This is a genomic window from Rhodococcus sp. NPDC056506, assembly GCF_042794945.1.
GTDB lineage: Bacteria > Actinomycetota > Actinomycetes > Mycobacteriales > Mycobacteriaceae > Rhodococcus_F.
Genome location: NZ_JBHTSW010000034.1, coordinates 1 through 57,045, shown reverse-complemented (window position 1 = coordinate 57,045; position 57,045 = coordinate 1). Strand labels below are relative to the sequence as shown.

Here is a 57,045-nt window from a genome sequence, read left to right as displayed (position 1 = left end):
TTCTCGGTGGAACCGTCGGCGTCGGAACCGTGTTGTACGCCTTCGGAATCGGACCGACCATTCAATTCCTGATCAAGGTGCTGCCGGATTCCATGACAGCAGCGGTGACCGGCGGACGTGCCACCGAACGTAAGGCCAAGACCGTGGGTCCGGTCAACGAAATTTCGGTGCCGACGGAAACTTCCGCGGTCGAGGCAGGCTCTCCGGTGGGTGACGCCGAATCGAACGATGCAGTCAAGGTGCCGTCGAACCATTCCGGAGTTCCGACGGTGACCTGAGCCGGTCCGCCGGAATGCAGGATCAGGAGCCAACTGTCGTCACCGAGAGGGCGCCCGGTCCGCGTGTGGGACCGAACGTCGGCGCCGTCGATCCAGGCCTGCAGGGTTCGGTGAGTCTCGTCGTACCACGCGGTGTCGTCGAACTCGATGCCGGCAGCGTCGAACCAGACGAGGTCCGGGTGTTCCAGTCTTCTTCTGCCTTCGAAGAATTCGGGCTGACGCAACGCCGGTGCCGCTCGGCGTAGTCCGAGAGCTCGGGAGACGAATCGCACCAACGACTGATCGGCGCTCGTCCAGTCCAGTGCCCACGACTGGGCGGGGGAGGCAAGAGCGGGAACACAGTACGCGTTGTTGTTCCCGCCCAGGCTGTGGCCGAACTCGTCACCGGCGGTGAGCATCGGTGTACCTGTCGACAGCATGAGCGTGGCGAGCAGCGCCCGTACGTGGCGCGCCCTGGCGTCCTGAATTTCGGGATCGGTGCTCGGACCTTCGATTCCGTGGTTGAACGAATCGTTGTGATCGGCGCCGTCACGATTGTCTTCACCGTTGGCCTCGTTGTGCTTGTGGTCGTATGTCACTAGATCGGCGGCCGTGAACCCGTCGTGCGCGGTGACGAAGTTGATCGATGCCCAGGGGCGACGGCCGCTGCCGGCAAAGATGTCCTCGGAACCGGCGAGACGCGACGCGACCTTCCGGACGCTGGAGCCGCCGTTCCAGAACTGGCGAATGGTGCTGCGGTACTTGTCGTTCCATTCGGACCACTGGAGTCCGAAGTTTCCGACCTGGTATCCGTCGGCAGTCGCATCCCAGGGTTCGGCGATGAGCTTGCACCGAGTCAGTACCGGATCGGACGAGATGGCGGAGAGGATGGACGCGCGCTGGTCGAAGCCGCCGCCGCGCGGCCGACCCAACGCGCTCGCGAGATCGAATCGGAAGCCGTCGACACCCATTTCGGTGGCCCAGTAACGGAGGCTGTCGGTGATCATGCGGACCGCGATGGGGGAGCAGGCGTCGACCGTGTTGCCGCACCCGGTCAGGTCGATGTCGCGGCCGTCGCTGTCGAGAAGGTAGTAGCCGGGACCGTCCAAACCTCGCCAGCTGACACTGATTCCGTCGACGCTCTGCTCGCAGGTGTGGTTGTAGACGACGTCGAGGATGACCTCGATGCCTGCCGCGTGAAGTGCGTCGACCATGATCCGGAACTCGGTGACTTCGCTGCCCGGCGTTGCCGCGTATCCGGGATGCGGGGCGAAGTACGACGCCGTCGAGTAACCCCAGTGGTTGCGCATCCCTCGCTCGCGGACGCTGTGTTCGGTCAGAAACGCCTGCACGGGAAGCAGTTCCACGGCGGTGACGCCGAGTGCGACGAGGTGATCGATCACAGCCGGCGCGGTCAGACCGAGGTACGTTCCGCGGTGGGCTGCGGGAACTCCTGGATGCGTGGCGGTGTACGAGCCCACATGCAGCTCGTAGATCACGCTTTCCTCCCACGGCGTCTCGAGGCGGGCGGCGGCGGGCACGAGGCCTGGAGTCACCACGGACAGTGGCACGTGGCCGAGCGAGTCGAGCGTCGACGGGTCGCCGAAGGAATCGTCGGCGTACGACAGCAGGGCACGGTGATCACCGAGTTCCCCCTCGATGCGGCGCGCCCACGGATCGACGAGCAGCTTGTGTGGATTCAGTCTCAGCCCGGCTCGCGGATTCCACGGACCGCTCGCCCGAATTCCGTATCGCTGCCCCGCACCGACCCCGGCGATGATTCCGTGCCAGATTCCGTACGTGTGTTGCCGAAGTTCGACGCGATCTTCGTTTCCGGCCTGGTCGATCAGGCAGATGTGGACGCTCGACGCGGCCGGGGCGTGGACCGCGAACTGGGTTCCGGAGTCCACGATGTGGGCGCCGAGGGGGAACGGAGACCCGGGCGTCGGGGTGTGAGTTTCGATGAGAGGCGACACGCAAGATGATCCTGCCGTGAACGGCCGGAGAATGTGCGGGAAGATGTTCGGGTGCCGCTACCTGATCCAGATCTGCTCATCGATTTCGACAACGTACTCATCCGCCGGGGAGGGTCCACTCTCGTGGGTCCCGTCACCTGGAAAGTGGAGCTCGACGAGCGATGGGTGGTGCTCGGACCCAACGGCGCCGGCAAGACGTCGCTGCTGCGCATCGCGGCCGGCGAGACCTTTCCGACCAGTGGTTCCGCCCACCTCCTCGGTGAAGTTCTCGGCAAGGTCGACGTCAACGAGTTGCGCCCGCGAATCGGTTTGTCTTCGTCGTCGTTGGCGAACCGCGTTCCCGGCGACGAGAAGGTCAGCGACCTCGTCGTGTCGGCGGGCTACGCCGTTCTCGGTCGGTGGCGCGAGGAGTACGAATCCATGGACACCTCGCGTGCTGTCGAGATGCTCGAAAGCCTCGGCGCCGAGCACCTGGCGGATCGTACGTACGGGACGCTTTCCGAAGGCGAGCGCAAGCGCGTCCTCATCGCGCGAGCCCTGATGACCGATCCCGAACTTCTTCTTCTGGACGAGCCCGCCGCCGGGCTCGACCTCGGTGGCCGTGAGGAACTTGTGGCCAGACTCGCCGAACTGGCTGCCGATCCGGACGCCCCGGCAACCGTTCTGATCACCCATCACGTCGAGGAAATCCCGCCGGGATTCACTCACGCACTCCTTCTCAAGGAAGGTGAGGTCGTCTCCCAGGGGCTTCTGGACGACGTCATCACCGCCGAAAATCTGAGCGCGGCATTCAGCCAGTCCATCAGCCTCGACAAGGCGGACGGCCGATACTTCGCGCGCCGCGCGAGGCCGTCCGGAGCTCATCGCGCGTGAGCTTCAGTGGGACCTGAAATGCGGCCCAGATCACAGATCGCGTAGGTTCGCGAAGCATGGCTAACGAGAATGCAAACGCTGTCCCCGAGCCCAAGGACGCGTCGACCGTCATCTTGGTGCGCGATGCCGAATCCGGTATCGAGATCTTCCTGCTTCAACGAGTACAGGGGATGGCGTTTGCCGGGGGCATGACGGTCTTCCCCGGCGGCGGCGTCGACAAGTCCGACGCGACGGCCGAGGTCGAGTGGGCCGGCCCGTCGGTCGAGTGGTGGGCCGAGCGGTTCAGCACGGATGTGGCTCGGGCGAAGGCCCTCGTCTTGGCTGCGGTTCGGGAAACGTTCGAGGAGTGCGGCGTCCTGCTCGCCGGACCGACCGCAGGCACCGTCGTGGCCGACACGGCCGGCTACGCGCAGGACCGGGTTGCCCTCGAAAAGCACGAGCTGTCGTTCAGTGATTTCCTGAAAAAGGAGAACCTGGTCCTGCGAACGGATCTGCTGCGGCCGTGGGCGAACTGGATCACGCCGGTGGGCGAGACCCGCCGCTACGACACACGCTTCTTCGTCGCGGCGTCACCGACCGGACAGATTGCGGACGGAGTCACCTCCGAGGCCGCCGAGGTTCGTTGGCAGAGCCCGCAGGACGCTCTTGCGCATTGGCGTGAGGGTGGCAGCATCCTGTTGCCGCCGACATGGAGTCAGCTGACCGAATTGGCCAAGTTCAGCTCGGTGGCGGAGATACTCGCAGCCGAGCCGGAGATCCCCGTCATCCTGCCTACGCTGATCACCGACGAGGAAACCCTGCGCGTGGAATTCCCGAACCAGGACGGCTACTACACCGCCGGACCGCATCCGTGGTCGATCAAGGCGGCAAAGTAGATTCTCGATCATGGCTGAATTTGTGACTCTCGAAGTTTCCGAAGGCATCGGCACCATCCGTCTGGCGCGCCCGCCCATGAACGCACTGAACCGTCAGGTGCAGGACGAGTTGGCAGCTGCCGCACACGCTGCGACCGTCGACAAGACGGTCAAGGCCGTCATCGTCTACGGCGGGGAGAAGGTCTTCGCTGCCGGCGCCGACGTCAAGGAAATGGCCGAGATGGACTACGGCCAGATCCGTGACGCGATCGGTGGCATGCAGGCCGGGCTCGGCGCCGTGGCGTCCATCCCGAAGCCGACCGTTGCCGCGATCACCGGATACGCACTCGGTGGCGGACTCGAAGTTGCCCTTTCGGCCGATCGCCGGATTGTCGGAGACAACGCCAAGCTCGGAGTTCCGGAGATTCTGCTCGGAATCATTCCCGGTGGCGGCGGAACGCAGCGCCTCGCTCGCCTGATCGGGCCGGCCAAGGCCAAGGATCTGGTCTTCACCGGCCGTTTCGTCGGGGCTGACGAGGCGTTGGCCATCGGGTTGGTCGACGAGGTCGTCGCTCCTGACGACGTCTACACCGCAGCCCGTACGTGGGCCTCGCAGTTCGTCGGAGGTGCGTCGCGCGCGTTGGCTGCTGCCAAGGCGGCCATCGACGAGGGTCTGAACACCGACCTGGAATCCGGCCTCAAGATCGAGCAGCATCTGTTCGCCGGATTGTTCGCGACCAAGGATCAGACGATCGGCATGGAGTCGTTCATCGCCAACGGTCCGGGCAAGGCCGAGTTCACGGGCGAGTAGGCTCCCCTAAACTAGAACTTGTTCATCTCTTACCAGCGAGTAGGATAGCCGCCATGACAGCCAGCCCGAATGACGACGCAACCGTCACGCCGCCCGCCGCTACCGACACCTCGGTAGTCGACCCCGCGCCGCGGCCGCACGCCACGGCCGAAGAGGTCGAGGCCGCTCGTAAGGACACCAAGCTCGCCCAGGTGCTCTACCACGACTGGGAAGCCGAAACCTACGACGACAAGTGGTCCATCTCGTACGACGAGCGCTGCATCGACTACGCACGTGGTCGTTTCGACGCCGTCGCGGGCGACCAGCCGCTCCCGTACGAGCGCGCCCTCGAACTGGGTTGCGGCACCGGATTCTTCCTCCTCAACCTGATGCAGGGTGGAGTCGCCAAAACCGGCTCGGTCACCGACCTCTCTCCCGGCATGGTCAAGGTCGCGTTGCGCAATGCCGAGAGCCTCGGCCTGCCGGTCGACGGCCGTGTCGCCGACGCCGAGACCATTCCGTACGAGGACAACACCTTCGACCTGGTTGTCGGCCACGCCGTGCTGCACCACATTCCGGACGTCGAGAAGTCGCTGCGTGAGGTCCTTCGTGTCCTCAAGCCCGGCGGACGTTTCGTCTTCGCCGGTGAGCCCACCACTGTCGGCAACTTCTACGCTCGCTGGCTCGGCCGCGCGACGTGGGAAGCAACCACACGCGTGACCAAGCTGCCGTTCCTCGCAGACTGGCGTCGCCCGCAGGAAGAGCTCGACGAGTCCTCCCGCGCAGCAGCTCTCGAAGCTGTCGTCGACATCCACACGTTCGATCCCACGGACCTCGAGAACATGGCGAAGTCCGCCGGCGCCGATCAGGTCCACGCTGCCACCGAGGAGTTCGCCGCGGCTCTTCTCGGCTGGCCTGTCCGTACCTTCGAGGCGGCTGTTCCGCCGGAGAAGCTCGGTTGGGGCTGGGGGCGTTTCGCTTTCGGTGGTTGGAAGACGCTCAGCTGGGTCGACGAGAAGGTACTCCGCCACGTCGTTCCTCGCGGATTCTTCTACAACGTCATGATCACCGGCGTGAAGCCCGGCAACTGAATTGGGCTATGACTTCACCCTCGGCGACGTCGACTATCTCGGAAGTGATTCCGGCGTAGCGGCCTTGGCCGAAGTGGATCAGCTCGAACTGTCCACGCGTACGCGTCTGGCCGACATCGGCCGGGCGCGTACGCGTTTCGGTGATCACATGCCCGCGCTCGTGGACACCGTCCTACTTCGGCGCAAGGCGGCCGCCAAACTGCCGGGCAGTGAGCAGTGGTTGTTCACGGACGACGCGATGCAACAAGCCACTCCTGGCGTTGTCGCGGCCCAGCGTGCGCAGCGTCTGATCGGGCGCGACGTCCATGACGTGACGTGCTCCATCGGCGCAGAACTGCACGCATTGACCGGCGTTGCGCATCGCGTGATCGGCAGCGACATCGATTCCGTTCGGCTGGCGATGGCGCAGCGCAATGTGCCGAGTGCAGCGTTGTTGCGCGCCGACGCTCTCCGCCCGACGAGTCGCGGAACCGTCGTACTGGCAGATCCCGCAAGGCGATCGGGCGGTCGCCGCACTCATGATCCCGCAGCGCTGATGCCGCCCTTACCAGACCTCATCGAGGCGTACTCCGGGCGAGATCTCGCCGTGAAGTGCGCTCCCGGACTCGATTTCGACAATCTCGGTTGGGCGGGCGAAGTCGAGGTCGTCTCGCTCGACGGCGGTGTCAAGGAAGCCTGCCTGTGGTCTTCGGGGCTGGCCGAGTCCGGCGTTACGCGTCGAGCGTCGGTGCTTCGCTCCGACGGGACCGGTTGGGCGATCACCGACGCCGAGGATGACGTCATCCCGGAGCAGGCACCGGGGGAGTGGATCGTCGACCCGGACGGGGCGGTAGTGCGCGCGGGCCTCGTGCGCCACTACGCTGCCAGACACGGCCTGTGGCAACTGGATCCGCGGATCGCTTATCTGACCGGTGACAGTGTCCCTGAGGGCGTTCGCGGATTCCGGATCCTCGAGCAGATCAAGTACTCGGAGAAACTGCTCAAGCAGACGCTGGCCAAGCGGGACTGCGGTGTCGCCGAAATTTTGGTGCGGGGAGTCGACGTCGATCCGGCAGTGCTGCGTCCGCGGCTCAAGCTGAAAGGCTCGCTCGCGCTGAGCGTCGTGATCGTTCGGATCGGACGATCTGCGTCGGCCTTCATCTGTGAGGCATCCCGCTAGATCACTTGAAGACGAACAGCTCACCGATTGCGCTGGGCGTCAACACTTCACCCTTGGGTCCGATGGAAGTGCCGACGGTGAAGCCGACCGCGCCCGGCAACGTGTCCTGATCCACCGTCTCGCCGGTTTCGGTGTCGAAGGTGATCAGGCTCAGTCCGTTCTCACCCTCACGTACGACGGTGTATCCGGTGTTTCCGGCGGTCTGTGCCGGAACACCCAGCTGCAGAAGGTCCTTACGCTCCCAGACCAGTTCGGCATGATCTCCCTCGTCGCGCACGGCAAGGAGATGCCCCTTGTCGCCGCCGGCGGGGATGATCAGGCCGTCGTCGGACGTCGAGGCGCTGCCGGCCGAGTTGAAGCCGATGTCGTAACTCCACCGGGGGTCACCGGTTTCGGCGTCCACCGCCCAGAGTGATCCGTTGTTGTCGGTGGCGTACACGGTCTTGCCGTCCTTCGACAGGTCCGGGCTCGACGCAGTCCCACCGGGAAGCGCATCGGTGGACCACTCACGGGTGATGGACGGATTGTCGCCGCCCGTGTACTTCATGGCGACCAGATCGGCAGCCTGAGAACTGGGCCCGTAGAAGGTGAAGTAGAACTTGCCGGTGCCGAGGTCGACTGCCGGAGTATTGGCCACCGGGCAGCCGGACGTGCCGAGGAAGCACTCGTTCAAACCCTTGTTGTCGGGAATGAGTTCTGCGTTCGCGCCCTGGTCGATCGACGGCGGTGGGATCAGGTCGAACGACGGAAGAACCTTTGCACCGGTCTGCGGGTCGAGCACGTTGATCTGGCCCAGTTGGGTGATGAACAACAGGTTTCCGTCGCCGGTGAACTGCGACGAGAGAGGGGTGCCGACAACGAGCGTGCGCCAACGCAATTGACCGGTCTCGGTGAACGACATCATCGCGCCGCTCTCGCCGACGTAGACATTGGTGGCCGTGTCGACGATGGGCGTCGAGGCGACTACGCCGTCGTTGAGTCGAGCGCACCACTTCTTGCGACCCGAATCCATCTGGAACGAAAAGAGATTGCAGCCGTTCTCGGTGCGGGCGGTGACGAAGCTCTGGCCGTTCGCGGCCACCGAGGCGTACGCGGCAACCGGACCGCCGAGGGGCCGTGACCACGCGAACTCGATATCGCGTGATCCGGTGACCGGACTCGTGTCGCTGTTGCGTGCGTCGGCATGCATGGCCGGCCAACCCGCCGACGCGTACCGGTCCACCCGGCCGTCGTCGCTGCCGCAACCGGCGATCAGGACCGCAGCGATCGCCGTCGACACCATCACGGACGACCGTAGGACCCGCCGCATCACAATCTCCCTGCCTTCACTTCGTCAAGAGCCTTCGACAACTGCACAAGCCCGGACCAGAGACTATCCCGACCGGGGCAACGTGACGGGGCACACCCCGAGGGTCGGTGAGTCGGCCCCACGTAGGCTGAACACTCATGACGAGCATGTGGGGCGCACCGTTGCGCACTCGATGGCGGGGATCACGCCGAGGCGACAGCGATCAGGCCAAGTTCTTGACGGTCGATTCCCTCAAATGGGTTCTGGCGAACAAGGCGTACACACCCTGGTACCTGGTGCGGTACTACCGTCTCGCCAAGTTCAAGATGGCCAACCCGCACGTGATCCTGCGCGGCATGGTGTTCCTCGGCAAGAACGTCGAAATCCATTCCACCCCCGACCTGTCCCGCCTCGAGATCGGGCGCTGGGTGCACATCGGTGACGGCAATGCGATCCGGTGTCACGAAGGCTCGCTGCGCATCGGCGACAAGGTCGTCTTCGGCAAGGACAACGTCGTAAACACCTACCTCGACATCGAAATCGGTGCTTCGACGCTCGTAGCCGACTGGTGCTACATCTGCGACTTCGACCACCGCATGGACGACATCAACACACCGATCAAGGACCAGGGCATCGTCAAGGGCCCCGTCCGTATCGGCCCGGACACCTGGGTTGCCGCCAAGGTCACCGTGCTGCGGAACACCCGCGTCGGACGTGGTTGTGTCCTCGGGGCCCACGCCGTCGTCAAGGGAGACATCCCGGACTACAGCATCGCCGTCGGCTCGCCCGCGAAGGCGGTCAAGAACCGCAAGTCCGATTGGGAAGCCGGCGCTGCCGATCGCGCGAAGTACGTCGCCGCGCTCGAGGACATCGCGCGCAAGAAGGCTGCCGCAGACGCTGCCGACGCGTCGTCGACGTCGTAAGTCGCTTTTCGACAGAGCCCGCGATTACTTTCGGCGCCGCCACCGGTCTGTATCGGTATCGGCGCCGAAAGTCTGCGTCGGTGAAAGGAGTGCCGACATGAGCGAACAGACACCCGAATGGGTCGTGGCGCAGCGCCGCGAACTGGTGGAATTTCTCGAAAGCCTGAGCGCAGAGCAGTGGAACGCGCCGACCCTGTGCGACGGGTGGCGCGTCCGCGAAGTGATCGCGCACATCACCATGCCGTACCGATACTCGGCGCCGCGATTCGTCGTGGAAATGGTCAAGTCACGCGGAAATTTCAACAAGATGTCGAATCGGCGAGCGCTCGCCGACGCGTCGGAAGTTGGTGAGCAACAACTACTCGCCTCGCTTCGTGACAACGTCGCACACCCGTGGAAGCCGCCGGGCGGCGGCTTCGAGGGCGCGCTCTCGCACGACGTGATCCACGGTCAGGACATTCGCGTGGCACTCGGTGACGATTACGTGGTGCCGGAAGACCGGCTCAGCCGCGTCCTCGGCGGCCTCTCGCCCAAAACGGTCAAGTATTTCGGGACGGACCTCGACGGCGCGCGGTTGCGCGCCGACGACCGGGACTGGGAATACGGTGCGGGCGCCGAGGTCCACGGAGCGGCGCAGGATCTGCTGCTGGTGCTGTGCGGTCGGATGCTGCCGCCAGGCCATCTGCTCGGGGATGCGAGTTCTCGCTTCACCGCGCCGCTCCCGACCCCTTGAGGTCAGCGCCCAGGTAGCGGACGCTCGGGTATCTGCGGACGTGCCAGGGGCTGCCGCACCCGACGCTTTGCGCCCGCATAGACGTGCGCAGTCTCCTCGGCGACCTGATGCCAGTCGAAGTCCGACGTCAGGCGTGCCCGGGCGGCCACGGCCCGCTCCTGTGCCCCGGCGGGATCGTCGAGAACCTCGCGAACTGCCGAGGTGAGGCCGGCGATGTCGCCCGGTTGGAAGGACATGCCTGTCACGCCGTCGACGACGGCCTCGCCCAGTCCGCCTGCGGTGGACGTGATCAACGGAGTGCCGGCTGCCGCCGCTTCGAGGGCGATGATCCCGAACGGCTCGTAGCGTGACGGCAGGACGATGGCATCCGCGCCGTGCAGCCAGCTGAGCAGTTCGGTGTGATCGAGGTTGCCGAGAAAGTCGACGGCCCGCGCGACGCGATGCGTGCGTGCCTGTTGGTAGAGCCAGGTGAACTGGGTACCTTCGCCTGCGATCGCGAGGGTCGTGCCGGGGTGGCTACGACGGATACGGGGGAGTGCCGCGATGGCGTCCTGCACACCCTTCTCGTATTCCAGGCGGCCGACGAAGAGGAGTTTCGGCGGTCCGGAACGCGGTCCTCGTTCGCGAAAGTTCCACGTGGTCACGTCGATTCCGTTGCGGATGACGGTGATCGGTGGAAGCGTCGGGCCGTAGAGCTCGGTCACTTCTTCCTGCATTGACGCCGAACAGGTTATGAGAGAGTCGGATTCGTTTGCGAGCCACCATTCGACGGAGTGGACCTGGCGGTTGATTCGGCCGGAGATCCAACCGCTGTGCCGACCGGCTTCGGTGGCGTGAAGCGTGGAAACCAGTGGTACGTCGTAGAATTCGGCCAGGGCGATCGCCGGATGTGCAACCAACCAGTCGTGCGCGTGCACCACATCAGGTTGCCAACCTTCGCCGACGCCCGGCTTGTGCAGCGCCATTCCGGCACGGACCATCGCATGGCCCATGGCCAGGGTCCACGCGAGCATGTCCTCACCGAAGACGAAGTGCGCCGGGTCCTCGGCCACCGCGACGACGAGAACGCCCTCGGAAATGTGCGTGACTGTCGGGTGGGTCGATGAATCGGTGCCGGACGGGCGGCGTGAGAGCACCACGACCTCATGGCCCGCGGCTGCCAATTCGGTGGCGAGATGGTGGACGTGTCGACCGAGCCCGCCGACGACGACCGGTGGGTACTCCCACGAGACGATGAGAATTTTCACGACGGACTCAGTTCTGTGTCAGGTAGACGGCGAGCATCCAGTCCCGGGAACAACCCGTCGGCGCGATTCCAGCCTTCGGCGAGTCGCACGGCGACGGCATCGCGGCCGGATACCAGCGCTTCGGAGATTTCCCTGGTCGCATGGGCGTGCTTGTGCGCACGTTCGCGGGCGTACCCCGCGGCCGAATCCTTGCTCACCATGAATGCCCAATCGCTCGAAACTGTCATCAGTGTCTCGCGAAGTACCTGATCGTTGACGCGGTTTCGCAGTTCCGGTCGTCCGGGTGCGTTGTCGCGTCCGCGAGACTTGTCCACGGTGCCGAGCGCGGTCTCCACCACTTCGGAGTTCAGTTGCACCAGGTCGGATACCTGATCGCCGGCCCACACGCGCCAGTCCTTACCCGATCCCCAGGACGAGTCCTCGAGCTGAACGGGTTCGCCGACGTATCCCGATGCCTTGGCGTCGGCGAGGGTGCCGACGCGGATTCCGGCTTCGGGGAGCGCGCGCAGGAGCTTCTCGAGCCACTGCGGACCTTCGTGCCACCAGTGCCCGAACAGTTCGGTGTCGAAAGCGGCGACCACGAGGGCGTCGCGGCCGATGCGGGCGGATTCACTGCGCAGACGCGCCCGAACGGTGTCGACGAAGTCGGCGACATGCTTGTCGACGGCGGCCGCGGCGAGTTCGGGGTCGTACGGCAACTTGTCGGCGGAGTCGACGGTCCGTCCGGTGACCCGCGACGGCTTGAGGCCTGTCGCGTGGTCGTAGGTGTGGAAGTCGCGGTAGGCAGCGTGGCCCGGGTATCCGGACTTGGGGGACCAGACACGGTAGCTGACCTGCAGGTCGCGGCCGAAAGCGACGACGTCGGATTCTCGAACCGGTCGACCGAGGGACGTGTCGCCGCGCAGGGCGGGGCCGTCGACCATGAAGTGAGTGACGCCGGCTTCGGCGTAACCGCGCTCCATGCCCGGGGTGTACCCGCACTCGGGTCCCCAGATCCCGGTAGGGGTGTGGTTCCACCGGGCATGCGCGTCGGCGAGACCTTCGCGGAGGGAGAAGGCTCGCAAGCGGGGATCGAGCAGTGGTTGGAACGGATGGGCCAGCGGCCCGCCGAGAAGCTCGAATGCCTCCCGATCGATGAGGTCGCGAAATACCGGCGAGGCACCGTGCTGCCAGTGAGTCTCGAAATCTTCGAGAGCGGCTGCTGACGCCCGGTGTTCGCGCGCTCCGAGTTCGCGGTGCGCTGCGTCCGGCATGCCGGCGGCCTCGTGGGCGCGGATCTGCCAGTTGCCGAGCCAGTGATGCATTCCGGCGAGGCAGTGGGGATCGTCCAACTGGGCTGCGAGTACCGGCGTGATTCCCAGCGTCAGCAAGTGCGATCGGCCCTCGTCGGCCAGGCGTCGTAGCGCCGCGGCGAGCGGAATGTACGACGCAGCCCAGGACTGGTAGATCCATTCCTCGCCGACTGGCCATCTGCCGTGGTTGGCGAGCCACGGCAGATGGGAGTGCAGAACCAGGGCGAACATCCCCGGTTCGCTCACGGGTGTTGCGTTACTCACTCGCCGGTTTCCTTCACGGCAATAGCGACGAGGTCGAGGCTTGCGTCGATGTCAGGTTCGCTGATGCTGAAATCGTCGACGGTGATGCCCTCGACGTCGCGGGTGAGATCTTCCGGCCAGGGCTCACCGGCCAGCGCGCGGTCGATCTGCGCATTGATGAACGATCCGCCGTGCTTGGCGTCGAGTTCCTTCAGGCGCGAACCGTGGTGCACACCGGTCATCAACTGAACGCGGAATCCGGCGTCTTCGAGCAATTCGGTCATTTCAGCGGCGTTGAGCTCACGAGTATGGAAAGGGTTGAGCGGCGTGTCGCGGCCGGGGGAGAAGGTGATCCGGTTGGGGGTGCTGATCAGAAGTTCACCGCCGGGAGCGAGAACTCGGAAGCACTCGCGCAGGAACTGACCCTGATCCCACAGGTGCTCGATCACCTGGAAATTGACGACGACGTCAACGGAGTTGTCGGCCAGAGGAAGCTCGGCGAGGTTGCCGTGAAGCATCTCGACGCGTGGGTAGCGGGCACGGACGTGTTCGACCGCGGAGATGTCGTAATCGAGGCCGGTAACCTTCGCTGCGACGTCGGCAATCATGTTGGCGCCGTAGCCTTCTCCGGATCCGGCTTCGAGGACTCGGCGATCCGTGCAGCGCTCCAGAAGTGCGCGGTACACCACTTCGTGGCGTCGGAACCAGTAGTTCTCCTCGGGGATTCCTGGCACCGTTCGCTCGCCCGTCAGGGGCAGGGGTGCGTCCTCGTGGTTGCTGACACTCGTTTCACTCACCCGTGCGAGATTAGTGCCATCCGAGTAGAACGTGTTCGCCGTGGTCCAGATCACTGCTGTCAATTCCTGTTCGTGCCGTTATGGTGGACGAGGTTCCACGTTAAGTTACCCACCGGTAACTTAACGTGGGGTAATCTAACGCACAGCCGACGTGAACCGAGAAATCCGCCCGTAGGGAGACCTGTCGGACTCTCTTTTCGGACGCTCGGACTGCGCGAGCACCACAGACGATTTATCAGGTGAATTACACACAGGAGGTCGACGAAGACCCATGACGAATATCGTTGTTTTGATCAAGCAGGTCCCCGACACATGGTCCGAGCGCAAGCTGACCGACGGCGACTACACGCTTGACCGTGAAGCCGCCGACGCGGTCCTCGACGAGATCAACGAGCGCTCCGTCGAAGAAGCACTCCTCATCAAGGAAGCTCAGGGCGGTGAGGTAACGGTGCTGTCCGCAGGTCCCGACCGCGCCACCGACGCTATCCGCAAGGCTCTGTCGATGGGCGCCGACAAGGCTGTCCACATCAACGACCCGGCACTGCACGGCTCCGACGCGATCCAGACCGCATGGACCCTCGCTGCTGCTCTCGGACAGATCACCTTCGAGAACGACGAGCCTGCCGACCTGATCATCGCCGGCAACGAGGCCACCGACGGCCGCGTCGGCGCTGTCCCGGCCATCATCGCCGAGTACCTGGGCATCCCGCAGCTCACGCAGCTGCGCAAGGTCGTCGTCGCCGACGGCAAGATCACCGGTGAGCGCGAGACCGACGAGGGCGTCTTCGGCCTCGAAGCTTCGCTGCCCGCGATCGTCTCGGTCACCGAGAAGATCAACGAGCCGCGCTTCCCGTCCTTCAAGGGCATCATGGCCGCGAAGAAGAAGGAAGTTCTCGTCTACACGCTGGCCGACCTCGGAGTCGATCCGGAGACCGTCGGTGTTGCCAACGCCGGCACCACCGTGACGTCCTCCACCCCGAAGCCCCCCCGTACCGCTGGTGAGCGCATCGCCGACGAGGGAGACGGTGGCACCAAGATTGCCGCTTACCTCGTCAGCAACAAGGTCATCTGATCGCGCCCTTCTAGACATCCAGCAGAAGAACTCAGGGAGAGTTAAGTCATGGCAGAAGTACTTGTGCTCGTAGAGCACGCAGAGGGTGCGCTGAAGAAGGTCAGCACCGAACTCATCACCGCTGCACGCGCACTCGGTGAGCCGTCGGCAGTTGTCGCCGGCCCCGCAGGCACCGCAGCAAAGCTCGCCGACGCGCTGGCAGCAGCCGGCGCCGAGAAGATCTACGTCGCCGAGTCCGACGACATCGACGGCTACCTCGTCACCCCCAAAGTCGACGTTCTCGCCGCTCTGGTCGAGTCCACCAGCCCGGCAGCAGTCATCACCGCAGCCGGCACCGAGGGCAAAGAGGTTGCCGGTCGTCTGGCCGCACGTCTGGGCTCCGGACTGCTGACCGACGTCATCGAGATCAAGGCTGACGGCACCGGCGTCCACTCCATCTTCGGTGGCGCGTTCACCGTCGAGGCCAAGGCCAACGGCGACGTTCCCGTCTACTCGGTTCGTCCGGGTGCCGTCGAGGCTGCTCCGCAGGCCGGCGCAGGCGAGCAGATCACCGTCGAGGTTCCGGCTCAGGACGAGAGCGCCGTCAAGGTCACCTCGCGTGAGCCCATCGTCGGCGGCGACCGCCCCGAGCTCACCGAGGCGTCGGTTGTCGTCTCCGGTGGACGTGGCGTCGGCAGCGCGGACAAGTTCTCCGTCGTCGAAGAGCTGGCCGATTCCCTCGGCGCTGCAGTCGGTGCTTCGCGTGCCGCTGTGGACTCGGGCTACTACCCCGGACAGTTCCAGGTCGGTCAGACCGGTAAGACGGTCTCCCCGCAGCTGTACATCGCGCTCGGCATTTCCGGTGCCATCCAGCACCGCGCCGGCATGCAGACGTCCAAGACCATCGTCGCGGTCAACAAGGACGAAGAGGCACCCATCTTCGAGATCGCCGACTTCGGCATCGTGGGCGACCTGTTCAACGTCGCACCGCAGCTCACCGAAGCTGTGAAGTCCCACAAGGGCTAAAGAGCACAATCTGCTGTGCGCCTTTATCAACCCCCCGCGGTTGATAAAGGCGCACAGTGCTTTATTCACCCGGCCTGCATCGGTATGTCACTTCGTCGATACCGGGATGCCGTTCGCGCTCGATAAACCTTGCGCATGACAATTACGTCAGTCCTTCGCTCCGCGAGTGACAATCTCGGCCGTGAGGTCGCCCAGCCGAGATATTCCCTGATCGTCTCCTCCGACCGCGAGCATCGTGTCGCTGCGCAGCGTCTTCGATACCGAGTGTTCGCCTCCGAGCCCGGCTTCTCCCTCCCGGCAACGGCTGGGGTGTTCGAACTCGACGCCGACGCCTTCGACGAATTCTGTGATCATCTTCTCGTTCGTGACAACATCACCGAGGAGTACGTCGGCTGCTACCGAATGCTGCCGCCGGATTCCGCTGCGGCGGCCGGTGGGTATTACACCGCAACGGAATTCGACATCTCCGCGCTCGACCCGGTGGCGAATAGAATCGTCGAGATGGGTCGCGCGTGCGTCGATCCCGCTCACCGCACCGGATCCGTCCTGAGCCTGATGTGGTCGGGCATCCTGCACTACCTCGAACTGACTGGATACGAGTGGGTGATGGGGTGCGTCTCCGTGCCCATCCTGCCGCGCCCCGACGCCATCGCCGGCGCAGATGTCCGCGGCGTGCGTGACTTCGTGATGAACAAGCACGCCAGCCCGGTTTCGCGACGGGTGACACCTCGAAACCCGGTGGTCCTCGGCGGCCGGACGCTCGACGAGATTGCCGCACCGGAACGCCTCACGATGCCGCCGTTGCTCCGCGGCTACCTACGGATGGGCGCGACAATGTGCGGGGAGCCTGCTCACGATCCCGAGTTTGGCGTGGCTGATTTTGTTGCGCTGCAAGGCCTTCACTCCGCAAACAAGCGTTATCTCGAACGGCTGCGATCGGCGGCCGCCGCACACGAGTCGGGGATCGGCTGATGACCGCGGCGGTGCCGTACTGGGTACCGACGAGCCCCTGCGGCGACGGGTGTCTACCCGCGGACGCACCCGGTGTGTCGAGTATCACCGTGATTGCCCGCGGGGTCATGGTCGGTGCCGCCCTGGTGACTGCGCCGGTGCTGTCGGCCGGCTGGCTGCTCCCACGCACCTGGCGAACGGAGATGCAACGCGGATACTCGCGGGCGTTGCTGCGCTGTCTGGGGATCAAGCTCACGGTCGACGATCAACGGTTGGGGCGCGCCGAACCGGCGGGCGTGATGGTTGTCGCCGGTCACGTGTCCTGGACCGATGTACTGGTCGCGAGCGCCGTTGCTCCGGCCAACTTCGTCGCCCGCGCCGACCTGCTCGACTGGGCAGTGCTCGGCGGTCTCGCGCGGCGGATGCGCGTCGTGCCCATCGATCGAGCACGACTGCGGGACCTCCCCGGAACCGTCGACGTCGTGCGCGAACGCCTGCAGCGCGGTGTCCGCGTGATGGTTTTTCCCGAGGGAACGACCTGGTGTGGCCGAGCGTACGGCGGTTTCCGCCCGGCGATGTTCCAAGCTGCCGTCGACGCCGAATGCCCGGTTCAGCCGATGGCGATCCGATACGAGAACGCCGACGGTTCCCTGTGCACCGGACCGTGCTTTGTCGGCACCGAAACGATCGGTCAGTCCATCCGCCGGATCCTGCGTCAGAAGAACGTCGAGGTGAAGGTCAGGCTGGCTCCGCTCGAGGAGGCAGGGGAGTGCCGAGCCGATCTCGCGCAGCGATGCGAGAGAGCCGTACGCGGCGTCGACGTCATCGATCTGGCAGCTCACGACATCTTCGACCCCGCACCGGAACTCGTGACACAAGCCGTGGGACAAATCGATCCCTCCCCGGCGATGAGCGCTTAGCCTGCTGAGCGAGGCTGGGCGAGCTCTCGTGCTGGGCTATCCTGGTCAAGCCATGACTCTGCCTGCACACAGTGCCCACGCCGGATTTCCGGTGTACCTCGATCATGCCGCCACGACTCCGATGTCGGCAGCCGCTATCGAGGCGATGACCGATACCTTCAAAACCGTGGGCAACGCGTCCTCGCTGCACGGCTCCGGCCGTGCGGCCCGGCGCCGTGTCGAGGAATCGCGCGAATCGATCGCCGCCAGCCTGGGCGCGCGGCCGTCGGAGGTCATCTTCACCTCCGGGGGAACCGAGAGCGACAACCTCGCGGTCAAGGGCATCTACTGGGCTCGCCGTGACGCCGATCCACGACGCACTCGCATTCTGGCCAGCTCCGTCGAGCATCATGCTGTGCTCGACGCCGTCGAGTGGCTCGAGCAACACGAGGGCGCGCGCGTGACGTGGTTGCCGGTCGACGAGAACGGTGTGGTCGATCCGCAGACGTTGCGCGACGAGCTGTCCGTGCACGCCGACGAAGTAGCACTGGTGACGGTGATGTGGGCCAACAACGAGGTCGGCTCGATCATGCCGATCGTGGAGTTGGCGGAGGTCTCGGCAGAGTTCGAGATTCCGATGCACAGCGACGCGGTCCAGGCCGTTGCTCAATTGCCCGTCGACTTCGCAGCGAGCAAGTTGTCCGCGCTGAGCATCGCGGCACATAAATTCGGTGGTCCCCACGGCGTCGGTGCACTCTTGCTCGGTCGCCAGGTTCCCTGTGTGCCGCTCCTTCACGGCGGTGGGCACGAACGTGATCTGCGTTCGGGCACTCCGGATACCGCGGGAGTTGTCGGAATGGCTGCGGCGCTGCGCGCAAACGTCGAGAACTTCGATTCCAGCACAAGGGAATTGGCGCAGCTGCGTGACCGTTTGATCGAGGGAGTCCTGGAGATCCTTCCCGAGTCGGTGCTCAACGGCCCGACCGGTTCCGATCGGCTTCCCGGTAACGCACACTTCACCTTTCCCGGCTGCGAGGGCGATTCGTTGCTGATGCTCCTCGACGCAGCCGGTATCGAATGTTCCACCGGTTCGGCCTGCACTGCCGGTGTGGCCCGGGCCAGTCACGTGTTGATCGCGATGGGCGTCGAATCGCCCGTAGCGCGTGGCTCACTGAGATTTTCGCTCGGACATACGTCGAGTGTCACCGATGTGGTTGCGCTGCTCGCAGCGCTTCCACAAGTAGTAGAGCGCGCTCGGGCCGCCGGTCTTGCCGGTGCCGGTTCGCGTGGAGGGGATCGCTGATGCGAGTACTCGCAGCCATGAGCGGAGGTGTCGACTCCGCTGTCGCCGCCGCCCGCGCTGTTGCCGCCGGACATGACGTCGTCGGCGTTCATCTTGCGCTGTCCACGGCGCCGGGCGCATTGCGTACGGGTTCGCGGGGTTGCTGCTCGAAGGAAGATGCCGGCGACGCCAGGCGCGCCGCCGACGTCCTCGGAATACCCTTCTACGTCTGGGATTTCGCCGATCGCTTCAAGGAAGACGTGATCGACGACTTCGTGGCGTCCTACGCGGCAGGTGAGACCCCCAACCCCTGCCTGCGCTGCAACGAGAAGATCAAGTTCACCGCACTCGCCGATCGCGCGGTCGCTCTCGGCTTCGACGCCGTGGCGACCGGTCACTACGCACGCCTCGAAGACGGCGTCCTGCGCCGGGCGGTCGACGCGGACAAGGACCAGTCGTACGTCCTCGGTGTGCTGACGGCAGAGCAGCTTTCACGCGCGATGTTCCCGATCGGTGACACCCCGAAGGAACAGATCCGCGAGGAAGCGGCCGAGCGCGGGATCGCTGTGGCGAACAAGCCTGACAGCCACGACATCTGCTTCATCCCGACCGGCGACACACGAGCATTCCTGGGTGCGCGCATCGGCGTTCGTCCCGGAAGCGTTGTCGACGCCGATTCCGGTGAAGTCCTCGCTGCGCACGACGGCGTCCACGGCTTCACGATCGGACAGCGCAAGGGTCTCGGCGTCGAAGGTCCGGCGGGTGACGGCCGTCCGCGGTACGTGACCGCGATCGAGCCCGAAACCGGAACGGTCCGAGTGGGATCGGCCAAGAACCTCGACGTCTGGGCCATCTCGGCGCAGCGTGCGATCTGGACTTCGGGCCAGGCGCCGGAAGGCCCCGTCGAATGCATGGTGCAGGTTCGTGCGCACGGCGGACTGGCGCAGGCCGTCGCGGAGGCCGTCGATGACGGTACTTCGAGTGGCGGTATCTCGATCTCGTTGCGCGAACCACTGACCGGCGTCGCGAAGGGACAGGCTGTCGTGTTGTATCGCCCCGACAGCGAACTGGGCGACCAGGTTCTCGGCAGTGGCACCATCTCGGGCACCGAATCCGAGCCGAACACACTGTGACGCAGCAGGTTTCCATCGGTGGCCTCGTCACCGGAATCGGATCCTGGCCGGGCACGGATGCCCGCGAAAGTGCAGCAACCATCCTCGGCGAGCTTGGCGGTTTCCCACATCTGGTGGAGTTGCCGGGCCGGGGTCTCGGCGCAGACATGGTCGGCCGGGCAGGGGCCATTTTGGTCGACATCAACCTTGACGCCTCGACGCGTGCCTATCGCGTCGTGCCTCGGCGGGGCAACGTCGCGAAGCGGGCCGAGGACTTCCTGAATCAGGATCTCGACGCACTCGAGGAAGCCTGGGAGTCGGCTCGCTTGGTCGGTGGAGATCACGTGATCAAGCTCCAAGCTGCCGGCCCGTTGACGCTCGGCGCCGAGATCGAGGTCGCGAACGGCTCGCGAGTTCTCGTCGACCGCGGGGCGCTCCGCGACATCGCCGAATCACTCGGTGAGGGTCTCGCGCGTCATGCGGCCGAGGTCACTCGTCGGACCGGCGCCGCAGTGGTGATCCAGTTGGACGAGCCCCAGATCGCGGCAGTACTGGCCGGTTCGCTGCCCGGGCGCACCAAGATGGAGAGCGTTCCGGCTTTGCCCGAACCCGAGGCGCTCGCCGTTCTCGACTCGACGATCAGCGGTTGCGGGTTGCCCACGATCGTCCACAGTTGCGGCGCCGACATGCCGTGGGATCTATTGAGGCGAAGTCAGGCGTTCGGCGTGAGCTTCGACATGTCGCTCATCGGCTCACGCGATCTCGACGGTATCGGCCAGTTGTTCGACGCCGGCAAGGAATTGGCGCTCGGTCTGGTTCCGTCCGTGGAGCCGGAAAAGCCGGTGACGTGGAAAGAGTGCGCGATGCCCGCAGTCACGCTGATCGATCGTCTCGGATTCTCGCGTGAACTCCTGCAGACCCGGGTCGCGGTGACCCCACGCTGTGGTCTTGCGGGAGCGAGCCTGGAGTGGGCTCGTGCTGCTCTTCGACTGAGCACAGACGTCGGCAAGGCATTGGTGGACGATCCGTCGGCGTTCTGATGCGTGGAGTCATGTGGTGTGTCGGTGTGACCCGATAATCTTCTAGCTGTGACTGAAACCGCGGATGCAATGCAGCCAGCGCCCAACGAGGCGCGCGAGCAGTGGACGGAGCTGGCCGAAGAGGTACGCCAGCATCAGTTCCGCTACTACGTTCGTGATGCGCCCGTCATTTCGGACGGTGCATTCGACACATTGCTCGGGCAGCTCAATGCTCTCGAAGAGCAGTATCCGGATCTGCGGACTCCCGACTCTCCGACGCAACTGGTCGGCGGCGGATTCGCGACGGACTTCACCTCCGTCGATCACCTCGAGCGGATGCTCAGCCTCGACAACGTCTTCGACGAGTCCGAGCTCCGTGGATGGATCGCCAAGGTGGAGCAGGAAACCGGGCCCGAACTGCACTATCTGTGCGAAGTGAAGATCGACGGCGTCGCGCTCAACCTCGTCTACGAGAACGGCAAACTCGTGCGCGCCGCTACCCGCGGCGACGGTCGCACCGGCGAGCTGGTCACACTCAACGCCCTGACGATCAACGACATCCCGGAGCGGCTCACCGCCACGGACGAGTACCCGATTCCGAGCCTGCTCGAGGTGCGCGGTGAGGTGTTCTTCCGCCTCGAGGACTTCGCGGCACTCAATGCCTCGCTGGTGGAGGAGGGCAAAGCGCCGTTCGCCAATCCGCGCAACTCCGCGGCGGGCTCCCTACGTCAGAAGAATCCGGCCGTCACCGCGCGTCGTCGTCTCGGCATGATCTGCCACGGGTTCGGGCGCATGGAAGGTTTCGATCCGGCTTCGCAGTACGACGCCTACGTGGCCCTCGCCGCCTGGGGTCTGCCGGTGTCCACGCACACCTCGCGGGTGGTCGGCGCCGACGCCGTGGTCGAAAAGATGAAGTACTGGGGAGAACATCGCCACGACGTCGAGCACGAGATCGACGGCCTGGTGGTCAAGGTTGACGAGATGTCGTTGCATCGACGTCTGGGCACCACGTCTCGCGCACCGCGGTGGGCGATCGCGTACAAGTACCCGCCGGAAGAGGTGACGACCAAGCTCCTCGACATCCGGGTCAGCGTCGGGCGCACCGGACGCGTGACGCCGTTCGCGCACATGGAACCCGTCACGGTGGCGGGTTCCACTGTGTCCTTGGCCACGCTGCACAACGGATCCGAGGTCAAGCGCAAGGGTGTGCTGATCGGCGACACCGTGGTGTTGCGTAAGGCCGGAGACGTTATCCCCGAGGTCCTCGGGCCCGTGGCAGACGTGCGCGACGGTACCGAGCGCGAGTTCGTCATGCCGACGCGCTGCCCCGAGTGCGGCACGTTGTTGGCACCGGCAAAAGAGGGCGACGTCGACGTGCGATGCCCCAATCAGCAGTACTGCCCGGCGCAGTTGCGCGAGCGCGTGTTCCACGTTGCCGGTCGCGGGGCATTCGACATTGAGGTGCTCGGATACGAGGCCGCGACCGGTCTGCTGGAAGCGAAGGTCATCGGCGACGAGGGTGATCTCTTCTCCCTCGACGCCGAGAAACTGATCGACGTTCCGATCTTCCGTACCAATGCGGGAGCACTGTCCGCCAACGGAAAACGCTTGCTGGCCAATCTCGATTCGGCCAAGGACAAGCCGCTCTGGAGAGTGCTTGTGGCACTGTCGATTCGGCACGTCGGCCCTACTGCCGCCAGGGCGTTGGCCGGCGAATTCGGTTCGTTGCAACGCATTCGGGAAGCGTCGGTCGACGAGTTGGCTGCAGTGGACGGCGTCGGATCCACGATCGCGGCGGCGGTCGTGGAGTGGTTCGCCGTCGACTGGCACCAGCAGATCGTCGACAAGTGGGCGTCGGCCGGAGTACGCATGGAGGACGAACGAGACGATTCGATTCCGCGCAATCTCGAGGGTCTCTCGATCGTCGTCACCGGTTCGCTCGAGACGTACTCGCGAGATCAGGCGAAGGAAGCGATTCTGGTGCGCGGGGGCAAGGCGGCAGGTTCGGTCTCGAAGAAGACCGCCTTCGTCGTCGTTGGTGAAGCGCCCGGTTCCAAGCACGACAAGGCCGTCGAATTGGGTGTGCCGGTGCTCGACGAGGACGGCTTCCGGCGGTTGCTCGAAGATGGCCCGGATGCAGTCGCTCCCACCGAATTGGACGCAGCAGAGTGACTTTGTCCGATTTCTGAGATTGACGTGTGGGGTGCCATAGTGACGCCATGATCGAGATTCGTGAAGTTCTGCCGGCTGAGTTCGAGACCGTCGGTGAGCTGACTGTGCAGTCGTACGTGGGCGGCGGATTTGTCGCCGACGGATCCCCGTACGCGGAGCGCCTGCGCGACACCGCAACTCGGGTGGAGCAGGGGCGGGTGCTGGTTGCCGTCCTCGGCGATCAGGTCGTGGGTTCGTTGACGATCGCAGAGCCCGGTACGCCCTTCGCCGACGTTGCGCAGAAGGGTGAACTCGAATTCCGCATGCTCGCGGTCTCTCCGCAAGCTCGAGGATCGGGCGCCGGAACCGCATTGGTTCGCGCAGTGATCGCCGACGCTTACGATCGCGGCGATCACTCGGTGGTCATTTCGACGCAGCCCGAGATGGTCGATGCGCGTCGTATCTACGACCGAAACGGTTTCGTCCCCGATCCCGAGCGCGCGTGGGAGCCCATTCGCGGCATGGAACTGACCGTCATGGTTCGCGGTCTGGCCTGACTATCCAGCCTGGTTAACCCAGCACCGTCGCTACGATTCCTGCAAGGTAGCCGAGGCGGGCTATCTCCGAGGGGCGGAATTCGGGTCCACCGGGGCGGCCGAGCATGAGGACTCGATTGCCGGAACCGAGAGGTGCGGCAGCGAGGCTGGTGTTCATGTCGCGCCATACGTCCGGAACCCAATCCGCCTCGCCGTCGAGGGCGGTGGGCTTGTCCAGCGGCATCCACGGAATATCGGTCGCATGAGTTTCCGGAGCGCCTGCGCTACCGACGACACGGTAAGCCCCGTGCTTGCCGATGTCCGCGATGACGCACCAGCCGACACGGAGGACACGCGGCGCGCCGTCGACGAGAACCTGTAGTCGATCGTTTCTAGCGGTGGCGACGGAGTCGATCAGCTCGAGTTCGCGGTGAGTGTCGAGAATCCCGGCGTAGGGGCGGATCGAATCGACCAGCACGTCGGGCAGATGCTCCGCAGCGGTGATCAAAGTGTCGGGCAGTGCGCCGGGTTCGACGTCGACCACGAGGTCGTCGATGGCAAATCCGTCGCCCCGTTCCACGACGTCGAGAGAGAGGATGTCTGCGCCGACGGAACCGAGTGCCACGGCGAGAGCGCCGAGGCTACCGGGTCGGTCGGGCAGTTGGACGCGAAGCAGGTACGACACGTGCGTGCCTTTCGCTGATCGGTTCTCGCCCGGATCACGTCGACCCGGGCCACACCCATCTTTGCACTTGCTCAGCACCCGTTGGTGGGCGCCGCGGCGGGGTCACACCGGGTGCACATGCTTGTCACACGAGCGAAACACGAGGTGGATTCGACGTGGCGGTGGACACAGTGGGCGTGCATACCGGTCGACACAGCAGGCGTGCTTACAGGTCTGTGTCGGTGAGGAACTAGGCTGGACCGGCAATGTTCACGTCCTCTTCCGAAAGGGGCCCCGCGGTGCCTGCCATCTCCCGTGACGAGGTCGCGCACCTCGCGCGGCTGTCCAGACTCGCCCTGTCCGATGCCGAACTCGACGAGTTCGCCGGTCAGTTGGATTCGATTCTCAACCACGTCAAGGTGGTCACCGAGGTTGCGGCCGACGACGTCCCGCCCATGGCGAACCCCAATGCCGTCACCAACGTGACGCGCCCCGACGTGATCGTGCCCGGGTTGACCCCCGAGCAGGCATTGTCCGGAGCACCCGCAGTCGAACAGGATCGCTTTGCGGTTCCGCAGATCCTTGGAGAGGGCGAATGACCGATCTGACCACGCTGGACGCCGCTGAGCTGGCCGGCAAGATCCACTCGCGTGAGGTGTCCTCGGTAGAGGTCACGCAGGCGCATCTCGACCGCATCGCTGCCGTCGACACCGAGTACCACGCATTCCTGCACGTCGCCGGCGAGCAGGCTCTCGAAGCTGCCGCAGCAGTGGACAACTCGCTCGCAGGCGGAAACGAACCCGCTTCGGCACTCGCCGGTGTTCCGATCGCGTTGAAGGACATCTTCACCACGACGGACATGCCGACCACCTGTGCGTCGAAGATTCTCGAAGGCTGGGTTGCGCCGTACGACGCGACCCTGACGTCCAAGCTGCGCGCTGCCGGCATCCCGATTCTCGGCAAGACGAACCTCGACGAATTTGCGATGGGCTCCTCGACGGAGAACTCCGCCTACGGTCCGACGCGCAACCCGTGGGACGTCACCCGCATCCCCGGCGGATCCGGTGGTGGCAGCGCGGCAGCACTCGCATCCCGTCAGGCTCCACTGGCGATCGGTACCGACACCGGCGGTTCGATCCGTCAGCCGGCTGCGGTCACCGCGACGGTCGGAACCAAGCCGACCTACGGAACCGTCTCACGCTTCGGACTCGTCGCGTGCGCGTCCTCGCTCGATCAGGGTGGCCCCTGCGGTCGCACCGTGCTCGACACGGCTCTGCTGCACGAGGTCATCGCCGGACACGATCCGCGTGACTCCACGTCCATCGACGCCCCCGTGCGTCCGGTGGTTGCCGCAGCACGTGAAGGTGCAAACGGCGACCTGCGCGGCGTGAAGGTCGGTGTTGTCAAGGAACTGCACTCCGACAGCTACCAGCCCGGCGTCATCGCTTCCTTCGACGCCGCAGTCGAGCAGCTCAAGGCGCTCGGCGCCGAGGTTGTCGAGGTCTCGTGCCCGAGCTTCGAGCACGCGCTCGCGTCGTACTACCTGGTGCTGCCGAGTGAGGTGTCGTCCAACCTGGCTCGCTTCGACGCCATGCGCTACGGACTGCGTGTCGACGAAGGCAACATGAGTGCCGACCAGGTCATGGCCGCAACTCGTGCCGCCGGTTTCGGCCCGGAGGTCAAGCGTCGCATCATGATCGGTACCTACGCACTGTCCTCGGGCTACTACGACGCCTACTACGGCTCGGCGCTCAAGGTCCGTACGCTCATCGCGCGCGATTTCGACAAGGCCTACGAGAAGGTAGACGTACTGGTCTCGCCGACCAGCCCGTTCACCCCCTGGAAGTTGGGCGAGAAGGTCGGCGATCCGCTGGCCATGTACCTCTCCGACCTGTGCACGCTGCCGACCAACCTGGCCGGACACTGCGCGATGTCGGTGCCCTCGGGTCTGTCCGCGGACGACAACCTGCCGGTGGGCCTGCAGATCATGGCGCCCGCCATGGCTGACGAGCGCCTTTACCGTGTCGGTGCCGCCTACGAAGCTGCACGCGGCCCGATCGCGACTGCAGTCTGACCTGTTTGCTGTGCGCCTTTATTAACCCCCCGCGGTTAATAAAGGCGCACAGCAGTTTCAGGAGCAAGTTCTCAGGGCCGTCCCCTGATCGGTTCCGTAGCGATGACCGTGGCCGGCGGGGACACCGAGCGAACCGAGCATGTCTGCGGTCGTCTGCAAGAACGTGACGCCTGGAATCCACTGCGGGATCGGGGCATCCTGGACGGCGCGGCTCAGGTCCGGCTTCTGCGTCGCGAGGGCGGGGGACCACCACACCACCGGGTCGGACGTGTTCGCGAGAACGGTTGCGCCCTCCGTCCGCGTCGCGCCCGCCGGGGGACCGGCCCACAACACGTCGCACGCGGTGGTGGGGCTTTTCTCCATCAACGCAGCACTGCCCCCGACGGCGCCCAGGCTCTGTCCGTAGAGGAACAGGTCCGGTCGCTCTTCGGTCGGCATCGAGGCGATGTGTGTACCGACCGCAGTGAACAGAGCGGTGGCTGAATCTTCGGCCTCGTCCCGGCTGAACAGGAACGTCGCCCAGCTGGGTGCGTCGGAGTATTGCTGGCCGACTATAGCGACGTCGCCGCCGAACCGTTGCTCGATACCGTCGACTGCGTGCGTGTCGATCCACCCCGAGCCGGTCGGAACGGCCACCACGACGCTGTCGCGGGCAAAGCCACCGACGCGATCGAGTTCACTCACGGCGAGAGCGGCACGCGATGCGGCGTCGGGTGCGGAATCCAAACCGGCGTAGACGCGCACCGAGTCTTCGCCTGCTGCGACGAATTTGCGTCCCTCCGCCCCCATCGACGTCCACGAGATGAGAGATTCGGGGCTGCCTGAGCCGGACGCCGAAAGTGGCTGTGTCAGAGCGGTGTCGATGTACGCGTTGGACTTGTCGAACGAATCGGCGAGGCCGTTCCACACGACGGGGCCGACGACCAACTGCACTCCGAGAACACCCATGACCAGTGCACCCACACTCCGCGCGAAACCCATCCACCGCAGCGCCTTCGAAATTCCGACCCCGATGCCCCAGAGACCAAGCGCGGTCAGTGCTGCAATGCAACCCGCCTCCGCCCAGTGGAGAAGTCCGGCAGACGGTGCGCCCATCGCCGCTCGCAACGAGTTCTGCCAACCGGCGGCGGCGAAGACAGCAATCGCGGCGGCGGCCGTCGACAACCCCAACGCGCTGATGCGCCAATGATGTTCGTCGAATCGGGCCTTCACGCGATCGGAGACGAGCCGACGCGCAACCGCGGAGAACGCCCACATCGCCAGTAGTCCGGCCGCGACGAGCAGACCGCTGAACACACCCTGGAGCACGGCTGATCTCGGCAGCAGTCCGGGAGCAAGTGAGATGGCGGACATCGCTGCCACGGCGACGCTCGTCGACACTCGGGGGAGTGCGAGCGCCCCGACTCGGGCGAGGGCAGGGGTCCGTGACGCATTCAGAACACTCATGCTGCAACCGCTTTCGGAGAGGAGGAGAACCCGTTCGACGGATCGAGACGCCGCGACCGCACGAGGGTGAAGCCGAGTGCGGAGACGGCGAAGACTCCGGCCGCGCCGTAACCGAAGCCTGATTCAGCGACCGGTGTCAGATAGCTTTGGCGCCAAGAATTTCCGTTCACCGCTGTGACGGCTACATCGGCCATCGCGAAGCAATACCCTCGTGAGAGAAAGGACGTGCGGTCTTCACACGCGGCATGCATTCGCTCGTCGAGCTGACCGTCGAGGACCTGACGTGCCCACGGCCCCAGTTCAGTTCCGTGCGAATGCGCGTAGCGGAGCAGGTCGTAGCCGAGATCGTGCGCTTTGCAGGCCGAGTCGAATTCGTCGGGAAGTGGGACCGGCGACGAGCAGTCGCCGTGGGGATTGGCGAGGTATCCATCGACGACGGTGGGGGTGTAGCCCGCGAATGCCGCAAAGTCCGCCGGGATGGTGGTCACAGCGTCAGAGGCATCCGCGGTAGTCACGGTGGCGATCGCACTGGATGCGTTCGAGTTCTCGGTGCGCGGCGGCTCGGCGCCGCTCGATCCGGCAGTGACGATGACTGCCGCCGTTGCCGCCAAGGCCAGGGCAGCCCAGGTGCCGCCGCTTCGAGAGAGGTCTTTCACTCGTGTGATCCGCATGCCGTTCACGCTATGAACGGACAATCCTGGCGGTCATCGCTCTGTGGAGGGGTTCTCCGAGGCCGATTCGGGTGAGAATTCCCTCCCCTGTGATACCTCGGAGGTAGGGGGATCTCACTCTGCAGTATGAGGACTTTCGGGGTTCGCCTTCATAGGCTTGACGGGTGATCAAGGTCCGAAGGAAGAACAGGGGCGCACCGGATGCGCCCGCACCGACATTCGCCACTGCCGGGTCGATGCTGTCCGGCCTCGACGGGGCGGTAGTGCATTCGGAGAAAGTGCGCCGCGCAACCCGTTTCGTGGCCCACGGTCAGTTCTGGAACTTCGTCATAGTCGCGGTCACCTTGATCCTCTACGCGATCGCGTGGCCGACACTGCAACTGACGCATCATGTTTCGCCGCCGATCATGCCGTTCGTCGCCGCGTTGGCCGCCTTTCCGTTTGTCCTGATCCGGATCAACGCACCGTTGGGGTGGGCGGTGTCGGCGGTGTCGGCGCTGATCATCCCGTTGGTGTTCGACAACACGCCCGGTTACGACTATCCGTGGCAGGTCGTCCACATCATCGTGCTGATGTGTTTGCTCGCCGCGGTGAGTCTGCGAGCGCCCATTCAGGTTGTCGGTGTCGCCTGGATCGCCACGGTGCTGCTCTTCCTCGGCAACGCCCCGGGAAGCGACGGAGCGGGTTGGGCTGTCGGGCTGAGTGCCCTGGTGGTCTTCTGCCTGTTGATCCGCTGGTTGGTTCTCTCGCGCCGCCAGTTGGCCAAGCAGGAGGAAGTCAGTGAACTCGAACGCACTCGGCGAACGATCCTCGAGGAGAAGGCGCGGATCGCCCGCGACTTGCACGACATCGTGGCCCACCACATGTCGATGGTGGTCGTGCAAGCGCAGAGTGCGCCGTACCGACTCGATGCCGTCACTCCGGAGATCCGGACCGAATTCGAATCGATAAGTGAGACAGGGCGAGCAGCGCTCAACGAGATCCGCGGCCTCCTCGGAGTCCTGCGCAGCGACGGGGACACCGTGGTGACGGCTCCACAACCGGGCGTCGACCAGTTGGACGAACTGTTGCTCGGCAGTACCCGTGCCGGTTTGCCGGTGTCGTGGCGAGTCGACGGCGATCGAGCGTCGGTCTCGGAATCCACGGGTCTTGCGCTCTACCGGATCATTCAGGAGTCGATCACCAACGCGGCCAGGCATTCGCCAGGCGGACCTATCGAGGTCGCCGTGGCCTTCGGTCCGCAATCGGTGAGCGCGCTCGTGAACAACGGACCTTCGCCACTGGGTGGCAATCAGTACTCGGCATCGGAAACCACTGGTGGCAATGGAATACGCGGAATGCGTGAGCGGGCTTCGGCCGTGGGCGGCATGCTGTTGGCAAACCGGCGCGAGGACGGAGGGTTCGAGGTCCGGGCCGAGTTGCCGTCGATGCCCGCCTAGGCTGTCCGAGTGCCCATCACAGTATTCATCGCAGACGACCAGGCGATGGTTCGACAAGGGTTCGGAGCCCTACTCTCCGCCCAGCCCGACATCAGCGTGATCGGCGATGCGCCGGACGGCAAGATCGCCGTCGCCGAGGTCGCGCGATTGCGTCCGGATGTGGTGTTGATGGATGTTCGCATGCCCGAGATGAACGGACTCGACGCTGCCCGCCAGATTCTGTCTGCCGGATGGGAACCGCCGGTGCGAGTCCTCATGCTCACCACATTCGACATCGACGACTACGTCTACGAGGCACTGAGCGTCGGGGCGAGTGGGTTCATGCTCAAGGATGCACCGGCCGAGGAACTGATTCGGGCGGTACGCGTAGTCGCCGAAGGGCAGGCCTTGCTGGCGCCGACGGTGACGCGTCGGCTGATTGCCGATGTGACCAGCCGGCGGGCGGCCCCGCGCGCACGGCCCGCAGCGCTCGACGCCCTGACCCCGCGTGAGCGCGAGGTCCTCGAACTGATCGCCCGCGGATTGTCCAACGTCGAGATCGCCGAGCGGCTGTTCGTCGCCGAGCAGACCGTCAAGACCCATGTCGGGAAGGTGCTGTCGAAGCTCGATCTGCGTGATCGCGCCCAGGCAGTCGTGTTGGCGTACGAAAGCGGGCTCGTCACGCCGGGTTAGTGATCCCGTACGGCGCGGCGTTGCGGCTCGGCAACGCCGCTATCCTGCGGCAATACGGTGACTGGGGGAAGATGGACACCAAGATCCACAATCCGGTCACGAGAGGTGCTGCACTATGCGAATCGGAATCCTCACGGGCGGCGGCGACTGCCCGGGCTTGAACGCGGTCATCCGCGCCGTCGTACGTACGTCGGCCGGTCGTTACGGCAGTACCGTGGTCGGATTCCGGGACGGCTGGCGGGGACTTCTCGAGGACCGCAAGGTCCCTCTCGACGCGGACGATCGCATCAACCGCATCCTCACTCGCGGCGGCACGATCCTCGGCACCGCTCGTGTGAACCCCGACAAACTGCGCGCGGGTCTCGATCAGATCAAGCAGACCCTCGACGACAACGGGATCGACGTCCTGATCCCGATCGGCGGCGAAGGCACGCTCACTGCGGCCAGTTGGCTTTCCGAGAGTGGCGTGCCCGTGATCGGCGTGCCCAAGACGATCGACAACGACATCGACTGCACCGACGTGACTTTCGGTTTCGACACCGCCTTGGCCGTCGCCACCGACGCCATCGACAGACTCCACACCACGGCCGAATCACACCAGCGGGTCATGCTCGTCGAGGTCATGGGCCGGCACGCGGGCTGGATCGCGCTGCAAGCCGGACTGGCGTCGGGGGCACACCTGACGCTGGTTCCAGAACAACCGTTCGACGTCGACGAGGTGTGCGCGATGGTCAAGAAGCGCTTCCAGCGCGGCGACTCCCACTTCATCTGCGTCGTCGCCGAAGGCGCGATGCCAGATCCCGCGTCGATGACTCTGCGCGAGGGTGGCATCGACGAGTTCGGCCACAAGATCTTCACCGGAGTCGCGCAGCAGCTCGGTAACGAGATCGAGCGTCGGATCGGCAAGGAAGTTCGCACCACCGTCCTCGGACACATTCAACGCGGCGGCACCCCGACGCCGCACGACCGCATCCTCGCCACCCGCTTCGGCGTGCATGCCACCGACGCAGCTCACCGCGGAGATTTCGGTCAGATGGTCGCTTTGCACGGAACGTCCATCGACCTCGTTCCGCTCGCCGAGGCGACCCGCAAACTCAAGACGGTGCCCAAGGAGCGCTACGAGGAGGCAGCCGCATTCTTCGGCTGAGCCGCAGACGCATAAACTGATCACCATGACTGCTGTCGATGCGCCCGACATCCTCGATTACGACGAAGTACTGACCAAGTACGAGCCTGTGATGGGTATGGAGGTGCACGTAGAACTCGGCACCGCGACCAAGATGTTCTGCCCGTGCCCCACCGAGTTCGGTGCCGAACCCAATACCCAGGTGTGCCCGGTCTGTCTGGGCATGCCCGGTTCGTTGCCGGTGGTGAACGCAGCTGCTGTCGAATCCGCGATCCGGATCGGCCTTGCGCTCAACTGCTCCATCACACCGTGGGGTCGATTCGCGCGTAAGAACTACTTCTACCCGGATCAGCCGAAGAACTACCAGATCTCCCAGTACGACGAGCCGATCGCGACCGAGGGCTACCTCGACGTGATCCTCGACGACGGCACGACGTGGCGTGTCGACATCGAGCGCGCGCACATGGAAGAGGACACCGGAAAGTCCCTCCATGTCGGCGGTGCTACCGGCCGTATCCACGGCGCAAGCCACTCACTACTCGACTACAACCGTGCCGGTGTGCCGCTGGTCGAGATCGTCACCAAGACCATCCACGGTGCCGGCGAGCGCGCTCCCGAGGTTGCCCGTGCCTACGTGACGGCGCTTCGTGATCTGCTGAAGTCCCTCGACGTCTCCGACGTGCGGATGGATCAGGGATCGATGCGTTGCGACGCCAACATTTCGCTGATGCCGATCGGCGCCGAGGAACTCGGAACGCGTACCGAGACCAAGAACGTCAACTCCCTCAAAAGTGTCGAGGTCGCGGTTCGCTACGAAATGCGCCGTCAGGCAGCAGTTCTCGACGCCGGTGGTGAGGTCATCCAGGAGACCCGTCACTTCCAGGAAGCCGACGGCACCACCGCCGCTGGACGCCGTAAGGAAACGGCCGAGGACTACCGCTACTTCCCGGAGCCGGATCTCGAGCCTGTTGCCCCGAGCGCCGAGTGGGTGGAAGAACTGCGCGGCACCTTGCCGGAGCTTCCCTGGATTCGCCGCGCGCGGATCCAGAACGACTGGGGAATCTCCGACGAGGTCATGCGCGACCTCGTCAATGCCGGTGCCATCGATCTGGTGATCGCGACCACCGAGGCCGGTGCGTCGCCCGAGGCAGCGCGGTCGTGGTGGCTGTCCTACCTGTCACAGCAGGCCAACACCCGTGGCGTCGAACTCGGTGCTCTGCCGATCACCCCGGCGCAGGTTGCGCAGGTCGTCGCTCTCATCGACAGCGGCAAGCTCAACAACAAGGTCGCTCGCCAGGTCGTCGATCACGTCCTCGACGGTGAGGGTGATCCGGAGCAGGTTGTCGCGGCGCACCCGGAGTTGGTCGTCGAACGTGACGAAACCAAGCTCAAGGCAGCCGTCGACGAAGCGCTCGCAGCCAATCCCGACATCGCGGACAAGATCCGCAGTGGCAAGGTGCAGGCCGCCGGAAAGATCGTCGGCGACGTCATGAAGGCCACTCGTGGGCAGGCAGACGCGGCTCGTGTGAAGGAACTTGTCATCGAGGCGTGCAGCTAGTCCTCGGTAGTGAACACTGATGCCCGGCCGAATCGAATTCGGCCGGGCATCAGTGTTTTACCGCTGTCGATCTGGATACTGTCGATCTGGATACTGTCGATCTACAGACCGGGGACCACAACCGCGCGGCCGCTGAGCGTTCCGGCGGCCAGTCGTCGATACGCTTCGGCTCCGTTGTCGAGGCTGAAGGTCTCCACCGCTATGTCGAAGATGCCGGCGTGGGCGAGGTCGATCAATTCGATCAATTCGTTGCGGGCACCCCAGTAAGGAACGGTCACCGAAGCCTCGTAAGGACTTTGGAAGAACCCGACCTTGGCATGCGCCTGACCGTCGCCGATCCCGACGATGGTGACGTCGGATCCGACGCCGGCGACAGCCATCGCGGTGTCGATGGTGGGCTGGTAGCCGACGAAGTCGAGAACCAGTGCGGCGCCCTGACTTCCGGTGATCTTGCGGACGTTCTCGGCCGCATCCTTGTCGGAGAGCACCACTTCGTGAGCGCCGACCTTGGTTGCCAGTTCAAGCTTGTCCGCGCTCACGTCGAGTGCGATGACCGTGGCTGCCGAGAGGTGGCGGAGGAGCTGAATGGCGACGTGGCCGAGACCACCGGTGCCGATGACAACCGCGTACGAGCCTCCGCGAAGTTTCGGCAGAGAACGCTTTATCGCGTGATAGGGCGTCAGGCCGGCGTCGGTCAGTGGCACTGTCTTGATCGGGTCGAGGTCGCCGATCGGGACGAGATGGCGAGGTGAGTCGACGATCATGAACTCGGCCAACGCGCCGGGGGCGCCGAGTCCGGGAGGATTGATGCCGAGTTCTTTTGCGCGAGAACAGTAGTTCTCCAGTCCCTGCGAGCAGTGCCAACAGTTGCCGCAGCCCCAAGGCCCGTAGACGACGACGTTGGTTCCGATGTCGAGTCCCTCGACACCCTCGCCGACGGCCGCGACTCGGCCGGCGCCTTCGTGACCGAGAGTAAGCGGAAGGCCGTAGGTGTACTGCTCTTCGGGCAGGCTCATGATGAAGTCGTCCGAGTGGCAGACGCCGGCAGCGGTGACTTCCAGGAGCACTTCACCTGGACCGGGCTCGGGTGTGGGAATCTCCGTGAGTTCGGGTTCTGCGCCGATTCTCGTGTACTGGATTGCCTTCATTCCGACTCCTTTGTCGTGTTTGGCCAATCGGTCCTGGCAACTACGGGGTGTTTAGCCCCGCTAACAAAAGAGTACGCATCTGTGCATGTTCGGTCACGGGATCCGTGACCGAACAGACATGGCGGCTCAGTCGATCCCACCACTGCCGCTGGGCATGGGGATCTTGACCACCTTGTCGTCGTTCGGCCCCGGCTCGCCCGCAGTCTTGTTGATCGTGCTCGCCCACATCAAACCGTCGGATCCGAGTGCCAAACCGCCCAGTTGGCCGTACGTGTCCTTCGCCACTGCCGACGGCGCGGTCGTAACTGCTCCTGTTCCCGGATCGGCAGCCAACGCCGAGATCGCTTTGCCGACCCCCAACGCGACAGCTACCACTCCCTGCGCCGCAATGCACCCTCCGACGCCGGGTCGGTCAGGCCACGTCCAAGCGGGGGACGTCACCGTTCCGTCGGAGCCGACACGTTGGAGGCGATCCTCGAGAGTGGTTCGGTCGGTCACCCACGTCGCGATACCCGGATCCACACACACGCCGCCGCCGTTCCCGATTCCGGACAGAACAACTTCCGGGCGAGGCGGCGCTGCGTTGGGCGTCAACGATCGGACTCGCAACAGTTTCCCCGCCAACGAGCCGGGATCCTGAGCAACCGCAGGGTTTCCGGTATCGCCCGTCAGGACCATGAGCTGGTCCGGGGCCGCGAACTCCAGTGACCCGCCGTTGCCACTCGCGCCGCGTGGAATTCCACCGAGGACTTCCTTTGCGGTGTCGCCCGGCGCGATGCGGACCACCCGGTTGTCGGTACCGGTGGTGACGTAGGCATAAATCAGATTGTCTTCGACAAATGTGGGGGAGAGGGCGATGTCGAGCAGTCCGCCGTCGCCGCTGCCGTCAACGTCGATCTTGGCGACCTCGACGGGCGTCGTGTTGGGCGCCACCTGCATGATTCGGCCGGTCCGACGTTCGGCGACCAACCCCGAGTTCCCGTCCGGGAGTGTGACGAGCCCACCCGTGGTGTCGAGACAGGTTGCGATCACGGCAGTGTCGGCGTCCTGACAGGGGCCGAGAGGGCCGGTACGCGGCGCCGGCGGCGTGGTCGAGGGCGGCGGATTCTCCGGCTGCACTTCGGCGCTGGCCTGGTTGGTCGGCTCGGGTGTGAACGGCGAGGCAGTCGATTCGTCGAAGTCGGCGCAACCTGCGAGCAACGATGTCCCGAGCACCAGAGCCAGTGCGCCCAGCGCTGCATGCCTACCCGTAGTCATGCCCAAGACGTTACGTAACCCACGGCCGATGCCGCCACGCCGGACCAAGGTTCCCCGTCGAGTTCGTGAATCGGTCATAGGCTCACCTACGTGACTGACGAGCGAAAAGATCCCAGCGAGTTGTCGGATGCGGACAAGCCGACGGGCAATGTGTCCAGTCCGTATGATTCGCCCACCGAACAATTTCCGACGGTGAGCGCCAAAAACCCGTTGCCGCGTACCGACGACGATCTTGACTTCGGTTCCACGAACGCCAACTCCCTCACCGAACAGATACCGACGTATCGCGCACCGGGCGCGGATCAACCGACGGTGGCTCTCGAGCGTGAGACGGCGTACGACGCTCCGATCGCCGCTGTCCCCACCGCCGAAGCGGTGGCAGGTACAACGGAGGCTCCGCGGAGTCGAGGCACTCTCGACCTCGGCTTGCTTGCCTTGCGGTTGGCCGTCGGTGGAACTGCGTCGGTGCACGGTCTGCAGAAGTTGACCGGTATCTGGAACGGGCCGGGTCTGGGCGGGTTCGAGGCGATGCTGGCGGATGCCGGGTTCCAGCAGGCGAAGTGGATGGCGATACTCGGCGCCGTCGGTGAGGTCGCGGGTGGCGCGCTCCTGATCCTCGGGTTGCTGACTCCCGTTGCGGCAGCGTCGGTTCTGGCCGTGATGATCAACGCGTGGGCGCTGCGTCAGGCGAGCGCCCCGGGTCTCGAGTACTTCGCCCCGGCCGGTACCGAATACGAGATGCTGCTGGGAATCTGCGCCGGCGTCATCATCTTGACGGGTCCTGGCCGAATCGCACTGGATGGTCGTCGGGGCTGGGCCACCCGCCCGTTTGTCGGGTCGCTCGTGGTCTTGATTCTCGGCATCGCTGCCGGCGTCTGCACTTGGATCTTCCTGAACGGTGCCAATCCGCTCATCTGAAATTCGCACAACCAAAACGAACCGCCGCCTTCCGAAATCGGAAGGCGGCGGTTCGTTTGTGAAGGGTCAGTCCTTGACGAGTACCGGATCGGCATTCGCAGACGGGATGGCCGTCCCGTCCTTGAGCTTGCGACCGAGGACCGACTTGCGGTGTCCGTACGCGAAGTACACGAGCACACCGATGGCCATCCAGACGAGGAAGCGGATCCAGGTCTCGACCGAGAGGTTGAGCATCAGCCAACCGCAGGCGAGCACGGCGACGATCGGAACGAACGGAACCAGTGGGACGCGGAATCCGCGCGGCAGGTCGGGGCGGGTGCGGCGTAGGACGATAACGCCGACGCAGACCAGGACGAACGCGAAGAGCGTGCCGATGTTGACCATTTCTTCGAGCGTGCCCATGGGGAAGAAGGCTGCCAGGACGGCGACGATGCCGCCGACGATCAGCGTGATGCGCAGTGGGATGCCCTTGGCGTTGGTCTTGGCCAGGCTGCGCGGCATGAGGCCGTCACGGGACATGGCGAACAGGACGCGGGTCTGGCCGAGCATCATGACCATGACGACTGTTGTCAGGCCGGCCAGGCCACCGAAGTTGATGGCCGTCTGTGCCCAACCGATTCCGTTTGCCTCGAATGCGGTGGCAAGGGTGGCGCTGGAATCGCCGACCAGCGGGCTGCCGTCCTTGAGTTCGGTGTACTTGACCATGCCGGTGAGGACGAGTGTGACGGCAACGTAGAGCACGGTGACGATGGCGAGCGAGCCGAAGATTCCGCGCGGCAACGACTTCTGCGGGTTCTTGGTTTCCTCGGCCGTGGTCGCAACCACGTCGAATCCGATGAATGCGAAGAACACGAGGCTGGCGGCGGCGAGCAATCCGTATGCGCCGTAGCTGCTTCCACCGGCGCCGGTCAGCCAGGAGAACAATGTCTGGTGGATTCCGCTGGCAGAGCTCTCGGCCCCCTCGGACGGCGGGATGAAGGGGGAGTAGTTCTCCTTTTTGATGTAGAACGCGCCGACGACGATGACGAGCAGTACTACCGCGATCTTGATTGCGGTGATGACTGCGGAGACTCGCGAGGAAACCTTGGTGCCGATCGCGAGGATCAGCGTGATCGCTCCGATGATGAGCAGTGCGCCCCAGTCGAAGCTGATCGATCCGATGTGCGCGGTGGTACTGCCGCTGGCACCGATGACGTTGCCGAGATAGAGCGACCAACCCTTGCCGACGACAGCGGAGGCGAGTGCGAACTCGAGGATGAGGTCCCAGCCGATGATCCAGGCCGCGAACTCACCGAACGTCGCGTAGGAGAACGTGTATGCGCTGCCGGCGACCGGAACAGTGGAGGCGAACTCCGCGTAACACAGTGCGGCAAGGCCACAGGCAATGGCAGCGAGAACGAATGCCAGTGAAATGGAGGGTCCTGCGACATTGCCTGCGGTTCGAGCGGTCAGCGTGAAGATGCCTGCGCCGATGACGACGGCGACTCCGAATACCGTGAGGTCCTTCGCGGTCAATTCCTTCTTGAGCTTTGTCTCAGGCTCGTCGGTGTCCGCGATCGATTGCTCGACGGATTTGGTGCGCCATATGCCGACTCCGGGCATGTATTGCTCCTTGGTTGTTTCCTCGTCGACCTTGTGGGTGACGGGCGGTGGCTGACTGTCGTCGTTGTGATGTGCGTCTCAGCGACCTGATGAGGGAACCACTGGTGAGCGCCGTGTGCAAGTCAGCTCGCTCGAACTGACCGAAATGATCACCTGACTGAAAGTCATCCCCCCTCATGTATCTGAATTGATCAGCTGGTGTCTGGAACCCTACGTCCAAGTGAATTCGCTCACGAGCCGGACGCGCGATTCGGTCTGAAATGTCTGATAGCTCATATCGTTCCGTTGGTGCTCCGCGTGTCGCCCGGCTATTCGGTACCTGCCGGTCGGTCTTGCTCTCGATGAGTTGCATCAACCCAACTGGTTTCACCTCGCCGGAGCAACACCGCGTACCTGGATGCACTCGAGCGTCAATCACGCGTCGTGGCAGAGTGTGTCGGCGACGGGATGATCGGATTGGGTTGTGGTTCAGGCTCATACAACACCGAAGGGGCATGCGTGTTCGGACGCGGTCGATCCCGCGTTCTTCTCCGACAGCGTCAGGCGTGACATGGCGAACTCCGAGGCGAAAAGAACCCGACTCTGTCGCGAGCCGCACGCACACTGACAGAAAAGATCCCCGGCCGAAAAGCGGCCGGGGATCTTTTCTCGATTCTTGGCAGAACTTAGGGAACGTAGCGAACCGCACCCTTGTCGGCGGACGTTGCCAGAGCGGCGTAGGCGCGCAGCGCTGTCGTCACGGTGCGCTGACGATCGACCGGCTGCCACGGGCGCTCCGAGGTCTCCATCTTGGCGCGTCGCTCGGCGAGGACGTCGTCGTCGACAAGGATCTCCAGCGTGCGAGAGGCGACGTCGATGCGAACCTGATCGCCGTTCTGGACGAGTCCGATGACTCCGCCTGCGGCAGCCTCGGGGGAGATGTGGCCGATGGACAGCCCGGAGGTTCCGCCCGAGAAACGACCGTCGGTGATCAGTGCGCATTCCTTACCGAGGCCCGCGCCCTTGAGGAAGGCGGTGGGATGCAGCATTTCCTGCATGCCGGGTCCGCCCTTGGGGCCCTCGTAGCGCACGACGAGAACGTCGCCGGCCTTGATCTTCTTCTGCAGGATGACCGAGACGGCTTCTTCCTGAGACTCGACGACCAGCGCCGGGCCCTGGAAGGAGAACAGTTCCTCGTCGATGCCGGCTGTCTTGAGGATTGCGCCGTCGAGTGCGATGTTGCCGCGCAGGACAACCAAGCCGCCTTCGACGGTGTAGGCGTTCGCGACGTCGCGGATGCAGCCTCCGGCCGCATCCGTGTCGAGGGCAGACCAACGGTTGTCCGTGGAGAACGGTTCGATGGTGCGCACGCCGCCGGGAGCCGCGTGGAAAAGCTCGATTGCTTCGTCGGTTGCCTTGCCGGAGCGGATGTCCCAGTCGTCGAGCCACTGATCGAAGCTCTTGGTGTGCACGGTGGAGACGTCGGTTTCGAGGAGTCCGCCGCGGCGAAGCTCACCGAGCAGTGCGGGGATTCCGCCGGCGCGGTGGACGTCTTCCATGTGATAGTCCGAGTTGGGGGAGACCTTGGACAGGCACGGCACCTTGCGGCTGATCGCGTCGATGGTGTCGAGGTCGAAATCGACCTCGCCTTCCTGCGCCGCAGCCAGCGTGTGCAGGACGGTGTTGGTGGAACCGCCCATGGCGACGTCGAGAGCCATTGCGTTGCGGAACGCTGCCGGGGTCGCGATGTTGCGCGGCAGAACCGACTCGTCGCCGTCGCGGTAGTACTTGAGTGCAGCCTCGACCACCGTGGTGCCCGCACGAGAGAAGAGTGCGTGACGCGCTTTGTGAGTTGCCAGCGTGGAGCCGTTGCCCGGCAATGCGAGACCGAGGGCTTCGGTCAGGCAGTTCATGGAGTTGGCGGTGAACATGCCGGAGCAGGACCCGCACGTCGGGCACGCGCTGCGCTCGACCTCGTCGAGGCCTTCGTCGGACACGGCATCGTTGGCCGAGGCGGAGATCGCGGTGATGAGGTCGGTGGGGGCTTGGGCCACGCCGCCGACGACCACTGCCTTACCGGCCTCCATCGGACCACCGGAGACGAAGACGGTCGGGATGTTCAGACGCATCGCGGCGTTGAGCATGCCGGGAGTGATCTTGTCGCAGTTGGAGATACACACCAGTGCGTCGGCCGTGTGGGCGTTTGCCATGTACTCGACAGAGTCGGCGATGATCTCGCGGCTCGGGAGCGAGTAGAGCATTCCGCCGTGGCCCATTGCGATGCCGTCGTCGACTGCGATGGTGTGGAACTCACGAGCGACGCCGCCGGCTGCACTGATGGCCTCGGCAACGATCTCGCCCACGTTCTTGAGATGCACGTGGCCGGGTACGAACTGGGTGTACGAGTTCGCTACGGCGACGATCGGCTTGCCGAAGTCGGAATCCGTCATTCCTGTGGCGCGCCACAGGGATCGGGCTCCGGCAGCATTACGTCCGATGGTGGTGGTGCGTGACCTCAACGGGGGCATGGGCGTGTTCCTTATGTGATCGTTGCTGGTCCACTCAAATAGAAGCGAGGGCCTTTTAACGCTACTCGCGTGCTAGTGACGCTTCTCTTCGGGCTGGTCCTGACCGTTGTCGGCAATGTCGGACTCGACCTCTGATTCTTCGTCTGATTGTGCCGCTGCTTCTTCCTCTTCGGCTTCCTTGGCGGCGAAGGCTTCTGCGGCCGATGCGTAGGGATCAGTGATGCGGCCGCCGCTGGCGATCGCGATCTCGGGAAGCCTGACGAAGCTGACCGCAGGCAAGGTCACCTCGGTTCCGTCGGTGAGTTCCGCGCGCGCCCAGCTGCGCTTCGGGAAGCGGAAACCCTTGACGTCGTCCCAGGCGAGGGTGCGCTTGGAGAACGTCGAGCGGACCTCGAGACCGTCAGGGCTGACGGTGGTGCGCAGTCGCGCGACGAGATAGACGGCGATGATCGGAAGGATCAGCAACCAGCTGAAGGCGACGGGCCACCCGAAGATCGGGAAGCTGACCGCGAACAGAAGGAACGCGCACGCCATGTAAGCGAGCTGCGAAATGCGGATGACGTGCCGAAGGGGTTTCGGCGTGTGGGATGATTGAGCCGGTGGCACGGGCTGCTGCGAAGTTGACACCTCTACATCTTCGCATTGCAGCCGATGTATCTCAGATTCTGGGACGGTCGACTCACCAAGTTTGCCGTTCGCGACTAGCGCCTCTACTGTCGAGTGCGTGAAACAGAATGAGTTGCTCGTAATCGGCCGGCGCGTCGTCGCCTGAGTCGATTTTTCAACTCACCAGATAACGACGCGCCACCCTCGCTCAGCAGATGCTGACGGGGGTTTTTTGTTGCCCGGAGCCAAATCAGAGGATTTCCCAGTGAGCGCACCAACAGCACGGCCTCAACCAACGCCGCGCAAGTCAGGGACACCGAGCCCGACAACCGCGGCTGCCGCAACCCAGACGGCCAACCGTCGCCAGCTCCCGCCTGAGCGGGTAACCGGCGCGCAGTCTGTGGTTCGAGCCCTCGAAGAGCTCGAGGTCGACACGGTATTCGGCATTCCCGGCGGTGCCGTGCTCCCGGTTTACGACCCACTCTTCGATTCGGTCAAGGTCCGCCACGTGCTCGTGCGCCACGAGCAGGGTGCAGGCCACGCTGCGACCGGTTACGCCCAGGCGACCGGCAAGGTCGGCGTGTGCATGGCTACCTCGGGTCCCGGTGCGACCAACCTGGTCACGCCGCTGGCCGACGCGCAGATGGACTCCGTTCCGATCGTCGCGATCACCGGACAGGTGGCGCGCTCGCTGATCGGTACCGACGGCTTCCAGGAAGCCGACATCTCAGGCATCACGATGCCGGTCACCAAGCACAACTTCCTGATCACCGACGCGATCGACATCCCGCGCATCATGGCCGAGGCGTTCTACCTCGCGGCGAGTGGTCGCCCCGGTGCCGTCCTGGTCGATATCCCGAAGGACATCCTGCAGTCGCAGACCACGTTCTCGTGGCCGCCGGAGATGCGTCTGCCGGGATACCGCCCGGTCACCAAGCCGCACGGCAAGCAGGTACGTGAAGCTGCACGTCTGATCGCCGACGCCAAGTCGCCGGTGCTGTACGTCGGTGGCGGCGTCATCAAGTCCGACTCCTCGCCGGAGCTGCTCGAATTGGCCGAGCTGACCGGAATCCCCGTCGTCACCACACTGATGGCCCGCGGCGCGTTCCCGGACAGCCACGACCTCAACTGCGGTATGCCCGGTATGCACGGCACCGTTGCCGCGGTCGCCGCTCTGCAGCGCAGCGATCTCCTGATCACCCTCGGCGCGCGTTTCGACGACCGCGTCACCGGTCAGCTGAATTCCTTTGCGCCCGATGCCAAGGTCATCCACGCCGACATCGATCCGGCCGAGATCGGCAAGAACCGCTACGCGGACGTCCCGATCGTGGGCGATTGCAAAGAGGTCATCACCGAACTCATCGAGGCGATCCGTGCCGACATGGCCACGGGTACCACGTTCGACCTCACCGTGTGGTGGGCGTACCTGAACGACATCCGTCGTACGTACCCGCTGAGCTACGACCGCCCCACCGACGGTCAGCTGAGCCCGGAGTACGTCATCCAGACCGTCGGCAAGCTCGCCGGACCGGATGCCATCTACTGTGCCGGCGTCGGCCAGCACCAGATGTGGGCCGCGCAGTTCGTCGGTTACGAGAAGCCCCGCACGTGGCTCAACTCGGGTGGACTCGGCACCATGGGCTACGCGGTTCCCGCAGCCATGGGCGCCAAGATGGGCATGCCCGACACCGAGGTGTGGGCGATCGACGGCGACGGCTGCTTCCAGATGACCAATCAGGAACTCGCAACCTGCGCACTCGAAGGTATTCCGATCAAGGTTGCCCTGATCAACAACGGCAACCTCGGCATGGTGCGTCAGTGGCAGACGCTCTTCTACGAAGAGCGCTACTCCAACACCAACCTCGGAACGCACGGCGCCATCCGCATCCCGGACTTCGTCAAGCTCGCAGAAGCATTGGGCTGCCACGGAATTCGTGTCGAGCGCGAAGAAGATGTCGAAGCTGCAATCCGTGAGGCGCAGTCCATCAACGACAAGCCTGTCGTGATCGACTTCATCGTCACCGCCGACGCACAGGTGTGGCCGATGGTCGCTGCCGGAACGAGCAACGACGAAATCATGGCGGCCCGGGGCATCCGGCCGCTGTTCGACGACGACGAGGCAGTTGCCGAGCCCGCCGTCATCCACGAAGCCATGTCGCGCGAGCAAGCCGGACCCGCCGCGGGCACAGGGGAGGATCAGAAGTGAGCACCAGTCACACCCTCAGTGTTCTCGTCGAGGACAAGCCAGGCGTGCTGGCTCGCGTCTCCGCACTTTTCTCCCGCCGCGGATTCAACATCGAATCCCTTGCGGTGGGCGGAACCGAGATCCCCGAGATCTCACGTATGACCATCGTCGTCACGGTCGACGAGTTCCCTCTCGAGCAGGTGACGAAGCAGCTCAACAAGCTGATCAACGTCATCAAGATCGTCGAGCAGGACGGTGAAGCATCCGTCGCTCGCGAGCTCGTGCTCATCAAGGTGCGCGCAGATGCAAGCGTGCGCACGCAGGTCATCGAAACGGTGAACCTGTTCCGCGCCAAGGTGATCGACGTCTCCCCGGAGTCCGTCACCATCGAGGCGACCGGTACTCGGTCCAAGCTGGATGCACTACTGCGGATGCTTGATCCGTACGGTATCCGGGAGATCGTTCAGTCCGGGGTCGTGGCAGTCGGTCGAGGGCCGAAGTCGATCACGGCCACCCGCTAGTACTTTTAGACACGTAAAAATCCAAGGAGAGGTTGAGAACTGTGGCAGTCGAGATGTTCTACGACGACGATGCCGATCTGTCGATCATTCAGGGCCGCAAGGTTGCTGTGATCGGCTACGGAAGCCAGGGCCACGCCCATTCGCTGAGCCTGCGCGACTCGGGCGTCGATGTGCGCATCGGCCTCAAGGAGGGCTCCAAGTCCCGCGAGAAGGCGCAAGAGCAGGGGCTGACGGTCGGTACGCCGGCCGAGGTTTCCGAGTGGGCCGACGTCATCATGGTGCTCGCACCTGACACCGCTCAGGCGAGCATTTTCACCAACGACATCGAGCCGAACCTCAAGGACGGCGACGCGCTGTTCTTCGGTCACGGCCTGAACATTCACTTCGACCTGATCAAGGCTCCGGAGTTCGTCACCGTCGGCATGGTCGCTCCCAAGGGACCCGGCCACCTGGTGCGTCGTCAGTTCGTCGACGGCAAGGGCGTTCCCGCGCTCATCGCCATCGACCAGGATCCCAAGGGTGAAGGCCAGGCTCTCGCTCTGTCCTACGCCAAGGGCATCGGTGGAACGCGCGCAGGCGTCATCAAGACCACGTTCAAGGAAGAGACCGAGACGGACCTCTTCGGCGAGCAGGCCGTGCTGTGCGGCGGCACCGAGGAACTGGTCAAGACCGGTTTCGAGGTCATGGTCGAGGCCGGCTACGCACCCGAGATGGCGTACTTCGAGGTTCTGCACGAGCTCAAGCTCATCGTCGACCTCATGTACGAGGGTGGCATCGCCCGCATGAACTACTCGGTGTCCGACACCGCTGAGTTCGGTGGATACCTCTCCGGCCCGCGCGTCATCGACGCCGACACCAAGGAGCGCATGAAGGCGATCCTGGCCGACATCCAGTCCGGCGAGTTCACCCGTCGTCTGGTTGCCAACGTCGAGAACGGCAACACCGAGCTCGAGGGCCTGCGCAAGGCCAACGCCGAGCACCCCATCGAGGTCACCGGCAAGAAGCTGCGCGACCTGATGAGCTGGGTCGATCGTCCGATCACCGAAACCGCGTAATTCGCAGTTTCACGCTCCACGTCTCCACTGGCCTGATGTCGCGCCGGTTCAATTCCGTTGAACCAGCGCGGCATTGGGCCGGAGTCGTTTTCCGGGTCGGCTGAGTCCGGATTCATATTCCATCGAGAATTTGCCCGCGAAAGTGTCCACTATGTGGTATTGCCTACCGCGTTGTGGATTCGAAGTCAGCGCGCACTAAACTATCGGTGGTTAAACCACCTTCACACCCACCTAATCAGGGAGTTTGCACGTGAGCCAGCCTGGCCGTCCCGTTGTTCTGATCGCCGACAAGCTCGCGCCGTCCACAGTCGAGGCGCTCGGTGACGGTGTGGAGGTGCGTTGGGTCGACGGACCCGACCGCCCGGCGCTGCTCGCCGCGGTACCCGAGGCCGACGCGATTCTCGTCCGTTCCGCCACCACCGTCGACGCCGAGGTTCTGGCTGCCGGCACCAAGCTGAAGATCATCGGCCGCGCCGGTGTCGGCCTGGACAACGTCGAGATCCCCGCAGCCACCGAGCGCGGCGTGATGGTCGTCAACGCACCGACCTCCAACATTCACTCCGCTGCCGAGCACGCTGTCGCGCTCCTCATGTCGACCGCTCGCCAGATTCCCGCAGCAGACAAGACCCTGCGTGAGAACACCTGGAAGCGAAGCAAGTTCAACGGTGTCGAGATCCTCGGCAAGACCGTCGGTGTCGTCGGACTCGGCCGCATCGGCCAGCTCTTCGCGCAGCGTCTCGCTGCGTTCGAGACCACGATCATCGCGTACGACCCCTACCTGCCCGCAGCGCGCGCAGCGCAGCTCGGCATCGAACTGGTCACCATCGACGAGCTCGTTGAGCGCGCCGACTTCATCTCCGTGCACCTGCCCAAGACCAAGGAAACGGCCGGCCTGATCAACGCCGAGCGTCTCGCCAAGGCCAAGGACGGCGTCATCATCGTCAACGCCGCCCGCGGTGGTCTGATCGACGAAGATGCGCTCTACGACGCACTGGTCTCCGGCAAGGTTCGCGGCGCCGGTCTCGACGTGTTCAGCACCGAGCCGTGCACCGATTCCAAGCTCTTCGGTCTCGACAACGTCGTTGTCACCCCGCACCTCGGTGCATCGACGTCCGAGGCCCAGGACCGCGCGGGCATCGACGTCGCGAAGAGTGTTCTCCTCGCTCTGGCAGGCGAATTCGTTCCCGAGGCCGTCAACGTCTCCGGTGGCCCCGTCGGCGAAGAAGTTGCTCCGTGGCTCGAGCTCGTCCGCAAGCTGGGTCTCCTCGCTGCGACGCTGTCGCCCGAGGCAGTTCAGACCGTGCAGGTTGTCGCCACCGGCGAGCTGTCGGCCGAAACCGTCGACATCCTCGGCCTGGCTGCACTGCGCGGCGTGTTCTCCGCCAGCAGCGACGAGGCTGTCACGTTCGTCAACGCTCCGGCACTTGCCGAGCAGCGCGGCGTGACCGTGTCGGTCGAGAAGCACTCAGAGGCTCTTGCACACCGCAGCGCGGTCGAGGTTCGTGCAGTTGCCGCCGACGGCACGGTCACTTCGGTCACGGGCGCACTCACCGGCCTCCAGCAGGTCGAGAAGATCGTCAACATCAACGGACGCAGCTTCGACCTGCGCGCCGAGGGCCACAACATCGTCGTTCACTACAGCGATCGTCCGGGCGTTCTCGGTGTGCTCGGAACGGTTCTCGGTAACGCGGGCGTCGATATTCTCGCCGCAGCGTTGAGCCAGGACGCCGAAGGCGAAGGCGCAACGGTCATCCTGCGCGTCGATCGCGTCGTCGGTGACACCGAGGTCGAGGCAATCGTCTCGCAGCTCGACGCTCGCGTCGCCCAGGTCGACCTTTCCTGATTTGTTTTTGCTGTGCGCCTTTATTAACCGCCTGCGGTTAATAAAGGCGCACAGTTCTACTGAGATGAGGACTCCATGAAGCTTGCGGTCATTCCGGGTGACGGAATCGGCGTCGAGGTCACAGCCGAAGCGCTCAAGGTGCTCGGCAAGTTGGTTCCGGATCTGGAAACCACCGAATACGATCTCGGTGCCCGTCGCTACAACGCCACCGGCGAGTTGCTTCCGGCCGACGAGCTGGACCAGATTCGTCAGCACGACGCAATTCTGTTGGGCGCCATCGGGGATCCGCGGATCGTCGCACCCGGCATCCTCGAGCGTGGACTGCTGCTGAACATGCGTTTCCAGCTCGATCATCACGTGAATCTTCGCCCCGCACAGCTGTATCCGGGTGCTTTGTCGCCGTTGGCGGCTCAGCCGGAGATCGATTTCGTCGTGGTTCGTGAAGGAACCGAGGGTCCGTACACCGGAAACGGTGGAGCGATCCGCGTCGGTACCGATCACGAGATCGCGACCGAGGTGTCGATCAACACCTGGTTCGGTGCCGAGCGCGTGGTGCGTTACGCATTTGCCTTGGCGCAGACCCGGTCCAAGCACCTCACCTTGATTCACAAGACCAACGTGCTCTCCAACGCGGGCGCGATCTGGACGCGTGCAATCGAGACCGTCGGCGCCGAGTTCCCGGACGTCGAAACCGCGTATTGCCACATCGACGCGGCCACGATCTACATGGTCACCGACCCCTCGCGCTTCGACGTGATCGTCACGGACAACCTCTTCGGTGACATCATCACCGACCTCGCCGGCGCGGTGACCGGTGGAATCGGTTTGGCCGCAAGCGGAAACATCGACGCGTCGGGTACCAATCCGTCGATGTTCGAGCCGGTGCACGGTAGTGCTCCCGATATTGCAGGCAAGGGGGTCGCCGACCCCACTGCCGCGATCCTGTCCGCTGCACTGCTCCTTCGTCACCTCGGTCGCGAAGACGACGCCGCTCGGGTCGAGGCAGTAGTTGCCGCGGACCTGGCAACGCGAGGCGAAGGCCCCATCTCCACCACGGAGATCGGTGACCGGATCACCGCAGCACTGTAGGGATTCTTCCAACGAGACTGACGCGCGTAAGCCTTTCGGCTTGCGCGCGTCAGGCGTATCCGGCACCCGGATAGACTTGCGTTCATGCGTCTTGGTCGAATTGCCAGTCCCGATGGTGTTGCGTTCGTCAGTATCGAAGGTGAAGAGGATGCCCTCGTCGCCAAGGAGATCGCGGAGCACCCGTTCGGGAATCCCACATTTACCGGCCGAAGTTGGCCACTTGCCGATGTTCGCCTTCTCGCCCCGATTCTGGCGAGCAAGGTGATCTGCATCGGTAAGAACTACGCCGACCACATTGCCGAGATGGGCGGCGAAGCTCCCGCGGATCCCGTGATCTTCCTCAAGCCCAATACTTCCATCGTCGGTCCGGGTGCCCCGATCGTCTTGCCTCCCACCTCCAATGAGGTGCACTTCGAGGGTGAACTCGCGATAGTCATCGGTCAGCCGTGCAAGGACGTTCCCGCGGCCAAGGCGTTGAGCGTGGTCCTCGGCTACACGATCGCCAACGACGTGTCGGCGCGAGACCATCAGCGTCACGACGGGCAGTGGACGCGTGCGAAGGGGCACGACACGTTCTGCCCACTCGGACCCTGGATCGAAACCAGCCTGGACGCGTCCGACGTGGACATCAAGACCGAGGTGAACGGTCAGGTCAAGCAGGACAGCAGCACGGCTTTCCTCCTCCACGACATTCCGAAGATCATCGAGTGGATCTCGGCGGTGATGACCCTCCTGCCCGGCGACGTCATCCTCACCGGCACACCCGCCGGAGTCGGCCCGATCGTCGACGGCGATTCCGTGTCGGTCACGGTCTCGGGGATCGGCACGCTCACGAACCCGGTGACTGCCAAGAGTTGATCTGACCCGATTCGTTCAGTCACACGAAGACGGAGGCCCCATCCTTACCGGATGGGGCCTCCGTCGTGCTGTGAGCTCCCGAGTTGTCCATCGAGAAAAGTTGCAAGATGGTAACTAAGGGTTGGAGGGTGGACTGGATTGCCGCTCGACTCCAGTCGATCGCACTCCGGGACTGACCTGCAGGTTTCATGAGTCAAGCAAAGCTTCGTGAGCTCTCCCCTGGCATTATGGCCGAAATTTCCGGATTGGAGGCCTTCGTCGCATGGGTTTGCTGCCGCAACCGATATCAGACCAAATTCCCTGAAATGTAACGCTGAGCAGTAGGGTGGGCGATAACTGGATAGAAGCCGATGGGGCAATCGAGTGGATTGCGCAGAAACGTGGTGACAGATGACGACTTTCGCGGAAGCCTCCCGGACGGCGGCTGGGGACGCGCGGAACGGGCAGCGGCCGGTGTGGCGAGACAAGAAGCGCTACCTGTGGCCGTTGGGTTTGCTGGTGCCGCTCAGTCCCTTTGCTGCTTGGTGCCTGGTCGACAAATTCAGCCTGGGGCTCTTCTGGGCTATCGGGGCGTGGCTGATCGTCATCGTCATTCCTCTGATCGATCTCCTGGCCGGCGAGGACGGGAACAGTCCGCCGGACGAAGCGATTCCACATCTGCAGGAGGATCGTTTCTACCGCTGGTGCACATACTTGTTCCTGCCCCTTCAATACGTCGGTCTCGTGTTCGTCGCGTGGTGCTGGGTGAATGCGCCGATGGCTGCGGGGGAGAAGTTCGCTCTCGCGATGACTGCCGGCGTTGTTGCCGGTGTGGGAATCAATGCGGCACATGAACTAGGGCACAAGAGTGAGAAGCTCGAGAAGTGGCTCGCGAAAGTAGCGCTGGCGCAGTCCTTCTACGGCCATTTCTACGTCGAACACAACCATGGTCATCACGTCCGCGTCGCGACGCCGGAGGATCCGGCCAGTTCGCGCTACAAGGAGAACTTCTGGTTCTTCCTGCCACGCAGTGTCATCGGCGGTCTGCGGTCGGGATGGCGGATCGAAAGCGCTCGACTGAAGCGTCAAGGCAGACGGACCTGGAGTTGGCGAAACAACATCCTGAACGCCTGGGCGATGAGCGTTGTTCTGTTCGGCAGCCTGATCGCGGTGTTCGGGTGGGAAATCGCACCGTGGCTGGCCGTTCAGGCGATTGCGGGATTCACGTTCCTCGAGACCGCCAACTATCTCGAGCATTACGGATTGCTTCGCGCAAAGAGGCCTGACGGCTCGTATGTCCGCTGCTCACCAGAGGACAGCTGGAACAGTGACCACGTGGTCAGCAACCTGTTTCTCTATCAGCTTCAACGCCACAGCGACCATCACGCGAATCCGCGTCTGCGGTACCAGAGCCTGCGCAGTGCGGCCGAAGCGCCGCAACTTCCTGCGGGTTACGCGGTCATGATCGTGTGCGCGTGGGTGCCACCGCTGTGGCGAAAGGTCATGGACAAGCGACTACTCGCCTACTACGACGGTGACATGACGAGAATCAACGTCCTACCGGGTAGGTGATCGGGGGGATGGAGGAAGCGCTACCGGACTAACCTGTAGTACGACCATCCACCATCGCCGAGCCAAGTGAGCCATGACCAACAGCGAAGTACGCGTCCGTTTCTGCCCGTCACCCACCGGAACCCCGCACGTAGGTTTGGTGCGCACAGCCTTGTTCAACTGGGCATTCGCACGACACCACGGCGGCACGTTCGTGTTCCGTATCGAAGACACCGATGCGCAGCGCGACAGTGAAGAGTCCTACCAGGCCATCCTCGACGCCCTCCGCTGGTTGGGGCTCAACTGGGACGAGGGCCCGGAGGTCGGCGGGCCGCACGCGCCGTATCGCCAGTCCGAGCGTCGTGACCTGCATCTCGACGTCGTAGCCAAGCTGCTTGCGGCGGGGGAGGCCTACGAGTCGTACTCGACCAACGAAGAAGTGGAAGCGCGGCACAAGGCTGCCGGCCGCGATCCGAAGCTCGGATACGACAATTTCGATCGCGACCTCAGCGAAGATCAGCGCGCCGCCTACATCGCCGAGGGTCGCAAGCCCGTCGTCCGACTCCGGATGCCCGATCACGACCTGACGTGGAACGACCTGGTTCGCGGCGAGACCACGTTCAAAGCAGGCACCGTCCCGGACTTCGCATTGACTCGCAGCAACGGTATTCCGCTGTACACGCTGGTCAACCCTGTCGACGACGCGTTGATGAAGATCACCCACGTACTGCGCGGCGAGGACCTGCTGTCCTCGACTCCGCGTCAGCTCGCGTTGTACGAGGCGTTGATCCGCATCGGTGTTGCCGATTTCACACCGTCGTTCGGGCACCTGCCTTTCGTGATGGGTCAGGGCAACAAGAAGCTTTCCAAGCGCGATCCCGAGTCCAACCTCTTCATTCACCGTGATCGGGGCTTCATCCCCGAGGGACTGCTGAATTATCTGGCTCTGCTCGGGTGGAGCATCGCCGACGATCACGACGTCTTCTCGCTCGACGAGATGGTGGCGGCCTTCGACGTCTCCAAGGTCAACTCCAACCCCGCGCGCTTTGACCAGAAGAAGGCCGACGCGATCAACGCCGAGCACATTCGCTTGCTCGAGCCGGCCGACTTCGCGGCCCGACTGAAGTCGTTCCTGGTGGAGCACGGCCACATCAGTGCCGACGTCGACGAAGCGACGTTCACTGTTGCTGCGGACCTCGTGCAGACGCGCATCGTCGTTCTGTCCGACGCGTGGGATCTGCTGAAGTTCCTGTTCGTCGACGAGGCGTCGTTTGCCCTCGATCCGGCTGCAGCGGCCAAGAACCTGAAGGAAGATGCGGGACCGGTTCTGGACGCATCGCTTGCTGCGCTCGACGCTGTCTCCGAGTGGACGGCGGCAAGCATCGAGGAAGCTCTCAAGAAAGCCCTCATCGAGGATCTGGAGCTCAAGCCGCGTAAGGCCTTCGCCCCGGTGCGAGTGGCGATCACGGGCTCTCACATCAGCCCTCCGCTCTACGAGTCGATGGAATTGCTCGGTCGCGACGTCTCTCTCGCGCGGTTGCGAGCAGGTAGGGCAGCCGTAACCGCCTAGATCGGGCGGTCTTCCGGCCGAAAATGAAGCAAAAACCTCCCGTGACCATACGATTTGGTATTTGGGGCAGGGGTACTGGTAATCTTCTTTTCGGCCGGAGACGAGCCGCCGAGCACAACAGCGAAGCGGATCGGGCAAGGCTGGTGAGCAAGACCTTGGGGTATGGTGTAATTGGCAACACAGCGGTTTCTGGTACCGCCATTCTAGGTTCGAGTCCTGGTACCCCAGCGGAAATCCGGTCGATTTTGTGGCCGGACTCAGACAAGCTAAGCTTGCTGAGCATCCAAGAGCAAGACTGAAATACCACGTTTAAAAGCGTGTCCTGGCCCCGTCGTCTAGCGGCCTAGGACGCCGCCCTCTCAAGGCGGTAGCGCGGGTTCGAATCCCGTCGGGGCTACAAAGAAAAGACCCTCCGATCATTGATCGGAGGGTCTTTTCGTATGTCCGGGAAAACTTCATCGGGTCGCGAAAAGCAATCACCCCCAATCGAATTCGACTGGGGGTGATCGTTATCTCACTCTGTTGTCCGGACTATCCGCTCTTGCGACGGAACTCTCGCTTGTGATCGGCAGGGCCATGCGTGTTGTGGACCTTGGACTGTCCGTCGCGATGGTCGGTCGATTTGGCGTTCTGATGATTCTTCCGTTCGAGGGCCTCACGGAACTTTCGTTTGGTCTCCTCCGATTGGGATTCGGGTTCGGACGGGGTGTTGCTGTCGAGATCGCTCATATGCTCACTCCTTGTTGTTGGGCCTGTTGGTGAAACTACGCCGGCCCGAATTCGAATGCTCGTGATTTATCGGCTCACGAATCTCGCGGCTGCGGCGGCGGTGCGGTAGAGCCGGAAAGAGGCATCGCAGGCATCCCGAGCTTGCGGTGGTCCCACGAACGAGTGCGATCGGGAACGAACCGTACCGCGACGCGTTTGTGGAGCATCGCGTCGACGGCGGGGCGGAGATCGTCGGTGTACGGGCCGGTGTATCGCTCCCAGACGCTGATTCCCACCGCGAAGAGGGCTTCCGGATCCTCGACGATCACTCCGGTGCCTTCCATCGAGACCCCTCGCAGCGTGTCGTACGTCAGGCCGTCTTCGATCAGCACGGACATACGGGCGTCCCGGCGAAGATTGACGGCCTTCTGCGACTTGGCTTTGGTCTCGAACCAGATTTCGCCGTCGACTATCGCGAACCACATCGCGATCAGGTGAGGCATTCCGTCTGCGCTCAACGTCGCCATCGTTGCCGTGCGGCTCTTTTCGACGAAGCTCGAAATTTCGGCCTCGGTCATCGTGATCTGACTACGCTGCTTTCCTGCCATGGTCGCGTCGTACTCCTGCGTGCTCGAGGATCTGAAGACCTTACTGTGTCACGAATTACAGACGCTTGTGGAGCGCTTCGGCAGCTGCGAGAAGGTCGGCCGCCCAGCGCGCTCCCGGTCGCCGACCCATCCGGTCGATGGGGCCGGAGACCGAAATCGCGGCAATGACAGCACCTGCGGAGTCGCGGACCGGAGCCGCGACGCTGGCGACACCCGGCTCACGTTCGGCAGCACTCTGCGCCCAGCCGCGCCGACGCACCTCGAGGAGCACTCGTTCGCCGAACGACGCATCGGCGAGAACGGTCCGTTGGGTTTGTGGATCTGCCCATGCGAGAAGGACCTTGGCGCCGGATCCGGCATTCATCGGCAGCCGAGCCCCGACGAGAACCGTGTCGCGCAAACCTGTCGGCGGCTCCATCGATGCGACGCAGATGCGTTGTGTGCCTTCCCGGCGGTACAGCTGGACGCTTTCGCCGGTGATTTCGCGAAGGCGGGGGAGGATGAGTCCGGCCGCCGCAATGAGTGGATCATTAGCGGTGGCAGCGAGTTCGGCGAGTCCGGGCCCCGGGCACCACTGACCGTCCGAGTCGCGGGTGAGGAGTCGATGGACTTCGAGGCCGACGGCGAGCCTATGGGCGGTTGCGCGCGGCAAACCGGTTCGTGCACAGAGTTCGGTGAGGCTGCACGGTTCCTCAGCTACTGCATGAAGCACGCCCATTGCTTTGTCCAGGACGCCGATGCCGCTATGCTGTCTCATAGGTCGATACCAGTTTCTCGCATAGTGGGATGCTACCGCATTTCCTGGTGAGCTAGCGCATTTCCTGAAGGGCTAGTGCAGTTCTTGAAGGGCTAGTGCAGTTCCCAGGGGCAGCCTGCATCTCTTGTAGAAGCTGGGGACCTACTTCACGCGCGGCGGGCCAGCCCGTAGTCCGCCGACGCGAGGCTACGTACAGAGGTGGAAGACATGGCACAGAAAGCACGCACTCTCGCCGAGAAGGTGTGGGACGACCACGTTGTCGTGAAAGGGGAGGGGCAGGATCCCGACCTCATCTACATCGATCTCCACCTCGTTCACGAAGTGACGAGCCCGCAGGCATTCGACGGACTTCGCTTGGCTGGACGCCCGTTGCGCCGTCCTGACCTGACGATCGCCACCGAGGATCACAACGTCCCGACGATCGACATCGACAAGCCGATTGCCGATCCCGTGTCCAAGACTCAGGTCGACACCTTGCGCCGAAATTGTGAGGAGTTCGGAGTTCGCTTGCACCGCATGGGCGATCTCGATCAGGGCATCGTGCATGTGGTCGGACCGCAGCTGGGCCTGACCCAGCCCGGAACCACCGTGGTGTGCGGCGACAGTCATACGTCGACGCACGGCGCATTCGGTGCGCTCGCAATGGGAATCGGCACCAGCGAGGTCGAGCACGTGATGGCGACGCAGACATTGTCGTTGCGCCCCTTCAAGACCATGGCGATCACGGTCGACGGCGAGTTGCCTCCCGGCGTCACGAGCAAGGACTTGATCCTCGCCGTCATCGCCAAGATCGGCACCGGCGGCGGCCAGGGCTACGTACTGGAGTACCGCGGCGAGGCCATTCGCAAACTGTCGATGGAAGCTCGTATGACCATCTGCAACATGTCGATCGAGGCCGGAGCGCGCGCCGGCATGATCGCACCGGACGAGACCACTTACGAGTTCATCAAGGGTCGTCCGCACGCACCGTCCGGCGCAGAGTGGGACGAAGCGGTCGCCGCGTGGGAGCTGCTCAAGACCGACGAGGGTGCGGAATTCGACAACGAGGTCCACATCGACGCAAGCGCATTGACGCCTTTCGTCACCTGGGGAACCAATCCGGGACAGGGTGCGCCACTCGGTGACCGTGTGCCCGATCCCGAGCTGATCGTCGACGAGAGCGAGCGTCAGGCAGCTGAGAAGGCGCTCACCTACATGGGTCTCGACGCCGGGATGCCGCTTCGGGATGTTGCCGTCGACACCGTGTTCGTCGGTTCGTGCACCAATGGACGGATCGAAGATCTGCGCGCGGTGGCCGAGGTGCTCGAAGGTCGCCATGTGGCAGAGGGTGTTCGGATGCTCATCGTTCCCGGCTCGATGCGGGTGCGTGCTCAAGCCGAAAGTGAAGGTCTCGGTGAAATCTTCACAGCGGCAGGGGCGGAATGGCGCCAGGCCGGTTGTTCGATGTGCTTGGGAATGAACCCTGACCAGCTTGCTCCCGGCGAGCGCTCGGCATCGACGTCCAACCGGAATTTCGAAGGCCGACAGGGTAAAGGCGGTCGGACCCATCTGGTTTCCCCGCTCGTCGCGGCGGCCACGGCGGTCCGCGGAACGCTCTCGGCACCGGCCGATCTGGTCTGACTCACTTACCTTCTCAAGGAGAAATTCGATGGAATCCTTTACCACGCACAAGGGTATCGGCGTCCCGCTGCGACGCTCGAATGTCGATACCGATCAGATCATCCCTGCCGTGTACCTGAAACGGGTGACGCGCACGGGATTCGAGGACGGGCTGTTTGCAGGCTGGCGTGCCGACCCCAACTTCATTCTCAATCTGGCTCCGTACGACAAGGGAAGCGTTCTCGTTGCCGGTCCCGATTTCGGCACAGGCTCTTCGCGTGAGCATGCCGTGTGGGCTCTCTCCGACTTCGGATTTCGGGTTGTGATCGCTTCGCGGTTCGCCGACATCTTCCGTGGGAACGCCGGAAAAGCCGGTCTCGTAGCGGCACAGGTCGAGCAGAGCGACGTCGAATTGCTGTGGAAGTTGCTCGAAGAGCAGCCCGGACTCGAATTGACAGTAGATCTCGAGAATCGGACTGTGAGTGCCGGAACTACGGTGGTGCCGTTCAATATTGACGACTACACACGGTGGCGTCTGCTGGAGGGTCTGGACGACATCGGACTGACATTGCGGCAGGTAGAAGCGATTTCCGAGTTCGAAAAGTCAAGGCCTTCATGGAAACCGACTACCCTTCCGGCTCGAATTTCGCAGGGCTGAACCGAAATCCGCAACTCCGCGCGGGAAGAGAAATAGGTCACCATTTCGCAGTCACGTTGAATGAGAATTGGCGTGGCACATAGACTCTTGCCGTTATCAGGTTTACCGTGGTTCTCAGTCGGTCCGACGGTGGACCACAATTAGCGGAGGAATTTCAATGAACAAGGCAGAGCTCATCGATGTTCTGACTGAAAAGCTGGGTTCGGACAGGCGCACAGCGACCGACGCAGTGGAGCACGTCGTGGACACCATCGTCCGCGCCGTCCACCGTGGCGAGAGCGTGACCATCACCGGCTTCGGAGTCTTCGAGCAGCGTCGTCGTGCAGCACGTGTTGCACGCAACCCGCGTACGGGCGAGACCGTCAAGGTCAAGCCGACGTCGGTTCCGGCTTTCCGTCCGGGTGCGCAGTTCAAGGCTGTTATCGCTGGTGGACAGAAGCTTCCGGCCACCGGCCCGGCAGTCAAGCGTGGCGTAGCAGCACCGGCCACCAAGGCTGCAGCCAAGAAGGCTGCTGCCAAGAAGACCGCAGCCAAGAAGGCTCCGGCCAAGAAGGCTCCGGCCAAGACCGCAGCCAAGAAGACGGTTGCCGCCAAGGCTCCCGCCAAGAAGGCTCCGGCCAAGACCGCAGCCAAGAAGACGGTTGCTACCAAGGCTCCCGCCAAGAAGGCTCCGGCCAAGACTGCAGCCAAGGCTCCGGCCAAGAAGGCTCCGGCAAAGAAGGCTCCGGCCAAGACCGCAGCCAAGAAGGCTCCGGCCAAGAAGGCTCCGGCCAAGCGCGGCAAGTAGTCGCGTTCGGGTGAAAAACCCGATGCCGTAAGACAAAGA

The 57,045-nt window shown here is 64.0% G+C and carries 50 protein-coding genes, 2 tRNA genes and 1 pseudogene (1 of these 53 only partly in view); 37 read left to right on the top strand and 16 right to left on the bottom strand.

What is annotated here, in order from left to right; all coding sequences use genetic code 11:
• Window positions 1-278: the end of a YitT family protein gene (locus tag ACFQ6H_RS22580; protein WP_378648718.1), read on the top strand. Its footprint begins 517 nt before the window's first position; only the last 278 of its 795 coding nucleotides appear in the window; the start codon falls outside the window, past its left edge; its stop codon occupies window positions 276-278.
• Here ACFQ6H_RS22580 and glgX read toward each other — a convergent pair.
• A pseudogene (glgX, locus tag ACFQ6H_RS22575) lies at window positions 191-2,233 on the bottom strand (glycogen debranching protein GlgX); the annotation flags it as partial. The gene ACFQ6H_RS22580 and the pseudogene glgX overlap by 88 nt on opposite strands.
• A gap of 51 nt (window positions 2,234-2,284) precedes the next feature.
• Between glgX and ACFQ6H_RS22570 the strand changes: the two are divergent.
• Genes ACFQ6H_RS22570 through ACFQ6H_RS22550 form a run of 5 tightly spaced genes read left to right on the top strand, consistent with a single transcriptional unit; the run spans window position 2,285 to window position 7,000 of the window.
• A complete protein-coding gene (locus ACFQ6H_RS22570) occupies window positions 2,285-3,106 on the top strand; it encodes an ABC transporter ATP-binding protein (protein ID WP_003944728.1) in 822 nt (273 codons plus the stop codon).
• Window positions 3,107-3,162: 56 nt separating this feature from the next.
• Window positions 3,163-3,981, top strand: coding sequence for an NUDIX hydrolase (locus tag ACFQ6H_RS22565; protein WP_378449133.1), 819 nt, complete (start codon window positions 3,163-3,165; stop codon window positions 3,979-3,981).
• Window positions 3,982-3,991: 10 nt separating this feature from the next.
• Window positions 3,992-4,771, top strand: coding sequence for an enoyl-CoA hydratase/isomerase family protein (locus ACFQ6H_RS22560; RefSeq protein ID WP_378648710.1), 780 nt, complete (start codon window positions 3,992-3,994; stop codon window positions 4,769-4,771).
• Between the two features lie 53 nt (window positions 4,772-4,824).
• The gene (locus ACFQ6H_RS22555) at window positions 4,825-5,841 is read left to right on the top strand and encodes a class I SAM-dependent methyltransferase (RefSeq protein ID WP_003944733.1); all 1,017 of its coding nucleotides are present in this window, start codon (window positions 4,825-4,827) and stop codon (window positions 5,839-5,841) included.
• Window position 5,842: 1 nt separating this feature from the next.
• Window positions 5,843-7,000 (top strand): class I SAM-dependent methyltransferase, encoded by a 1,158-nt coding sequence (locus ACFQ6H_RS22550; protein ID WP_378648708.1) that lies wholly within the window; start codon window positions 5,843-5,845, stop codon window positions 6,998-7,000.
• A gap of 1 nt (window position 7,001) precedes the next feature.
• On the opposite strand, the gene ACFQ6H_RS22545 is transcribed toward ACFQ6H_RS22550, so the two are convergent.
• Window positions 7,002-8,309 carry a PQQ-binding-like beta-propeller repeat protein gene (locus tag ACFQ6H_RS22545; protein ID WP_378648706.1) on the bottom strand — a complete coding sequence of 436 codons (1,308 nt, stop codon included), beginning with the start codon at window positions 8,307-8,309 and terminating at the stop codon, window positions 7,002-7,004.
• 137 nt (window positions 8,310-8,446) lie between these two features.
• Here ACFQ6H_RS22545 and ACFQ6H_RS22540 point away from each other — a divergent pair, with 137 nt between their 5' ends.
• Together ACFQ6H_RS22540 and ACFQ6H_RS22535 are read left to right on the top strand one after the other, a co-directional pair.
• Window positions 8,447-9,211 carry an acyltransferase gene (locus ACFQ6H_RS22540; RefSeq protein WP_283303684.1) on the top strand — a complete coding sequence of 255 codons (765 nt, stop codon included), beginning with the start codon at window positions 8,447-8,449 and terminating at the stop codon, window positions 9,209-9,211.
• 97 nt (window positions 9,212-9,308) lie between these two features.
• Complete coding sequence (locus tag ACFQ6H_RS22535; protein ID WP_378648704.1) at window positions 9,309-9,944, top strand: maleylpyruvate isomerase family mycothiol-dependent enzyme; 636 nt, start codon at window positions 9,309-9,311, stop codon at window positions 9,942-9,944.
• 2 nt (window positions 9,945-9,946) lie between these two features.
• On the opposite strand, the gene ACFQ6H_RS22530 is transcribed toward ACFQ6H_RS22535, so the two are convergent.
• The 3 genes from ACFQ6H_RS22530 to ACFQ6H_RS22520 are packed head-to-tail and all read right to left on the bottom strand — an operon-like array spanning window position 9,947 to window position 13,523.
• The gene (locus ACFQ6H_RS22530; RefSeq protein ID WP_283303686.1) at window positions 9,947-11,191 is read right to left on the bottom strand and encodes a glycosyltransferase family 4 protein; all 1,245 of its coding nucleotides are present in this window, start codon (window positions 11,189-11,191) and stop codon (window positions 9,947-9,949) included.
• Complete coding sequence (locus ACFQ6H_RS22525; RefSeq protein ID WP_378545339.1) at window positions 11,188-12,714, bottom strand: 1,4-alpha-glucan branching protein domain-containing protein; 1,527 nt, start codon at window positions 12,712-12,714, stop codon at window positions 11,188-11,190. The genes ACFQ6H_RS22530 and ACFQ6H_RS22525 overlap by 4 nt, the downstream gene beginning before the upstream one ends.
• Before the next feature lie 29 nt (window positions 12,715-12,743).
• Entirely contained in the window at window positions 12,744-13,523 is a 780-nt protein-coding gene (locus ACFQ6H_RS22520; protein ID WP_378648702.1) for a class I SAM-dependent methyltransferase, read from the bottom strand.
• A 271-nt stretch (window positions 13,524-13,794) separates the two neighbouring features.
• On the opposite strand from ACFQ6H_RS22520, the gene ACFQ6H_RS22515 reads away from it, so the two are divergent.
• The 9 genes from ACFQ6H_RS22515 to ACFQ6H_RS22475 all read left to right on the top strand — a co-directional run bounded on the left by ACFQ6H_RS22515 (window position 13,795) and on the right by ACFQ6H_RS22475 (window position 23,571).
• Window positions 13,795-14,595: an electron transfer flavoprotein subunit beta/FixA family protein gene (locus tag ACFQ6H_RS22515; protein ID WP_019747906.1), complete on the top strand. Its 801-nt coding sequence runs from the start codon at window positions 13,795-13,797 to the stop codon at window positions 14,593-14,595.
• 48 nt (window positions 14,596-14,643) lie between these two features.
• Entirely contained in the window at window positions 14,644-15,600 is a 957-nt protein-coding gene (locus ACFQ6H_RS22510) for an electron transfer flavoprotein subunit alpha/FixB family protein (RefSeq protein WP_003944698.1), read from the top strand.
• A gap of 135 nt (window positions 15,601-15,735) precedes the next feature.
• Entirely contained in the window at window positions 15,736-16,572 is an 837-nt protein-coding gene (locus tag ACFQ6H_RS22505; RefSeq protein ID WP_378648700.1) for a GNAT family N-acetyltransferase, read from the top strand.
• On the top strand, window positions 16,572-17,471 hold the full coding sequence (locus tag ACFQ6H_RS22500; RefSeq protein ID WP_378648698.1) for a lysophospholipid acyltransferase family protein: 900 nt from the start codon (window positions 16,572-16,574) through the stop codon (window positions 17,469-17,471). Before ACFQ6H_RS22505 ends, ACFQ6H_RS22500 begins: the two co-directional genes overlap by 1 nt.
• Window positions 17,472-17,523: 52 nt before the next feature.
• On the top strand, window positions 17,524-18,753 hold the full coding sequence (locus ACFQ6H_RS22495; RefSeq protein WP_378648696.1) for a cysteine desulfurase family protein: 1,230 nt from the start codon (window positions 17,524-17,526) through the stop codon (window positions 18,751-18,753).
• Window positions 18,753-19,865: a tRNA 2-thiouridine(34) synthase MnmA gene (gene mnmA / locus ACFQ6H_RS22490; protein ID WP_378648694.1), complete on the top strand. Its 1,113-nt coding sequence runs from the start codon at window positions 18,753-18,755 to the stop codon at window positions 19,863-19,865. Before ACFQ6H_RS22495 ends, mnmA begins: the two co-directional genes overlap by 1 nt.
• Window positions 19,862-20,884: a methionine synthase gene (locus ACFQ6H_RS22485; protein WP_378648692.1), complete on the top strand. Its 1,023-nt coding sequence runs from the start codon at window positions 19,862-19,864 to the stop codon at window positions 20,882-20,884. Before mnmA ends, ACFQ6H_RS22485 begins: the two co-directional genes overlap by 4 nt.
• A 69-nt stretch (window positions 20,885-20,953) precedes the next feature.
• On the top strand, window positions 20,954-23,035 hold the full coding sequence (gene ligA / locus ACFQ6H_RS22480; RefSeq protein WP_378648716.1) for an NAD-dependent DNA ligase LigA: 2,082 nt from the start codon (window positions 20,954-20,956) through the stop codon (window positions 23,033-23,035).
• Between the two features lie 47 nt (window positions 23,036-23,082).
• Window positions 23,083-23,571 (top strand): GNAT family N-acetyltransferase, encoded by a 489-nt coding sequence (locus ACFQ6H_RS22475; RefSeq protein WP_230812805.1) that lies wholly within the window; start codon window positions 23,083-23,085, stop codon window positions 23,569-23,571.
• Between the two features lie 13 nt (window positions 23,572-23,584).
• Here ACFQ6H_RS22475 and ACFQ6H_RS22470 read toward each other — a convergent pair whose 3' ends face one another.
• Window positions 23,585-24,235 (bottom strand): amino acid-binding protein, encoded by a 651-nt coding sequence (locus tag ACFQ6H_RS22470; RefSeq protein ID WP_378533863.1) that lies wholly within the window; start codon window positions 24,233-24,235, stop codon window positions 23,585-23,587.
• Window positions 24,236-24,513: 278 nt separating this feature from the next.
• On the opposite strand from ACFQ6H_RS22470, the gene gatC reads away from it, so the two are divergent.
• Window positions 24,514-24,813: an Asp-tRNA(Asn)/Glu-tRNA(Gln) amidotransferase subunit GatC gene (gene gatC / locus ACFQ6H_RS22465; RefSeq protein ID WP_003944747.1), complete on the top strand. Its 300-nt coding sequence runs from the start codon at window positions 24,514-24,516 to the stop codon at window positions 24,811-24,813.
• Window positions 24,810-26,288 (top strand): Asp-tRNA(Asn)/Glu-tRNA(Gln) amidotransferase subunit GatA, encoded by a 1,479-nt coding sequence (gatA, locus tag ACFQ6H_RS22460; protein WP_283303696.1) that lies wholly within the window; start codon window positions 24,810-24,812, stop codon window positions 26,286-26,288. Before gatC ends, gatA begins: the two co-directional genes overlap by 4 nt.
• 57 nt (window positions 26,289-26,345) lie before the next feature.
• On the opposite strand, the gene ACFQ6H_RS22455 is transcribed toward gatA, so the two are convergent.
• Window positions 26,346-27,734, bottom strand: coding sequence for an alpha/beta-hydrolase family protein (locus tag ACFQ6H_RS22455; protein WP_378648690.1), 1,389 nt, complete (start codon window positions 27,732-27,734; stop codon window positions 26,346-26,348).
• Window positions 27,731-28,405: a hypothetical protein gene (locus tag ACFQ6H_RS22450; RefSeq protein WP_378648688.1), complete on the bottom strand. Its 675-nt coding sequence runs from the start codon at window positions 28,403-28,405 to the stop codon at window positions 27,731-27,733. The genes ACFQ6H_RS22455 and ACFQ6H_RS22450 overlap by 4 nt, the downstream gene beginning before the upstream one ends.
• 164 nt (window positions 28,406-28,569) lie before the next feature.
• On the opposite strand from ACFQ6H_RS22450, the gene ACFQ6H_RS22445 reads away from it, so the two are divergent.
• The 4 genes from ACFQ6H_RS22445 (at window position 28,570) to gatB (ending at window position 33,200) form a co-directional block, all read left to right on the top strand.
• Complete coding sequence (locus ACFQ6H_RS22445; RefSeq protein ID WP_378648686.1) at window positions 28,570-29,844, top strand: sensor histidine kinase; 1,275 nt, start codon at window positions 28,570-28,572, stop codon at window positions 29,842-29,844.
• A gap of 9 nt (window positions 29,845-29,853) precedes the next feature.
• Complete coding sequence (locus tag ACFQ6H_RS22440) at window positions 29,854-30,516, top strand: response regulator transcription factor (RefSeq protein ID WP_007729374.1); 663 nt, start codon at window positions 29,854-29,856, stop codon at window positions 30,514-30,516.
• Between the two features lie 115 nt (window positions 30,517-30,631).
• The gene (locus tag ACFQ6H_RS22435) at window positions 30,632-31,663 is read left to right on the top strand and encodes an ATP-dependent 6-phosphofructokinase (protein WP_283303701.1); all 1,032 of its coding nucleotides are present in this window, start codon (window positions 30,632-30,634) and stop codon (window positions 31,661-31,663) included.
• Between the two features lie 25 nt (window positions 31,664-31,688).
• Window positions 31,689-33,200, top strand: coding sequence for an Asp-tRNA(Asn)/Glu-tRNA(Gln) amidotransferase subunit GatB (gene gatB / locus ACFQ6H_RS22430; protein ID WP_378648684.1), 1,512 nt, complete (start codon window positions 31,689-31,691; stop codon window positions 33,198-33,200).
• 101 nt (window positions 33,201-33,301) lie between these two features.
• On the opposite strand, the gene ACFQ6H_RS22425 is transcribed toward gatB, so the two are convergent.
• Window positions 33,302-34,348 carry an NAD(P)-dependent alcohol dehydrogenase gene (locus tag ACFQ6H_RS22425; protein WP_378648682.1) on the bottom strand — a complete coding sequence of 349 codons (1,047 nt, stop codon included), beginning with the start codon at window positions 34,346-34,348 and terminating at the stop codon, window positions 33,302-33,304.
• 126 nt (window positions 34,349-34,474) lie between these two features.
• Complete coding sequence (locus tag ACFQ6H_RS22420) at window positions 34,475-35,605, bottom strand: PQQ-dependent sugar dehydrogenase (protein ID WP_378534549.1); 1,131 nt, start codon at window positions 35,603-35,605, stop codon at window positions 34,475-34,477.
• A 90-nt stretch (window positions 35,606-35,695) separates the two neighbouring features.
• Between ACFQ6H_RS22420 and ACFQ6H_RS22415 the strand changes: the two genes are divergently transcribed.
• Window positions 35,696-36,523, top strand: a complete 828-nt coding sequence (locus ACFQ6H_RS22415; RefSeq protein ID WP_378533852.1) for a DoxX family protein — start codon at window positions 35,696-35,698, stop codon at window positions 36,521-36,523.
• Window positions 36,524-36,589: 66 nt separating this feature from the next.
• Here the strand turns inward: ACFQ6H_RS22415 and ACFQ6H_RS22410 are convergent, their stop codons facing one another.
• The 3 genes from ACFQ6H_RS22410 to ACFQ6H_RS22400 all read right to left on the bottom strand — a co-directional run bounded on the left by ACFQ6H_RS22410 (window position 36,590) and on the right by ACFQ6H_RS22400 (window position 41,238).
• Window positions 36,590-38,125 (bottom strand): amino acid permease, encoded by a 1,536-nt coding sequence (locus ACFQ6H_RS22410; protein WP_378533850.1) that lies wholly within the window; start codon window positions 38,123-38,125, stop codon window positions 36,590-36,592.
• 665 nt (window positions 38,126-38,790) lie between these two features.
• A complete protein-coding gene (gene ilvD / locus ACFQ6H_RS22405; protein WP_230812822.1) occupies window positions 38,791-40,632 on the bottom strand; it encodes a dihydroxy-acid dehydratase in 1,842 nt (613 codons plus the stop codon).
• A gap of 72 nt (window positions 40,633-40,704) precedes the next feature.
• Complete coding sequence (locus ACFQ6H_RS22400) at window positions 40,705-41,238, bottom strand: PH domain-containing protein (protein ID WP_378648714.1); 534 nt, start codon at window positions 41,236-41,238, stop codon at window positions 40,705-40,707.
• 265 nt (window positions 41,239-41,503) lie between these two features.
• On the opposite strand from ACFQ6H_RS22400, the gene ACFQ6H_RS22395 reads away from it, so the two are divergent.
• The 10 genes from ACFQ6H_RS22395 (at window position 41,504) to ACFQ6H_RS22350 (ending at window position 52,286) form a co-directional block, all read left to right on the top strand.
• Window positions 41,504-43,444 (top strand): acetolactate synthase large subunit, encoded by a 1,941-nt coding sequence (locus tag ACFQ6H_RS22395; protein WP_378450048.1) that lies wholly within the window; start codon window positions 41,504-41,506, stop codon window positions 43,442-43,444.
• Complete coding sequence (ilvN, locus tag ACFQ6H_RS22390; RefSeq protein WP_003944718.1) at window positions 43,441-43,944, top strand: acetolactate synthase small subunit; 504 nt, start codon at window positions 43,441-43,443, stop codon at window positions 43,942-43,944. Before ACFQ6H_RS22395 ends, ilvN begins: the two co-directional genes overlap by 4 nt.
• Before the next feature lie 53 nt (window positions 43,945-43,997).
• Window positions 43,998-44,999 (top strand): ketol-acid reductoisomerase, encoded by a 1,002-nt coding sequence (gene ilvC, locus ACFQ6H_RS22385; RefSeq protein WP_172436500.1) that lies wholly within the window; start codon window positions 43,998-44,000, stop codon window positions 44,997-44,999.
• A gap of 250 nt (window positions 45,000-45,249) precedes the next feature.
• Window positions 45,250-46,842: a phosphoglycerate dehydrogenase gene (gene serA / locus ACFQ6H_RS22380; RefSeq protein ID WP_378450047.1), complete on the top strand. Its 1,593-nt coding sequence runs from the start codon at window positions 45,250-45,252 to the stop codon at window positions 46,840-46,842.
• Between the two features lie 75 nt (window positions 46,843-46,917).
• The gene (locus ACFQ6H_RS22375) at window positions 46,918-47,931 is read left to right on the top strand and encodes a 3-isopropylmalate dehydrogenase (RefSeq protein ID WP_378648680.1); all 1,014 of its coding nucleotides are present in this window, start codon (window positions 46,918-46,920) and stop codon (window positions 47,929-47,931) included.
• Window positions 47,932-48,015: 84 nt separating this feature from the next.
• Window positions 48,016-48,789: a fumarylacetoacetate hydrolase family protein gene (locus ACFQ6H_RS22370; protein WP_230812824.1), complete on the top strand. Its 774-nt coding sequence runs from the start codon at window positions 48,016-48,018 to the stop codon at window positions 48,787-48,789.
• Window positions 48,790-49,179: 390 nt separating this feature from the next.
• Entirely contained in the window at window positions 49,180-50,340 is a 1,161-nt protein-coding gene (locus ACFQ6H_RS22365) for an alkane 1-monooxygenase (RefSeq protein WP_378648678.1), read from the top strand.
• Window positions 50,341-50,413: 73 nt separating this feature from the next.
• Complete coding sequence (gene gltX / locus ACFQ6H_RS22360) at window positions 50,414-51,889, top strand: glutamate--tRNA ligase (RefSeq protein ID WP_378648676.1); 1,476 nt, start codon at window positions 50,414-50,416, stop codon at window positions 51,887-51,889.
• A 156-nt stretch (window positions 51,890-52,045) separates the two neighbouring features.
• Window positions 52,046-52,117, top strand: a tRNA-Gln gene (locus ACFQ6H_RS22355).
• Window positions 52,118-52,213: 96 nt separating this feature from the next.
• Window positions 52,214-52,286: transfer RNA gene (locus ACFQ6H_RS22350), tRNA-Glu, on the top strand.
• A gap of 134 nt (window positions 52,287-52,420) precedes the next feature.
• On the opposite strand, the gene ACFQ6H_RS22345 is transcribed toward ACFQ6H_RS22350, so the two are convergent.
• The 3 genes from ACFQ6H_RS22345 to ACFQ6H_RS22335 form a co-directional block, all read right to left on the bottom strand.
• The gene (locus ACFQ6H_RS22345; RefSeq protein ID WP_007729345.1) at window positions 52,421-52,618 is read right to left on the bottom strand and encodes a DUF5302 domain-containing protein; all 198 of its coding nucleotides are present in this window, start codon (window positions 52,616-52,618) and stop codon (window positions 52,421-52,423) included.
• Window positions 52,619-52,692: 74 nt separating this feature from the next.
• Complete coding sequence (locus ACFQ6H_RS22340; protein ID WP_378533843.1) at window positions 52,693-53,205, bottom strand: pyridoxamine 5'-phosphate oxidase family protein; 513 nt, start codon at window positions 53,203-53,205, stop codon at window positions 52,693-52,695.
• A gap of 55 nt (window positions 53,206-53,260) precedes the next feature.
• Entirely contained in the window at window positions 53,261-53,962 is a 702-nt protein-coding gene (locus tag ACFQ6H_RS22335; protein WP_007729342.1) for an IclR family transcriptional regulator, read from the bottom strand.
• Window positions 53,963-54,160: 198 nt separating this feature from the next.
• Between ACFQ6H_RS22335 and leuC the strand changes: the two genes are divergently transcribed.
• The 3 genes from leuC to ACFQ6H_RS22320 all read left to right on the top strand — a co-directional run bounded on the left by leuC (window position 54,161) and on the right by ACFQ6H_RS22320 (window position 57,006).
• Complete coding sequence (leuC, locus tag ACFQ6H_RS22330) at window positions 54,161-55,582, top strand: 3-isopropylmalate dehydratase large subunit (RefSeq protein ID WP_317555338.1); 1,422 nt, start codon at window positions 54,161-54,163, stop codon at window positions 55,580-55,582.
• A 28-nt stretch (window positions 55,583-55,610) separates the two neighbouring features.
• The gene (gene leuD / locus ACFQ6H_RS22325) at window positions 55,611-56,219 is read left to right on the top strand and encodes a 3-isopropylmalate dehydratase small subunit (RefSeq protein ID WP_230812838.1); all 609 of its coding nucleotides are present in this window, start codon (window positions 55,611-55,613) and stop codon (window positions 56,217-56,219) included.
• Between the two features lie 157 nt (window positions 56,220-56,376).
• Window positions 56,377-57,006 carry an HU family DNA-binding protein gene (locus ACFQ6H_RS22320; RefSeq protein WP_019747938.1) on the top strand — a complete coding sequence of 210 codons (630 nt, stop codon included), beginning with the start codon at window positions 56,377-56,379 and terminating at the stop codon, window positions 57,004-57,006.
• Window positions 57,007-57,045: the final 39 nt, after the last annotated feature.

What these genes read in the sequence shown, in the direction of transcription:
- ACFQ6H_RS22565 (WP_378449133.1), top strand. Translation starts at nt 3,163, where the DNA reads ATGGCTAACGAGAATGCAAACGCTGTCCCCGAGCCCAAGGACGCGTCG.
- ACFQ6H_RS22560 (WP_378648710.1), top strand. Translation starts at nt 3,992, where the DNA reads ATGGCTGAATTTGTGACTCTCGAAGTTTCCGAAGGCATCGGCACCATC.
- ACFQ6H_RS22555 (WP_003944733.1), top strand. Translation starts at nt 4,825, where the DNA reads ATGACAGCCAGCCCGAATGACGACGCAACCGTCACGCCGCCCGCCGCT.
- ACFQ6H_RS22545 (WP_378648706.1), bottom strand. Translation starts at nt 8,309, where the DNA reads ATGCGGCGGGTCCTACGGTCGTCCGTGATGGTGTCGACGGCGATCGCT.
- ACFQ6H_RS22540 (WP_283303684.1), top strand. Translation starts at nt 8,447, where the DNA reads ATGACGAGCATGTGGGGCGCACCGTTGCGCACTCGATGGCGGGGATCA.
- ACFQ6H_RS22535 (WP_378648704.1), top strand. Translation starts at nt 9,309, where the DNA reads ATGAGCGAACAGACACCCGAATGGGTCGTGGCGCAGCGCCGCGAACTG.
- ACFQ6H_RS22525 (WP_378545339.1), bottom strand. Translation starts at nt 12,714, where the DNA reads ATGTTCGCCCTGGTTCTGCACTCCCATCTGCCGTGGCTCGCCAACCAC.
- ACFQ6H_RS22515 (WP_019747906.1), top strand. Translation starts at nt 13,795, where the DNA reads ATGACGAATATCGTTGTTTTGATCAAGCAGGTCCCCGACACATGGTCC.
- ACFQ6H_RS22510 (WP_003944698.1), top strand. Translation starts at nt 14,644, where the DNA reads ATGGCAGAAGTACTTGTGCTCGTAGAGCACGCAGAGGGTGCGCTGAAG.
- ACFQ6H_RS22505 (WP_378648700.1), top strand. Translation starts at nt 15,736, where the DNA reads ATGACAATTACGTCAGTCCTTCGCTCCGCGAGTGACAATCTCGGCCGT.
- ACFQ6H_RS22500 (WP_378648698.1), top strand. Translation starts at nt 16,572, where the DNA reads ATGACCGCGGCGGTGCCGTACTGGGTACCGACGAGCCCCTGCGGCGAC.
- ACFQ6H_RS22495 (WP_378648696.1), top strand. Translation starts at nt 17,524, where the DNA reads ATGACTCTGCCTGCACACAGTGCCCACGCCGGATTTCCGGTGTACCTC.
- mnmA (WP_378648694.1), top strand. Translation starts at nt 18,753, where the DNA reads ATGCGAGTACTCGCAGCCATGAGCGGAGGTGTCGACTCCGCTGTCGCC.
- ligA (WP_378648716.1), top strand. Translation starts at nt 20,954, where the DNA reads ATGCAGCCAGCGCCCAACGAGGCGCGCGAGCAGTGGACGGAGCTGGCC.
- ACFQ6H_RS22475 (WP_230812805.1), top strand. Translation starts at nt 23,083, where the DNA reads ATGATCGAGATTCGTGAAGTTCTGCCGGCTGAGTTCGAGACCGTCGGT.
- gatA (WP_283303696.1), top strand. Translation starts at nt 24,810, where the DNA reads ATGACCGATCTGACCACGCTGGACGCCGCTGAGCTGGCCGGCAAGATC.
- ACFQ6H_RS22455 (WP_378648690.1), bottom strand. Translation starts at nt 27,734, where the DNA reads ATGAGTGTTCTGAATGCGTCACGGACCCCTGCCCTCGCCCGAGTCGGG.
- ACFQ6H_RS22450 (WP_378648688.1), bottom strand. Translation starts at nt 28,405, where the DNA reads ATGCGGATCACACGAGTGAAAGACCTCTCTCGAAGCGGCGGCACCTGG.
- ACFQ6H_RS22435 (WP_283303701.1), top strand. Translation starts at nt 30,632, where the DNA reads ATGCGAATCGGAATCCTCACGGGCGGCGGCGACTGCCCGGGCTTGAAC.
- gatB (WP_378648684.1), top strand. Translation starts at nt 31,689, where the DNA reads ATGACTGCTGTCGATGCGCCCGACATCCTCGATTACGACGAAGTACTG.
- ACFQ6H_RS22425 (WP_378648682.1), bottom strand. Translation starts at nt 34,348, where the DNA reads ATGAAGGCAATCCAGTACACGAGAATCGGCGCAGAACCCGAACTCACG.
- ACFQ6H_RS22420 (WP_378534549.1), bottom strand. Translation starts at nt 35,605, where the DNA reads ATGACTACGGGTAGGCATGCAGCGCTGGGCGCACTGGCTCTGGTGCTC.
- ACFQ6H_RS22410 (WP_378533850.1), bottom strand. Translation starts at nt 38,125, where the DNA reads ATGCCCGGAGTCGGCATATGGCGCACCAAATCCGTCGAGCAATCGATC.
- ilvD (WP_230812822.1), bottom strand. Translation starts at nt 40,632, where the DNA reads ATGCCCCCGTTGAGGTCACGCACCACCACCATCGGACGTAATGCTGCC.
- ilvC (WP_172436500.1), top strand. Translation starts at nt 43,998, where the DNA reads ATGTTCTACGACGACGATGCCGATCTGTCGATCATTCAGGGCCGCAAG.
- ACFQ6H_RS22375 (WP_378648680.1), top strand. Translation starts at nt 46,918, where the DNA reads ATGAAGCTTGCGGTCATTCCGGGTGACGGAATCGGCGTCGAGGTCACA.
- ACFQ6H_RS22370 (WP_230812824.1), top strand. Translation starts at nt 48,016, where the DNA reads ATGCGTCTTGGTCGAATTGCCAGTCCCGATGGTGTTGCGTTCGTCAGT.
- ACFQ6H_RS22365 (WP_378648678.1), top strand. Translation starts at nt 49,180, where the DNA reads ATGACGACTTTCGCGGAAGCCTCCCGGACGGCGGCTGGGGACGCGCGG.
- gltX (WP_378648676.1), top strand. Translation starts at nt 50,414, where the DNA reads ATGACCAACAGCGAAGTACGCGTCCGTTTCTGCCCGTCACCCACCGGA.
- ACFQ6H_RS22345 (WP_007729345.1), bottom strand. Translation starts at nt 52,618, where the DNA reads ATGAGCGATCTCGACAGCAACACCCCGTCCGAACCCGAATCCCAATCG.
- ACFQ6H_RS22340 (WP_378533843.1), bottom strand. Translation starts at nt 53,205, where the DNA reads ATGGCAGGAAAGCAGCGTAGTCAGATCACGATGACCGAGGCCGAAATT.
- ACFQ6H_RS22335 (WP_007729342.1), bottom strand. Translation starts at nt 53,962, where the DNA reads ATGAGACAGCATAGCGGCATCGGCGTCCTGGACAAAGCAATGGGCGTG.
- leuD (WP_230812838.1), top strand. Translation starts at nt 55,611, where the DNA reads ATGGAATCCTTTACCACGCACAAGGGTATCGGCGTCCCGCTGCGACGC.
- ACFQ6H_RS22320 (WP_019747938.1), top strand. Translation starts at nt 56,377, where the DNA reads ATGAACAAGGCAGAGCTCATCGATGTTCTGACTGAAAAGCTGGGTTCG.